General features: G+C 71.2%; 41 protein-coding genes. 14 read left to right on the forward strand and 27 right to left on the reverse strand.

Annotated elements, in window-relative coordinates:
* The 3 genes from ABD927_RS22090 to tssC form a co-directional block, all read left to right on the forward strand.
* Positions 1-321, forward strand: a 321-nt coding sequence (locus tag ABD927_RS22090; protein WP_425570337.1) for a type VI secretion system protein TssA, incomplete at its 5' end; no start/stop codon positions are given.
* Between the two features lie 167 nt (positions 322-488).
* Positions 489-1,010, forward strand: a complete 522-nt coding sequence (tssB, locus tag ABD927_RS22095) for a type VI secretion system contractile sheath small subunit (RefSeq protein WP_345252049.1) — start codon at positions 489-491, stop codon at positions 1,008-1,010.
* Between the two features lie 32 nt (positions 1,011-1,042).
* The gene (gene tssC, locus ABD927_RS22100; RefSeq protein ID WP_345252050.1) at positions 1,043-2,536 is read left to right on the forward strand and encodes a type VI secretion system contractile sheath large subunit; all 1,494 of its coding nucleotides are present in this window, start codon (positions 1,043-1,045) and stop codon (positions 2,534-2,536) included.
* A 204-nt stretch (positions 2,537-2,740) separates the two neighbouring features.
* Here tssC and ABD927_RS22105 read toward each other — a convergent pair whose 3' ends face one another.
* A complete protein-coding gene (locus ABD927_RS22105; protein WP_345252051.1) occupies positions 2,741-3,448 on the reverse strand; it encodes a GntR family transcriptional regulator in 708 nt (235 codons plus the stop codon).
* Positions 3,449-3,667: 219 nt separating this feature from the next.
* Between ABD927_RS22105 and ABD927_RS22110 the strand changes: the two genes are divergently transcribed.
* On the forward strand, positions 3,668-3,799 hold the full coding sequence (locus ABD927_RS22110) for a PIN domain-containing protein (RefSeq protein ID WP_345252052.1): 132 nt from the start codon (positions 3,668-3,670) through the stop codon (positions 3,797-3,799).
* Between the two features lie 10 nt (positions 3,800-3,809).
* Here ABD927_RS22110 and ABD927_RS22115 read toward each other — a convergent pair whose 3' ends face one another.
* From ABD927_RS22115 to ABD927_RS22170, 12 genes are all read right to left on the reverse strand, one after another.
* Positions 3,810-4,616 carry a PP2C family protein-serine/threonine phosphatase gene (locus ABD927_RS22115; RefSeq protein WP_345252053.1) on the reverse strand — a complete coding sequence of 269 codons (807 nt, stop codon included), beginning with the start codon at positions 4,614-4,616 and terminating at the stop codon, positions 3,810-3,812.
* 193 nt (positions 4,617-4,809) lie between these two features.
* Complete coding sequence (tagH, locus tag ABD927_RS22120; RefSeq protein ID WP_345252054.1) at positions 4,810-6,441, reverse strand: type VI secretion system-associated FHA domain protein TagH; 1,632 nt, start codon at positions 6,439-6,441, stop codon at positions 4,810-4,812.
* A 36-nt stretch (positions 6,442-6,477) separates the two neighbouring features.
* A complete protein-coding gene (locus ABD927_RS22125; protein WP_345252055.1) occupies positions 6,478-6,876 on the reverse strand; it encodes a DUF4150 domain-containing protein in 399 nt (132 codons plus the stop codon).
* A gap of 10 nt (positions 6,877-6,886) precedes the next feature.
* Entirely contained in the window at positions 6,887-7,621 is a 735-nt protein-coding gene (locus tag ABD927_RS22130; protein ID WP_345252056.1) for a DUF3540 domain-containing protein, read from the reverse strand.
* A 24-nt stretch (positions 7,622-7,645) separates the two neighbouring features.
* Complete coding sequence (locus ABD927_RS22135; protein ID WP_345252057.1) at positions 7,646-8,692, reverse strand: pentapeptide repeat-containing protein; 1,047 nt, start codon at positions 8,690-8,692, stop codon at positions 7,646-7,648.
* Positions 8,689-11,277 carry a DUF2169 family type VI secretion system accessory protein gene (locus tag ABD927_RS22140; protein ID WP_345252058.1) on the reverse strand — a complete coding sequence of 863 codons (2,589 nt, stop codon included), beginning with the start codon at positions 11,275-11,277 and terminating at the stop codon, positions 8,689-8,691. Before ABD927_RS22140 ends, ABD927_RS22135 begins: the two co-directional genes overlap by 4 nt.
* A gap of 18 nt (positions 11,278-11,295) precedes the next feature.
* Positions 11,296-14,052 carry a type VI secretion system Vgr family protein gene (locus tag ABD927_RS22145; RefSeq protein WP_345252059.1) on the reverse strand — a complete coding sequence of 919 codons (2,757 nt, stop codon included), beginning with the start codon at positions 14,050-14,052 and terminating at the stop codon, positions 11,296-11,298.
* Between the two features lie 37 nt (positions 14,053-14,089).
* Positions 14,090-16,894 (reverse strand): type VI secretion system ATPase TssH, encoded by a 2,805-nt coding sequence (gene tssH / locus ABD927_RS22150; protein WP_345252060.1) that lies wholly within the window; start codon positions 16,892-16,894, stop codon positions 14,090-14,092.
* 976 nt (positions 16,895-17,870) lie between these two features.
* A complete protein-coding gene (gene tssG / locus ABD927_RS22155) occupies positions 17,871-18,947 on the reverse strand; it encodes a type VI secretion system baseplate subunit TssG (protein WP_345252061.1) in 1,077 nt (358 codons plus the stop codon).
* Positions 18,923-20,794: a type VI secretion system baseplate subunit TssF gene (tssF, locus tag ABD927_RS22160; protein WP_345252062.1), complete on the reverse strand. Its 1,872-nt coding sequence runs from the start codon at positions 20,792-20,794 to the stop codon at positions 18,923-18,925. Before tssF ends, tssG begins: the two co-directional genes overlap by 25 nt.
* 10 nt (positions 20,795-20,804) lie before the next feature.
* Positions 20,805-21,320: a type VI secretion system baseplate subunit TssE gene (gene tssE, locus ABD927_RS22165; RefSeq protein ID WP_345252064.1), complete on the reverse strand. Its 516-nt coding sequence runs from the start codon at positions 21,318-21,320 to the stop codon at positions 20,805-20,807.
* Entirely contained in the window at positions 21,313-22,116 is an 804-nt protein-coding gene (locus ABD927_RS22170) for a type VI secretion system accessory protein TagJ (protein ID WP_345252065.1), read from the reverse strand. The genes tssE and ABD927_RS22170 overlap by 8 nt, the downstream gene beginning before the upstream one ends.
* Before the next feature lie 197 nt (positions 22,117-22,313).
* Here ABD927_RS22170 and ABD927_RS22175 point away from each other — a divergent pair, with 197 nt between their 5' ends.
* From ABD927_RS22175 to ABD927_RS22185, 3 genes are all read left to right on the forward strand, one after another.
* A complete protein-coding gene (locus ABD927_RS22175; RefSeq protein ID WP_345252066.1) occupies positions 22,314-22,793 on the forward strand; it encodes an Hcp family type VI secretion system effector in 480 nt (159 codons plus the stop codon).
* A 289-nt stretch (positions 22,794-23,082) separates the two neighbouring features.
* Positions 23,083-23,850, forward strand: a complete 768-nt coding sequence (locus ABD927_RS22180; RefSeq protein WP_345252088.1) for a hypothetical protein — start codon at positions 23,083-23,085, stop codon at positions 23,848-23,850.
* A gap of 202 nt (positions 23,851-24,052) precedes the next feature.
* The gene (locus ABD927_RS22185) at positions 24,053-24,646 is read left to right on the forward strand and encodes a hypothetical protein (protein ID WP_345252067.1); all 594 of its coding nucleotides are present in this window, start codon (positions 24,053-24,055) and stop codon (positions 24,644-24,646) included.
* A gap of 165 nt (positions 24,647-24,811) precedes the next feature.
* Here ABD927_RS22185 and ABD927_RS22190 read toward each other — a convergent pair whose 3' ends face one another.
* Positions 24,812-25,243, reverse strand: coding sequence for a HipA domain-containing protein (locus tag ABD927_RS22190; protein ID WP_345252068.1), 432 nt, complete (start codon positions 25,241-25,243; stop codon positions 24,812-24,814).
* On the opposite strand from ABD927_RS22190, the gene ABD927_RS22195 reads away from it, so the two are divergent.
* Positions 25,242-25,433 (forward strand): hypothetical protein, encoded by a 192-nt coding sequence (locus ABD927_RS22195; RefSeq protein WP_345252069.1) that lies wholly within the window; start codon positions 25,242-25,244, stop codon positions 25,431-25,433. The two genes, ABD927_RS22190 and ABD927_RS22195, sit on opposite strands and share 2 nt — an antisense overlap.
* Positions 25,430-26,470, forward strand: a complete 1,041-nt coding sequence (locus tag ABD927_RS22200; protein WP_345252070.1) for a Gfo/Idh/MocA family protein — start codon at positions 25,430-25,432, stop codon at positions 26,468-26,470. Before ABD927_RS22195 ends, ABD927_RS22200 begins: the two co-directional genes overlap by 4 nt.
* Before the next feature lie 11 nt (positions 26,471-26,481).
* Here ABD927_RS22200 and ABD927_RS22205 read toward each other — a convergent pair whose 3' ends face one another.
* Both ABD927_RS22205 and ABD927_RS22210 read right to left on the reverse strand, forming a co-directional pair.
* Positions 26,482-28,377, reverse strand: coding sequence for an ATP-binding protein (locus tag ABD927_RS22205; RefSeq protein ID WP_345252071.1), 1,896 nt, complete (start codon positions 28,375-28,377; stop codon positions 26,482-26,484).
* Positions 28,374-29,525 carry an ABC transporter substrate-binding protein gene (locus tag ABD927_RS22210; RefSeq protein WP_345252072.1) on the reverse strand — a complete coding sequence of 384 codons (1,152 nt, stop codon included), beginning with the start codon at positions 29,523-29,525 and terminating at the stop codon, positions 28,374-28,376. Before ABD927_RS22210 ends, ABD927_RS22205 begins: the two co-directional genes overlap by 4 nt.
* A gap of 206 nt (positions 29,526-29,731) precedes the next feature.
* Here ABD927_RS22210 and ABD927_RS22215 point away from each other — a divergent pair, with 206 nt between their 5' ends.
* Complete coding sequence (locus ABD927_RS22215) at positions 29,732-30,361, forward strand: OmpA family protein (protein WP_345252073.1); 630 nt, start codon at positions 29,732-29,734, stop codon at positions 30,359-30,361.
* Between the two features lie 45 nt (positions 30,362-30,406).
* Here ABD927_RS22215 and ABD927_RS22220 read toward each other — a convergent pair whose 3' ends face one another.
* Positions 30,407-32,341: an ATP-binding response regulator gene (locus ABD927_RS22220; protein ID WP_345252074.1), complete on the reverse strand. Its 1,935-nt coding sequence runs from the start codon at positions 32,339-32,341 to the stop codon at positions 30,407-30,409.
* A gap of 137 nt (positions 32,342-32,478) precedes the next feature.
* Between ABD927_RS22220 and phnD the strand changes: the two genes are divergently transcribed.
* Together phnD and ABD927_RS22230 are read left to right on the forward strand one after the other, a co-directional pair.
* A complete protein-coding gene (phnD, locus tag ABD927_RS22225; protein ID WP_345252075.1) occupies positions 32,479-33,510 on the forward strand; it encodes a phosphate/phosphite/phosphonate ABC transporter substrate-binding protein in 1,032 nt (343 codons plus the stop codon).
* A gap of 94 nt (positions 33,511-33,604) precedes the next feature.
* Positions 33,605-35,488, forward strand: a complete 1,884-nt coding sequence (locus ABD927_RS22230; RefSeq protein WP_345252076.1) for an MltA domain-containing protein — start codon at positions 33,605-33,607, stop codon at positions 35,486-35,488.
* Between the two features lie 132 nt (positions 35,489-35,620).
* Here ABD927_RS22230 and ABD927_RS22235 read toward each other — a convergent pair whose 3' ends face one another.
* The 10 genes from ABD927_RS22235 to ABD927_RS22280 form a co-directional block, all read right to left on the reverse strand.
* On the reverse strand, positions 35,621-43,342 hold the full coding sequence (locus tag ABD927_RS22235) for a two-partner secretion domain-containing protein (protein ID WP_345252077.1): 7,722 nt from the start codon (positions 43,340-43,342) through the stop codon (positions 35,621-35,623).
* A 38-nt stretch (positions 43,343-43,380) separates the two neighbouring features.
* Positions 43,381-45,168, reverse strand: coding sequence for a ShlB/FhaC/HecB family hemolysin secretion/activation protein (locus ABD927_RS22240; RefSeq protein ID WP_345252078.1), 1,788 nt, complete (start codon positions 45,166-45,168; stop codon positions 43,381-43,383).
* 215 nt (positions 45,169-45,383) lie between these two features.
* On the reverse strand, positions 45,384-47,501 hold the full coding sequence (locus ABD927_RS22245; protein ID WP_345252079.1) for a CHAT domain-containing protein: 2,118 nt from the start codon (positions 47,499-47,501) through the stop codon (positions 45,384-45,386).
* A 167-nt stretch (positions 47,502-47,668) separates the two neighbouring features.
* The gene (locus ABD927_RS22250) at positions 47,669-48,421 is read right to left on the reverse strand and encodes a lysophospholipid acyltransferase family protein (RefSeq protein ID WP_425570340.1); all 753 of its coding nucleotides are present in this window, start codon (positions 48,419-48,421) and stop codon (positions 47,669-47,671) included.
* Between the two features lie 5 nt (positions 48,422-48,426).
* The gene (locus ABD927_RS22255; protein WP_345252081.1) at positions 48,427-49,719 is read right to left on the reverse strand and encodes a dihydroorotase; all 1,293 of its coding nucleotides are present in this window, start codon (positions 49,717-49,719) and stop codon (positions 48,427-48,429) included.
* 6 nt (positions 49,720-49,725) lie between these two features.
* Positions 49,726-50,673, reverse strand: coding sequence for an aspartate carbamoyltransferase catalytic subunit (locus ABD927_RS22260; protein ID WP_345252082.1), 948 nt, complete (start codon positions 50,671-50,673; stop codon positions 49,726-49,728).
* Entirely contained in the window at positions 50,666-51,199 is a 534-nt protein-coding gene (pyrR, locus tag ABD927_RS22265; RefSeq protein WP_345252083.1) for a bifunctional pyr operon transcriptional regulator/uracil phosphoribosyltransferase PyrR, read from the reverse strand. The genes ABD927_RS22260 and pyrR overlap by 8 nt, the downstream gene beginning before the upstream one ends.
* 118 nt (positions 51,200-51,317) lie before the next feature.
* A complete protein-coding gene (gene ruvX, locus ABD927_RS22270) occupies positions 51,318-51,782 on the reverse strand; it encodes a Holliday junction resolvase RuvX (protein WP_345252084.1) in 465 nt (154 codons plus the stop codon).
* The gene (locus tag ABD927_RS22275; RefSeq protein WP_425570339.1) at positions 51,775-52,350 is read right to left on the reverse strand and encodes a YqgE/AlgH family protein; all 576 of its coding nucleotides are present in this window, start codon (positions 52,348-52,350) and stop codon (positions 51,775-51,777) included. The genes ruvX and ABD927_RS22275 overlap by 8 nt, the downstream gene beginning before the upstream one ends.
* Before the next feature lie 195 nt (positions 52,351-52,545).
* Complete coding sequence (locus ABD927_RS22280; RefSeq protein WP_124079575.1) at positions 52,546-52,710, reverse strand: rubredoxin; 165 nt, start codon at positions 52,708-52,710, stop codon at positions 52,546-52,548.
* Positions 52,711-52,955: 245 nt separating this feature from the next.
* Between ABD927_RS22280 and thiD the strand changes: the two genes are divergently transcribed.
* Both thiD and ABD927_RS22290 read left to right on the forward strand, forming a co-directional pair.
* Positions 52,956-53,882 (forward strand): bifunctional hydroxymethylpyrimidine kinase/phosphomethylpyrimidine kinase, encoded by a 927-nt coding sequence (gene thiD, locus ABD927_RS22285; protein ID WP_345252086.1) that lies wholly within the window; start codon positions 52,956-52,958, stop codon positions 53,880-53,882.
* Positions 53,883-53,940: 58 nt separating this feature from the next.
* Positions 53,941-54,458 (forward strand): thiamine phosphate synthase (locus ABD927_RS22290; RefSeq protein ID WP_345252087.1); only part of this gene is annotated, 518 nt, incomplete at its 3' end.

A 54,458-nucleotide genomic window follows, 5' to 3' on the forward strand; every position in this document is an offset into this window, starting at 1 on the left:
GCCGCGGCGCGCGCCGGCGAGGCGGCGGGGGCGGCCGATGGCGCCGCGCCCGCGGCGCAACGGACCGATGGCCTGCCGGCCGCCGGCGCCGCTCCCCTGCCCGTCCGTTCCGCGCCCGGCACGATCGCGTCGCGCCAGGATGCGCTGCGCGCGCTGGACCTTGTGTGCGAATACCTGGAGCGGCACGAACCGACCAATCCCGCGCCGCTCTTGATCCGCCGCGCGTGTTCGCTGATGGACAAGGGCTTCCTGGAGATCGTGCGCGAGCTTGCGCCGGACGGCTTGCGGCAGGTCGAAGTGATCGTAGGGTCCCCCCCCTAGCGGCCTGCGGCCGCTCTCCCCAGGGGGCGGCGCTGGCGGACCGGCGGAGCCGGATCCGCGGCGCCCTGGGCGGTGCAACTCAAGAGCGAGGGGCCACGTTCTTTTTTCAATCCTGGCGCCCTCCGTTCGTTTAACGGGATGGACACCTCTTCAGCAAGGAGCCTCGCATGGCGACCAGCAGCCAGAAATTCATCGCCCGCAACCGCGCGCCGCGCGTGCAGATCGAGTACGACGTCGAGCTGTACGGCTCGGAGAAGAAAATCCAGCTGCCCTTCGTGATGGGGGTGCTGTCGGACCTGTCGGGCAAGCCGGCCGATCCGCTGCCGCCGGTGGGCGAGCGCAAGTTCCAGGAATTCGACGTCGACAATTTCGACAGCCGCATGAAAGCCATGAAGCCGCGGGTGGCGTTCCAGGTGCCCAACACGCTCACGGGCGAAGGCAACCTGAACGTGGACATCACCTTCGAGAGCATGGAGGATTTTTCGCCGGCGGTGATCGCGCGCAAGGTGGACGCGCTGAACAAGCTGCTGGAAGCCCGCACCCAGCTGTCGAACCTGGTCACCTACATGGACGGCAAGTCGGGCGCGGAAGAACTGCTGGCCAAGGTGCTGGAAGACCCCGCGCTGCTGCAATCGCTGGCCTCCCGGGCCAAGCCCGCCGACGACGCCGCCCCGGCGTCGGAAGCCTGATCCGCAACCATCCCTCTTAGCGAAGGCACGACATGGCCGAGACCCAGACCCAAGGCGACCTCCAGGGCCTGACCCTGGAAGGCAGCGATTTTTCGTCGCTCCTGCAGAAGGAGTTCAAGCCCAAGACCGACGAGGCGCGCAGCGCCGTGGCCGCCGCGGTGCAGACGCTGGCCGCGCAGGCGCTGTCGCAGACGACGCTGATCTCCACGGACGTGGTCAAGACGATCCAGGCCATCATCGCCGAGATCGACGGCAAGCTGTCGGAGCAGATCAACCTGATCCTGCACCATGAAGACTTCCAGAAGCTGGAAGGCGCGTGGCGCGGCCTGCACTACCTCGTCAACAATACCGAGACCGACGAGCGGCTGAAGATCCGCGTGATGAACATCGGCAAGAACGACCTGGGCAAGACGCTCAAGCGCTACAAGGGCGCGGCGTGGGACCAGAGCCCGCTGTTCAAGCGCGTGTACGAGGAAGAGTACGGCCAGTTCGGCGGCGAGCCGTTCGGCGCGCTGATCGGCGACTACAACTTCGACCACAGCCCGCCCGACGTGGAGCTGCTGGGCGAAATGTCGAAGGTGGCCGCGGCGGCTCACTCGCCGTTCATCGCGGCGGCGGCGCCGTCGCTGCTGCAGATGGATTCGTGGCAGGAGCTGGCCAATCCGCGCGACCTGACCAAGATCTTCTCCACGCCGGAGTATGCCGGCTGGCGGTCGCTGCGCGAGTCGGAGGATTCGCGTTATCTGGCGCTGGCCATGCCGCGCTTCCTGGCGCGGCTGCCTTATGGCTCGCGCACCAACCCGGTGGAAGAGTTCGACTTCGAGGAAGACACCGGCGCGGCCGACCATAGCCGCTATGCCTGGGCCAATGCGGCTTATGCGATGGCGGTCAACATCAACCGGTCGTTCAAGGAATACGGCTGGTGCTCGCGCATCCGCGGCATCGAGTCGGGCGGCGCGGTGGAGGGGCTGCCGGTGCATACCTTCCCCACCGACGATGGCGGCGTGGACATGAAGTGCCCGACCGAGATCGCGATTTCCGACCGGCGCGAGGCCGAGCTGGCCAAGAATGGCTTCATGCCGCTGATCCATCGCAAGAATTCGGACTTCGCCGCCTTCATCGGCGCGCAGTCGCTGCACAAGCCGGCCGAGTACGAAGACCCCGACGCCACCGCCAACGCGGCGCTGGCGGCGCGGCTGCCCTACCTGTTCGCCTGCAACCGCTTCGCGCACTACCTGAAGTGCATCGTGCGCGACAAAGTGGGGTCGTTCAAGGAGCGGTCCGACATGGAGGTGTGGCTGAACAACTGGATCAGCCAGTACGTGGACGGCGACCCGGCCAACTCGTCGGAACACACCAAGGCCGAGAAGCCGCTGGCGGCGGCCGAGGTGAAGGTGGAGGAAGTGGAAGGCGCGCCGGGGTATTACTCGTCGAAGTTCTTCCTGCGGCCGCATTATCAGCTGGAAGGGCTGACGGTGTCGCTGCGGCTGGTGTCGAAGCTGCCGTCGGCGAAGGGGGCGGGCTGAGCGGCGCGCCCGGCCGCAGTAGGCCGGGCCTTGTCGCAATGGGGATTGCCGCGCAAGATGTCGTCGGGTTGCGCCCGGACTGAAGGCTTGTCCGGCATGGGCGGCTTCCAGCGTGAAACGGGAAACCGGCGCTCTAGGGGTGTCTTCCCTCTCGCCGCCATATCGGAGAATGCGGACGGACAAAGCGGTCAGATACCGCGGCCGCTACTCCAGGTCGGGCAGCGCCTCCAGGATCGGCGCCACGCGCTGATACGAGAGGTTGATGTGCTGTTCCATCGCCCTGCCGGCGGCGGCTTCGTCGCCGGCGTGCAGCGCCGCCATGATGGCGCCGTGTTCGGCGATGGCGGCTTCGGTCACCTGGGAATGGAACAGGATGCGGAAAAGGTGCATGTGGGTGTGCAGCTTGCCGAGGATGCCGGCCAGCAGCTCGCCGCCGCCTTCGCGGGCGATCAGCGCGTGGAACTTGGCGTCGGTGGTGGCGAATTTGCCGTAGGCCAGCCTGGCGTCGCGGCCGCCGGGGCGGCGCATCGCGTCGTGCAGGGCGTCGAGTTCGGACAGCTTCGCCTTGCTTAGGGTCAGGGCGGCGCGGCTGGCGGCGTAGGGCTCGAGCAGCCGGCGGACCTGGTAGATTTCCGCGAAGCGCCCGGGCGTGGGCATGGACGCCGCGCTGAAACCCACCAGATGGGTCTTGACCACCAGGCCTTCGCTTTCGAGCCGTATCAGCGCGGCGCGGATCGGCGTTTGCGAAACGTTCAGTTCCCGGGAGAGTTGGTCTATCGGGATGCGGGCGCCTGGGGCGATCTTCAGCGAAATGAGATAGCTGAGCAGGACGTCGTAGACGTCGTCGCCGACCGATTTGCGGCTGGCGAAGGCAGGCTCGCCCGCCGACAGGATCCGCCGTTCGCGCTTCATGGGGCTTGCTGGGGTCGACATGGGAATCAGTATAGTTCGGCGCTGCGGCGGGGCGGCGCCGATGGGATAATTCCCGGCAATTAAATCAGATATTCGATCGGATTTACACCTATAGGAGACGGGCGTCCTCCCGTGCGGAAGCTGGACATTTGCGCCATAGCCCCCTCTGTTGCACACCGGCCTCTCCACTGCATCAAGGCGCACAACAGGCGGCGCGGGGTGAGCCGGGACGGTCTCGACACGCAGATCGCCGCGCAGGCGGTAGCGGAGGGACTGGTGCTGGTCACGCACAATACCCGCCATTTCGCAGACACGCCTGGCCTGCGGCTGGAAGACTGGATGCAGGGCTGACGAATCGGGGTCAAGGCGCCGGGCCCGGGGCGGCCGCCGCTCTTGGCCTGATGATGGTCACGTCGCCGGGCAGGCCGATCCAGACCGCGATCGCGGTGTAGTTGTCGTGGCCGGGGCGGGCCTTGGCGCGGACGGCGGCGGCCAGGTCGGCCAGCCAGTCGGCGGGCGCGGCGGCGCGGGACAGGGCGGCGGCGATGAAGGCGTCGTCGAGGTAGTCCCAGAGGCCGTCGGTACAGAGCAGGAAGGCGTCGCCTTCGCGCAGGTCGGCGGGTTCGGGCAGGCCGGCGATGTCGAGGTCGTCGGCGCTGCCCAGCGCGGATAGCAGCACGTTGCGCTGCGGGTGGCCGGGGGCCTTGTCGGCGTCCAGCATGCCGGCGTCGACCATGCTCTGCACCAGGCTGTGGTCCTTGGTGCGGGCTTGGACGGCGCCGTTGCGCAGCCAGTAGAGCCGGCTGTCGCCGCAGTGGGCCCAGCTGGCCTGGGCCAGGTCGGCGTCCACGGCCAGCACGACCGCGGTGGAGCGCATGTCGGCGCCGCGGCCGCCCTGGTTCTGGCCTTCCAGCACGGCGTCGTTGGCTTCCAGCAGGGCGCGCACGAGGTTCGAGCCGAACACCGGCGCGCCGCCGCGGGCGCGCCGCAGCAGCGCTTCCGCGGCGGTGTCCACCACCAGCTTAGAAGCCAGATCCCCGCCGCCATGGCCGCCGGCGCCATCGGCCAGCACCGCCAGCCGCAGCGCGCCGTATTCTTCGACGCGAAAGCTGTCTTCGTTGCGCTCCCGGCCGCCCGGGTCGGTAAAGCTCGCGATCTGGATCTTCATGTCACTTTTCCATGGCGCTACACGCTATCCCCGCATCCCCCAACCCGCCCCTCCCCGCCCCACCCACCCCACCGCATCCAGGATGCGGCGGATCCGGCTCCGCCGGTCCGCCCGCATCGCCCCTTGAGGGGCGCGCGAAGCGCGTAGGGGTGGGCCTTCTCCTTGCGCGCGAAGCGCGTAGGGGTGGGCGGGGTCATCCCATTCTATCGATCTGTTCCTGGTAGGCCTTCAGGAAGGCCTTGCCGAACGCCTGGTGGAAATCGTCGGCCGCCTCGCGCGAGATCTGTCCGTACAGCTGGGTGAACAGGTCCCACAGGCGGGCGCGGCGGGCCATGGGCAGCTTGTCGAGCATGGTGCCGGCCGACAGGCGCTGTTCGAGCAGCGCCGGCTCGAAGCGTTCCAGCAGCCCGGCCAGGGCGGCGCGCATGCCGGCCATGAAGCCGAACTGGTGGGCGCGCAGGTCGTCGTAGGCGTCGCGCATGGCGTCGGGGGCGGGCATGAAGCCGCGCGACGGGATGGAGGCGAACAGGTGCTGGAGGGCGATCTCGACGGTGGGCGAGAATTTGAGCGGGTTGTTTTCCCTGGCGACGATCATCGTCACCTCGGCGCGTATTTCGCGCTTGGTGGCGGCGCGCGCCATCAGCAGGTCCAGCGTGCCCTGGGTGGCTTCGCGCAGCAGCACGCCCAGGGTATGGGCGAACTCGGGGGTCAGCGGGGGAAGTTGCAGGCCGGGGACGCCGAGGCCTTGCTGCAGGGCCGCCAGCAGGGCGGCATCGCCGGACTGCGGGGCGTAGGGCGTCGGCCTGGCCGGTGGCGGATCGGCCTGGACGGGCGCGACGGGCGCGACAGGCGCGACGGGCGCCGCGAAGGCTGGCGCAGGGGGGGCCGATGGATCCGGCAGCGGGTCGAGCGGGAAATCCGCCAGGAGATCCGGCGGTGGCGCGGCAGCTGGCGATGCCTCACGCGGCGGCGTGAACGCGGCGTGGATCTCGAAAACGTCGTCGGGAATGCTGGCGGCGGGAGCCTGCGGTCCGGCGCCGCCCAGCAGGCTGGCCAATGGATCGGCACCGGCCGCGGTGTTGGGCGCGGACAGCGGCGAGCCAAGGGCCGAGTCGGCGAAGGGGTCGGCGCCGCTCGTGCCCGGGCCCAGGCCGAACAGGTCGTCGATATCGGTGCTGGCCAGCGGGTCGCCGATGCCCAGGGCGCCGTCCGCGGGAAGCGATGCGGACGAAGGCGGCGGCGCGGAAGCGGGCGGCGCGCCGGGACTGGCACCGAGGCCGGACAATAGATCGGCGAAAGGATCGTCGTCCGGGATGGGAGCGGGCGCGGACGGCGCCTTCCCCGCTGCGGCGAACGGATCGGAAGGCGCGAGCAGGTCGGCGAAGGGATCGTCCGCGGAGGCCGGGGCCGCGGGGCCGAGGCCGGCGAACAGGTCGACCGGGCCGCCGGCGGGCTGCGCGGCGGCGGGCGGGGGCGCAGAGGACGGGGGCGCGCCGGATAGCGTGGCGCGCAGCACGTAGCCGCCGACCTGGATGGCGTCGCCGTCGGCCAGCGGGGTTTCCTGGCCGGGCTCCAGCGCGCGGCCGTTGACCTGGACGGGGTTGCTGCCGCGGTCGATCAGCACGTAGCCGCCGCCGCGCCAGGCGATCTGCGCGTGCACGCGCGAGACCGTGCGGTCGGGGTCGGGCAGCACGAGGTGGTTGCTGTCGGCGCGGCCGACCGTGCCGCCGCGCGGATCGAACTGCGCCGCCGGCGCGGCGCCGGGCAGCGGCACCCCGTTCAGGGTCACGGCCGCGAGGATCAGGGGCGGAGGGGACGCGGGCACGATGGCCTCCTCGATGGCGGGTTCACGAAAGCGGCCTCAGGGCGCCAGCAGCACGACGACCGGCTGGCTGGGCACCGCCCGCATGCCGGGGCAGTTGGTGCTGTTCTGCAGCGACATGCTGGTCATGCGGGTGGCCGGCATGCCGTTGATCAGCACGGTGAAGGCGCCGGTCAGATGGCGCGACGGCCCCATCACGGTGCCCGACGCCACGCCGGTGGCCACGCCGGCGTTGTCGCCGTTGGTCATCGGCACCGAGGTGCCGAGGTTGTGGGCCGGCATGCCGACGATCAGCACGTTGACCACGTTGGGCACCGCGGTCATGCCCATCGCGACGTTCGGATACGGGACCGGAATGGGCGGGGCGGGCGGGGCCGGCGTCAGGCAGACGTCGGGGAAGCCCATGTCGGTGCCGGCCATCTGGGTGTTGGCGAACATGGCGCGCTCCTCAGCCGAGGTGGATCTGCTTGCCCTGCACTTTCACCAGCCGGCTGCCGCCGGCCATGACGTTCTCGCCTTGCAGGTTGAGCATCTGCTTGCCGCGCAGGTCGAGCGTGGAGGCGCTGACGTGGTCGATGCCGTCGGTGACGCGGTGGCTGCTGCGCGCGTATTGCGAGACGCGGTCGAACACGCTGCTCAGTTCGGTGCCGAAGATTTTCCATTCCGAGATGGTGGAGACGACGCTGCGGCCGAAGGTTTCGAGCGCGTCGAACACGCCCAGCGCCTTGCCGGCGCGTACGTGGAGCTCGTCGGCGTCGACCGCCAGGCGGGCGCCGCGCAGCGTGACGGCCTGCGCCGATTGCAGGGTCAGCGCGCCGCCGCGCGCCTCGATCTCGGCGTCGCCGTCGAGCAGCAGGCGCTGCGGGCCGGCGTTGGCGCGTGCGAGCACGGACAGGATGTAGCCGCCGTCGCCGTCGCCGCGCCACCAGGCCACGGTGTCGCCTGCTTCGGGCATCAGCAGGCAGCCGGCGGCGCGCACGGCGCGCAGGCGCAGCGTGCCGATGGCGAGGATGTAGTGGGCGTCTGCCGCCAGGCAGACGGTGGCGCACGCGTGCGCAGGTACGGAGCAGTCGGCGGCCGGCGCCGCCGCGCCAGGGTCGGGGACGGCCGGCGAGGGACCGTCGGCGGCATGGAGATGTGGCCGTTCGGCGGGCGCAGCGTGTCGGGTGGCTAGGACGTTCATGAAAGGCCTCTTGGTGATGTCCGGTCAGGCCGGCTGCCATTGTTCGGCGCGGGCGCGGACCGGGTCGGTGCCGAGCGCGCGGGCGCGGTCGGTGTATTGGGCGCGGTCGTCGCGCACGGCGTGCAGGTTGGCGCGCGGCATGGCGGCGCCGCGCAGGTCGGCGTCTTCGAGCACGGCGCGCGAGAAGTCGGCGTAGGTCAGGTCGGCATGGTTGAACAGGCTGCCGCGCAGGTCGGCGTCGCTGAATATGGCCTGCTGCAGGACGGCGCGGTCGAAGCGGCAGCCGGCCAGCGTGGCGCCGGCGAAGATCGCGTTGTTCAATTCGGCCTCGCTGAAGGAACAGCGTTCGGCGCGGACCTGGGGGAACAGCGCGAAGGCGGCGCGCGCGCGGGCGAAATTGGCGCCGTCCAGCTGGGCGCCGGTGAAGTTGCACTGGCGGATGACGGCGTCGCTGAAGTCGGCGCCGTCGAGCCGGCTGTCCAAGAACTGGCAGCGCGGCAGCGACATGCCGGCGAAGCGGTGGCCGGCCAGGTCCATCTGGTGGAAGGCGGTGATCGACAGCCTGGCGCCTTCCCAGGTGGAATGCGCGGCCAGGCAGGACGACAGGGTGGTCTGCGTGAGCGTGGCGCCGTCGAACGCGGCGCCGGTCAGGTCGGCGCCCAGCAGCGAGCTGCGGTCGAACACGGCGCGGCGCAGGTCGGCCTGTTGCAGCGTGCTGCGGTCGATGACCCCGAGGTTGAAATCGGCGCCCGCCATGCGCGCGTGGTCGAGCCGGCATTGCACGATGTTGGCGTTGCGCAGCACGGCATCTTCGAACGTGGCGTGGGCGGCGGCGCACTGGTGCAGCATCGCGCCGCGCAGCGCGGCGCCCGACAGCATGGCGTGGTCGAACACGCACTGGTCGAATACCGATTCGCGCAGGTCGGCGCCGCGCAGGTCGGCGTGGGAGAAATCCGCCTGCTGGAAGATGCCGCCGGCCAGCAGCAGGCCGCGCAGGTCGGCGCCGGCGAACGACAGGCCGATGATGGGCTCGCCGTAGTAGACGTGGCTGACCAGTTCCTGCGGGGTCATGATGCGCCTTCTTCGGCCGCGCGGCCGGGCGGCAGGCGCGGGTGCAGCCGCGCGCGGTCGGCCAGCGCGCCTTCTAGCAGCGTGGCGTCGTCCACCGCCACGCGCGACAGGTCGCTGCCGTACAGGTTGGCATGGCGCAGGTCGGCGCCGGTGAGCAGCGCGCGTTGCAGGATGGCATCCTTCAGGTTGACGCCGCCGGCCCGGGCATCGCGCAGGTCGGTCTTGACCAGCAGGCTGCCGCGCAGGCTGGCGCGCGGCAGCGCTGCGCCGGCCAGGGCGGCTTCCGACAGGTCGGCGCCGTCGAGCACGGCGCCGCCGAAGTCGCAGCCGGCCAGCCGCGCGCCGCGCAAGTTGGCGCGCGGCAGCCGGGCGCCGGTGAACACCGCGCCGGAGAAATCGCAGCCCTGCGCGAAGGCCACGCGTTCGAGGTTGGCGCCGGCGCATTGGGCGCCCTGCCCCTTGCAGCCGACGAACGACGCTTCGGCCAGGTCGGCGCCGCGCAGGTCGATGCCGCTCAGGTCGCATTCGATGAAGGTGGCCTGGCGCATCCGCACGCCTTCCCACAGCATCTGCTTCAGGTCGGCCTTGAGGAAGGTCTGGCCGTCGGCCGTGGCGCCGCTCCAGTCGGCCGGCGCGAAGGCGGATTCGAACCACTGGATGCCGGTCAGCACGGCGCCGCGCAGGCTCAGGTCGAGCCACTGCGTCTGCATCATGACGGCGCGGTCGAGGTTGGCGCGGTCGAACACGGCGCCGGCCAGCCGGGCCTTGGCCAGGTTGGCGCCCATGAACAGGGTGCCGATCGCCACCGCGCCTTCGAGGTTGGCGTGCGCCAGCACGGCCATGCAGAAATCGGCGCCCGACAGGTTGGCGCGCGACAGGTCGGCCGATTCCAGGTGCGCGGCCGAGAAATCGGCGCCGCGCAGGTCCAGCCCCGACAGGTCGGCGCCGGTCAGGTCGACCGCCGCCAGGCTTTCGCCGGCGGCCAGGCGGCGCTGCACTTCGGCGCGGGCACGCGCGGCGCGTGCCGGGTCCATGGGCGGCGCCGGCGGCTGGGCGTGCGCGGTGCACAGGTAGTTCAGGCGCGCCACGGCCTGGGCCTGCTTGAGCTTGGCCTGCAGGGCGGGCAGGTTGTCGACCGGCTTGCCGGCGACGGCGGCGGCCTGCCGGATGCGGGCCAGGTATTCGTCGGCCTTGAAATCCGGCGGGCCGCGATGGCCGAGCGTGGCGGGGTCGACCCCAAGCGCGTCGGCCTGGGCGCGGGCGCGCCGCATCATCTGCACGCTTTCGGCGGCGGCCGCCTTCTGCTGCTCGGCGGCGGCGGCCAGCTGGCGCTCGAGGTAGTCGGGCAGTTCGTCCAGGCTGGGCGGCTTTTCGCGTTCGGGCACGCGCACGCCGATCTTGTCGGGATCGACCCCTTGCAGGCGCAGGCGCTGGCGCACGCGCTCCACCTGCAGTTGCACCTTGCGCACCTGGGCGTCGGCGCGCAGGCCGGCCGGCGCGTAGTCCTGCTGAGCGGACTCGAAATCGGGATCGGCGCCGAGCATGCCGGCCGGCACCAGGTCGCTGTCGCGCAGCGCGTAGATGTGGCCGGCCTGCGGATGCAGCCGTTTGCTCATGACCTCGTGGTAGTGGGCGTCGGAGCGCGGTTCGTCCAGCCGTTCGCAGGCGGCCATCAGGACGTCGATTTCTTCGCCGTCTTCGCTGCGGGTTTCGATCATGCCGTGGAACAGCAGGATGCCGCATTCCAGGTGCGGCAGGAACCAGATGGTGGTGGGCGCCAGCGGCGCCTCGCGGCGCGTGCCGTCGCGCAGTTGCATGAAACAGCGCGCGCGCAGGCCGGGCAGGCGGCCCGACACCAGCGGCTTGTGCAGATGCATGTGCTCGAATTCGAAGTCCTCGTCGCCGCGCAGCGGGGCGTCGAACCACTGGTCCTGCGGGGCGAGGTTGAAGTGGCGCCAGTCGACGTCGGGCGCCAGGCCGGGCGAATGTTCGCGGTACCAGTTTTCGTCGTAGGTGCCGCGCAGCGACGCGCGCTGCGGCCAGGCCGGGTCGACGTAGCCGAAGGCGGCCGGCGGCGGCGCCTGGCGGCGCGCGGTCAGCCGGGCCTGGGGCAGCTCGACGTTGGGCAGCCAGACCACGCCTTTGGCGTCGGGCGCGCGGCCGCGGCCCAGCGGGTTGGCGGCGAAGTCGGGGCCGCCGTAGGCGTGGTGCCAGTCGAGCGGCATGAAGTGGAAAGGCTGCGGCGCGCTGATGCGGTCGCCGTCCCAGTAGCGGTCGCCGGAGACGACCAGCCGCTTCTCCAGCCGGCCCACGCGCGCGCGCACCGCGCAGGCCGTGGCCGGCCCCTCGGGCGGGCAGGCGGCGCCCCAGACCAGGAACTCCGGGGTCCGCTTGGGGAAACCCTCGTCGATCAGCGGCATGGCCATCTCGCGCGCCAGCATCGACCACATCGACACGTCGGTGCGCAGCGTGGCGGCGCCGGGCCCGGCGTACGAGAAGTAGCACGACACGGTGACCGCCATGCCGAAGCGGCGGCGCCATTCCAGGCTGCGCGTGCCGACCCCCAGGGTGAGTGGCTTGAGCACCTGCATCGCGCGGCGCCGTTATCGCGGCGTGCCCGCCGAGGGCGCCGAGAGGCTGATGCCCTGGCCGGCGGCGGCCGGGTCGGCCGGCGGCAGGCTGGCGTCGCGATCGGCCTGCTGCTCGTCGGCGGTGGGCGGCGCGGGCGGCGAGATGTCGGGGTAGAAGCCTTCGGCGATGCTGTTGCCGGCCTTTTCCCAGGCGGCCTGGTACGGGGTCTTGCCGTCCGAGTGGTCGAACGCGCCGATGGTGATCGCGCCGCTGGCCGAGAAGAGATTGAAATAGCTGGCGGCGCCGGACACGATGGAACCGACGATGCTGGCGATGCCCCAGCCGGTGTACGGACCGGCGGCCCCCCCTCCTCCGCCGCCGCCTCCGCCGCCGCCGTTGATCAGCTTGAGCGTGGCCAGCTCGGTGTTCATGCCGGCGCTGTCGACCTTCAGCAGCGTATTGCTGAGGTCGGCGGAAAGCTTGCAGCCGAACGACACGCCGACCGAGGTGTCCAGCTTCAGCGATATCGAGGTGCTGTTGGTCAGGCCCATGCTGGTGGCGTTGGTCAGCGCCAGGCTGGTGGTGTTGCCGATCGATACCGTCAGGTCCGTCCACGAACCGAGCTTGGTGGCGGTGGTCGAGCCCATGTTGGTGACCGAGTAGCTGCCGCCGTTCATGATCTTGAAATCGCCGTCGCAGGCGAACAGCACCTGGCCGGTGGACTTGAACTTGAGGTCGGCGCCCTGGGCGAAATAGGTGTTGCTGGCGATCTGGTTGATGTCGCCCGCCATCGCCACGTGCTCGATGTTGCTGGCGCCCACCTTGCGGTCGTGGCCGCTGACGTACAGCACCGCGTCGCCGTCGGTGACGGTCACGCCCTGGCCGCCCTGCACGTACACCTTCTGGCCTTCCGAGCCCAGCACGGTGACCTGCTGGCCGGTGTCGGTGTAGAACTCCTGCTTGCCGGATTTCGAGCCCAGGTACTGGCCGCCGCTGTTGACGCGGATGACCTGGCCGCCTTCCTTGACGGTGTAGTCCTCGCCCTTGTCGACTTCGACGTGGTGCTTGTTCTTGATGAACAGCTTGTCGAAGTCGCCCTTGATGGTGGTGGTGCGGCTGGCGCCGACGCTCACGGCGCGGTTGGCGTCGACCGACAGCGAGCTGTCGTTCTCGACCTTCACGTCCATATTGCGTTCGGCGTGGATGTAGACCTGCTCTTCGCCCTTCTTGTCCTCGAAGCGCAGCTCGTTGAAGTTCTGGATCGTGCCGCCGGGCGTGGAGCGCGTCTTGATGCCGGTCTGCGTCTTGTTCAGCGGCAGGTCGTAGGGCGGCATGTTGGCGGCGTTGTAGACGCGGCCGGTGATGATGGGGCGGTCGGGGTCGCCTTGCAGGAAATCGACGATCACTTCCTGGCCGATGCGGGGGATGGCGATCATGCCCCACTGGTTGCCGGCCCAGGGATGCGACACGCGCACGTAGCAGGAGCTGTTCTCGTCCTGCGTGCCTTCGCGGTCCCACAGGAACTGGACCTTGACCCGGCCGTATTCGTCGGTGTGGATTTCCTCGCCCGCCGGGCCGGCGACGATCGCCGTCTCCGGGCCCCGCACGCGCGGCCGCGGGGTGCTGCGCGCCGGCGCGTAGGGGCGGAAGGCGGGCAGGGCGTCGAAGCGGCAAGTGTAGCGGGTGAGCTGGGGCGTGTCGTCCAGGCCTTCGTAGTCGGCGAAGTCGAGTTCGTATTCGGCGCGGATGACGACGTATTCGTCGTTCTGCTCGGCGCGTGGATGGCCTTCGAGCTTGAACCGCGTGCCCACGGCCAGGCCGCGCGCGTTGGTTTCGCCCGAGGCGCCGCACCAATCGGCGCCGGCTTCGTCGGCGCGCGCCATCGCGCGGCTGCCGCCCTGGCTGTCGGTGAGGAAGCGGGCCGGATACTCGAACAGTTCGAGGTCGGGGAAGTCGTCGAGCTGGACGTCCAGATCCAGGTGCTGGCGGTCCAGCTGCATGTTCAGCACGGCGCCCGGGTCCAATGGGGGCGGATGGGTGAAGTCGTAGTCCATCACGCGCGCGGCGGGCGTGCGCAGGTTGACGCGGGGCCGCCATGCGTGCACGACTTCGTTGTCGTCCTGCAGCCGGCCGAAGGGCAGCGTTTCGTAGCCGGGCACGGTGTCGTGCGCCGACAGGGTGTCGGCGATGCGCATCTGCTCGTCGCCCTGCTTGTCCCAGAACCAGTAGTGGACGCCCTCGTCTTCGAGCAGGCGGCTGACGAAGTTGAAATCCGACTCGCGGTACTGCACCCAGAAGTCGCGCTCCGGCATTTCGCGGTTCTGGATGTGCCAGTCGATGCCGGCGCCGAAATCGATGCGCTGGTAGACCTTGTCGTTGAAGACATGTTCCACCACGCCCTTGGCCGTCAACGGCGCGCGCGGCGCCGGCGGCGGCGAACCGCCGGACTGCGCCGGCACCGACGGATAGATGCGCGAGTTGGTGCGGCGCCTGAGCAGCCACAGCCAGGGCCGCAGGCTGGCCTGGTAGACGTGGTAGCGGCCGCGCATGCCGGTCTGCCGGAAGCGCACCACGTAGCCGTGGAACTTGCGGCGGGTGCCGTCGGGCAGGCCCAGCTCGACCGCCACCCGCTGGCCGACCAGCGAGCGCAGGTCGACCGAGGGATTGCGCGACAGCAGCGTGACCTCGTATTCGTAGGGACGGCCCAGCTCGGCGCTGCCGCGCAGGCTGGAGAACAGCAGGTCGTCGCCGGCGGGCGACTCGAATGTCATCAGGGGCTTGGTGGGCATCGCAGCGGTCCGCTTCCTGTGGCTCGGCGCGCGGCCGTCAATCGAAGGCGTAGGCGAATTCGCCGTCGCGCACCGACAGCGCCACCCGGTTCAGTTCGCGGCCCTCGGTCAGCCGCGTCAGGTATTCGGTGGCCACGCGCGGCAGCACGGTGTTGGTGAGCAGCGCATCGATCACGCGGCCGCCCGACTCGGCCTCGGTGCAGCGCGAGACGATCAGGCGCACGATCTCGTCGTCGTAGTCGAACGGCACCTTGTGGTTCTCGCGCACGCGGCGGCCGATGCGGTCGAGCTGCAGGCGCACGATCTGGGCCATCATTTCGTCGGACAGCGGGTAGTAGGGGATGGTGACCACGCGGCCCAGCAGCGCGGCGGGGAATACCTTGAGCAGCGGTTCGCGCAGCGACTTGGCCAGGCCTTCCGGGTCGGGCAGCAGCTCGGGATCCTTGCACAGGCCCATGATGAGGTCGGAGCCGACGTTGGAGGTGAGCAGGATGATGGTGTTCTTGAAATCGATGTAGCGGCCTTCGCCGTCTTCCATCCAGCCCTTGTCGAAGACCTGGAAGAAGATTTCGTGCACGTCGGGGTGGGCCTTCTCGACTTCGTCCAGCAGCACCACGCTGTACGGGCGGCGGCGCACGGCCTCGGTCAGGATGCCGCCTTCGCCGTAGCCGACGTAGCCGGGCGGCGCGCCCTTGAGCGTGGAAACGGTGTGCGCTTCCTGGAACTCGCTCATGTTGATCGTGATGACGTTCTGCTCGCCGCCGTACAGGGCGTCGGCCAGCGCCAGCGCGGTCTCGGTCTTGCCCACGCCGGAGGTGCCGCACAGCATGAAGACGCCGATCGGCTTGTTGGGGTTGTCCAGGCGGGCGCGCGAGGTCTGGATGCGGCGGGCGATCATCTCCAGGCCGTGGCGCTGGCCGATCACGCGGCGGTTCAGGGCGTCGGCCAGTTGCAGCACGGCGCTGACTTCGTTCTTGACCATGCGGCCGACGGGAATGCCGGTCCAGTCGGCGACGACCGAGGCGACCGCGGCTTCGTCGACGGTGGACAGGACCAGCGGGGTTTCGCCCTGGACTTCGGCCAGTTCGGCTTGCAGGGCGCGCAGTTCGGCGAGCTTGCCGGCCAGGGCCGGATCGGCGGCCGGGTCGGACGAGGACGCGGCCGAGGCATCGCCGGCACCGGCGGGATCGGCAGCCGTCGCGGAGAAGGACGCGGACGCGGCGGACGACGCGGTGGCTGCCCCGTCGCCGGCGCTCTCGCCAGCGTCGCCGGCCGGCGCATCCACCGCCTGCCCCGCGCGGCGCAGTTCGCCGCGCAGTTCCAGGATGCGGTCGACCCGGCGCTTTTCTTCGTTCCACTGCGCCTGCAGGGTGGCCAGCCGATCCTGCTCGGCAGCCAGCAACTGGCCGATTTCGGCCCGGCGGGCGGCGTTGTCGATGCCGATGCCGGCCTCGCGGCGGACGATGTCGCGTTCGATCGACAGCGCCTCGATGCGGCGCTGGCAATCTTCCACCGCCGGCGGCGTGGCGTGCTGGCTGACCGCGACGCGCGCGCAGGCGGTGTCGAGCAGGCTGACCGCCTTGTCGGGCAGCTGGCGCGCCGGGATGTAGCGGTGCGACAGCTTGACGGCCGCTTCCAGCGCCTCGTCCAGCAGCTGCACGCGATGGTGCGATTCCAGCACCGCGGCCACGCCGCGCAGCATCTGCACGGCCTTGGCCTCGTCGGGCTCGGGCACCTGCACCACCTGGAAGCGGCGGGTCAGCGCCGGATCCTTCTCGATGTACTTCTTGTATTCGGCCCAGGTGGTGGCGCCCACGGTGCGCAGATTGCCGCGCGCCAGCGCGGGCTTGAGCAGGTTGGCCGCATCGCCGGTGCCGGCCGCGCCGCCGGCGCCCACCAGGGTGTGGATTTCGTCGATGAACAGGATGATGGGCTTTTCGCTGGCCTGCACTTCGTCGATCACCTGGCGCAGGCGCTGCTCGAACTCGCCTTTCATGCTGGCGCCGGCCTGCAAGAGGCCGATGTCGAGCGTAAGCAGCGATACCTCCCGCAACTGCGGCGGCACGTCCCCGCGCGCCAGGCGCTGCGCGAAGCCTTCGACCACCGCGGTCTTGCCGACCCCGGCCTCGCCGGTCAGCAGCGGGTTGTTCTGGCGGCGGCGCATCAGGATGTCGACGATCTGCCGGATTTCCTCGTCGCGGCCGGTGACCGGATCGAGTTCGCCCTTGCGCGCCTTATCGGTCAGGTCGACGGCGAAGCGCTTGAGGGCGTCCTGCTTGCCCATCTGCGCCGGCGCCAGCGCGTCGGAAGCCTCGCCGGGCGCGGCCTGGCCATAGCCGCTGCCGTCCTGCGCGCGCAATTGCGCCTCGGGGGAGCCGCCGACGATGCGGGCGAAGTTTTCGCACAGGTCCTCGAGCTTGACGCGTTCGAATTGGCGCGAGATGGCCAGCAGCGGATGGGCCAGGCGCTGGGTCTTGAGCAGGCCGACCAGCACGTGGCCGCTGCGTACCTGGGATTCGCCGAACATCAGCGTGCCGTAGACCCAGGCGCGCTCGACGGCGTCGGAGATGTGTTCGGACAGGTCGCTGATCGAAGTCGCGCCGCGCGGCAGGCGGTCCAGCGCGGCGGTCAGGTCGCGGGCCAGCACGGAGGCGTCGACGTTGTAGTGGCGCAGGATCCGATGCAGGTCGGAATCCTGCAACTGCAATAGCTGGTTCAGCCAGTGCTCCAGCTCCACATAGGGATTCCCGCGCAACTTGCAGAACACCGTCGCGCCTTCGATGGCCTTGTAGGCCAGCGGATTGAGCTTGCCGAACAGGGCCACGCGGCTGATCTCTGCCATTTCCGACCTTTCACTCGATAGCGTTGGCGAAATGCGGGCCTCTTGCGTTGGGGCCGCCTTGCTGTAAAGACGAAACTTGGGGTGGGTTTTTTCAAGGGGGTGGGGCAATAGGCTGAATGCGGTACATGGGGGTTTGAGTTCTAAAACGTCCGACGGGGTGGGGGCGGGCCTGGGGCGCGCAGAGGAGTCGGTCCTCCAGCCCCTCGGGGGGCTTCCGGACACCGCTTCGGCCCGCTCGTACGGGCCCGTGCGGGCCCTCCCTTCGCGTGCGCCTCGCTCGCCTCCTATGCGCGCCCCAGGCCCGCCCCCACCCCGTCGGCCTGACGTTTTCGGCTCACTCTCGCCCCGGGCACGGGCTGTGTGCTTGGCCCTTCGTGGGTGGCGTTCACTGTGCACAGAAAGAGTTGCTGATGCCCGTTCGCCGGGCGCCGCCTATGGCGGTCCCGGCGCACATACGTGGCTTGGCTGGCATCGGTTGTTGGTGCAGGGACGGTCTGCGCAGATACATGGTCAGCGGCCGTCGCAGGCCGCTGGCTGACCTTGGCCGGGTAAACAACGGTCGACTCGACGCACCACGGCCGCTGTGCAGCACCGGCCCTCGCCCGTACAAACGCCATCGGCAAGCCACTGCCATGTACGTTCGCAGGGACCGCCATAGGCGGCGCCCTGCGAACGGGCGCCAGCAACTCTTTCTGTGCACAGCGAACGCTACCCACGAAGGGCCAAGCACGCAGACCGTCAACGCGACGAGTGTGAGCCGCTGACGTGAGTTCGGAGACCGTTGGGCGGCCCTGGGGGGCGCATAGGAGGCGAGCGAGGCGCACGAGGCGCACGCGAAGGGAGGGCCCGCACGGGCCCGTACGAGCGGGCCGAAGCGGTGTCCGGAAGCCCCCCGAGGGGCTGGAGGACCGACTCCTCTGCGCCCCCCCAGGGCCGCCCAACGGTCTCCGAACGCCTTAAGTACGCCACTTCTCCTTCACCGCACCACTCTATTGTCAGCATCGAGCATGAGATCATCAGCATCGGTATTGACCCGGCGTCGTCCCAGCCAAGTGGTATATCCCAGTCTGCCAGCCTGGCCGAGGCGTATGCGGGGTACGTCGTCTTTCTTCAGTACCAGGCGCAGGTCCCAGTCGAGTTCCTGGCTCAGGTAGAAGCGCACGGCGGCGACCAGGGCGGGCAGGGCCGAGCCGCCGGGGAGGAAGTCTTCGTATTGGGCGAGGGTTAGCGGGCCGGCTTGCAGGCGGAATTTGTGCTGTCTGTCCCAGACGGTGCGGCCCAGCAGCGCGCCGCCGCCCAACGGCCAGACGCCCATTGCGTGGCGGCGGATGCCGCGCGGCGGGGCGCGCAGGACGAGGCGGTCGCGGCGCGGGATGCGCATCCAATGGCCGATGTAGGGTTGGATTTCCACCGGGACGCGGAAATAGCCGGACAGGATCGCGGCCAGGTTTTCGGGTTGGCGCGCGGCGCCGTTGAACAGGCCCGCGTAGTGCAGCTTCAGGTAATCGGGGACGGCGTCGCGGTGGCGTAGTTCAGGGAGGCCGATGCCGATCAGTGCGCCCACGTAGCGCGCGTAGGGGTCGTCGCGCGGGCGGTCCAGGCCGGTGGCCGGCTGGCTTTGCGCCCATGCGCGGTAGAACAGCAAGATCTGGCGGTGCGCCAGCATGTCCAGAAAGCGAGCCAGCGTGCGGTCGCCGTGGTGCAGCACCCGTTCGCGCACGAAATCCGTCAGGTGCAGCGGCAGCGGGCCATTGGGGCCCAGCAGGCCCAGCACCGCCTGCTCCAGCCGCGGGCGGCCGTCGCCGTCGCGCTGCAGGCGCGATACCGGCGACGGCGCGAATTCCAGCGCCGCGCCCTGCCCGATGCGGATCGGCTCGTCGCCGATCCGGTAGGCCTGGCCCAGGCGCGGCAGTTCGGGCGTCAGCGCCTCGATCGTGCGCAGCACCTGGAACAGGTCGTGCCGGTACGGCGCCGCGGCCACGCGGTCGAGATAACGGTGCAGCGCGGCGGCGCCGGCGCAGGCCGGCGCTACAGGATCGGCCTGGTCCCGCATCGCGGCGCCTTGCGCGCGATCTCGCCGCGCGAGGTGGAATGGATCACCGTCTGCACGAAACTGTTGAGCGAGGCGTGGCGGGCCAGGAAGCGGTCCAGCACGGTGCCCAGCAGATAGGCGCTGGCGCCCTGGAACGCCAGTTCGTCGAAGGTGAGCGTGATCTCGATGCCGCGGCCGAAGGCGATCGGGCCCGGCATCGGCAGGCGGCGCACCACGGGGCGCGAGGCCACCCGCAGCAGGCCGTTGACCTGGTTGCGGCCGGCGGCGTCGCCCTCCGCCACGTACAGCGCGCACAGGGCGCGCAGCGCGGCCGCGCCGTCGCCGCCGGTGTCGTCGAGCAGCGACAGGTAGTTCAGCGACAGCAGATTGAGCAGCCGCCAGCCCGAGCCGGCGTCCAGCCCCGGCGCATGCGGGCGCGACGGGCCCTTCACGCAGCGCACCGATTCCACCGGCGCCGAGATGTCGAGGGTGAAATCACTGCGGCCGCCGCCGACGGGCATGATCAGCGGCAGGTCGCGATTGGTGCACAGCGTGTTGAAGGCCAGCTGGCGCAGGTCCTGGCGGTACGGCGCTTCGCGCGGATCGACCAGCGCCGCGTACACCTCGCGGCCGACGTAGCTGGAACGGTGGCCTTCTCGCTTGCGGCGGTCCGACAGCCTGCGCGGCTCGCGCCACAGGGTGTAGTAGGCCTGGTGGTCGACCGGCTCGCCGTGGAAGGCGGCATACAGCGGATGGAAGGTCTGCTCGCGGTCGTTGCCCGCGGCATAGCCTTTCAGTTCGAGGATGGAGTGCACCTCGAAATCGAGCGGCCGGGTGCGGTCGGGCACGACGTGGAAATCGTGCTGGCCGTCGGCCACCAGGATGCGGTCGGCGCGGCGCGGGAACAGGTTGACCGCGGGGGTGCAGTTCAGCAGCAGGTTCTCGGCCGAGACGCGATGTTCCAGCGTGGCATCGCCCACGCCCAGCAGGATCGCGATCTCGATCTCCGGCGCGGCGCAGCGCGGCAGGATCTGCGACAGGCCGTCCAGATCGGCGAACAGGTAGCGCTGCGGGAAGGCGAAGTATTCCTGCAGCAGGCGGTGGCCCTGGAACGACGGCGGCGTCATCGGCAAGAGGGCCTCGTCGTCGTCCAGCCCGGCCGGGGCGATGGCGTCGGCCGGCAGCACCGCCGGCGCGATCTCGCCGCCCGGCACCGCCACCAGCACGCCGAGCGCGTTGCCGGTCACCAGTTCGTGCAGCTGGAAGGCGGTGTCGTCGACGCCGCCGAAATACAGCCGCAGGCGGTCCAGCGCGAGCTGCGCCAGCGTGAGGCCGGCGGTGGCCTTCAGCCGCAGCCGCAGCGCGCCCTTGATCTGGCGCGCGAACGGCAGCGCGGTCAGCTTGAGGTCGGGCGCGTGGCTCTGGTAGCGCACCTGCGCCACTTCCAGCGGCCACAGCGTCACCTCGTGGCCGGTCAGGAATTCGCAGGCGGTGGGCTCGCCGGCCGGCTTGCGGCCGGTGAGCGCGGTGCCGCGCGCGATGGCCACGCCGTCGGCCAGCTTGGGCTCGTCCAGGTTGGGCCGCAGCTGCGCGATCAGCATCGACGGCACCGGCTGCAATGCGTGCGGATACAGGATCTGCTGCAGCCGCTGGGTGAAACGCGGGAATTCCTCTTCCAGCTTGAGCTGGACGCGTGCCGCCAGGAAGGCCGAGCCTTCGAGCAGCCGCTCCACGTAGGGATCGGCCACCTCGATGCCTTCCATGCCCAGCCGCGCCGCGATCTTCGGGAACTGGCGCGCGAACTCGGCGCCCATCTCGCGCAGGTGCTGCAGTTCGAGGTTGTAGTGGCGCAGCAGGCGCGGGTCCATGGCGGCGCCTTCAGGCGTTGGGGCGGCCGGCGTCGACCACCACGATGGCGCCGTCCTCCAGGTCGAGCTGGGTGCGCAGCACGAATTCCAGCGGCACCGGCTGCGCCCACAACAGGCCGCGGATGACCAGGCCGATCTGGTTGTGCAGGTCGAGGATGGAGCGGTCGAGCACGGCTTCGATCACCAGCGACGAGGCGATGATGCGCGGCTCGAACAGCATCACGGCGTCGCGCACGATGGATTCGAGCCGGCCGGGATCGACGCTGGAAGCATAGCCGCCCGACAGCTGCGGCAGTCCGTAATTGAGCACCGATTTGCGCACTTCGGGATAGCGCGCCGCGTCGATCCGGTCTTCCAGGTTGCTGGCGTTGAACAGCCAGGCCAGGTCGCGCAGCACCGCCGTGCGCAGCGCCTGCTTGGTCAGCACGCGGGCCTCGCGCGGCTCGCTGCGCTGGTCGGGTTCGTCGTCGATGAGCCGGTCCAGCAGCGAGGGCTGCAGGCGCTCGGCGGCGGCGGGCTCAGCCATCGGCTCGCGGTTGGAGGACGATGCAGCGGGTCTCCAGCAGCGCGCGGTCGCCCGCGTCGGTGCTGAACAGGCGCTGGCCGATGCCTTCGAAGAAGCCCGGTCGCGGCTCGCGCCAGTCGGTCTTGCGCGCCAGCTGCAGGGCGCCGTCGCCGGCGGCGTGCGAGCCGGGGTAGCGGGCGGGGATCAGCGCCAGCGCCTCGCCGCCGTTGGCGAACTTGAAGTGGGCCGGGCTCCAGACGACATCGCGCAGATCTTCGGGCGCCTCGATGTCGACCTGCAATAGCTGCGCGAACGGCACCCAGTAATAGCGGCCATTGATGACGGCCTCCAGCACCGGACCCAGCCGCATGTCGGCGTCGGCGATCCAGGCGAACGGCGTGCCGTCGATGGCGCCGGCGCTGGCGGGCGCCTCGTCGAAGGCGCGGGCCGACAGGTCGGCCGCCAGCGCGTCTTCGCCCTGCCCCTGGCGCAGCAGCGCCTCGATCAGCAGCGCCAGCCACTGCTCGGGCTGGCCGAACACCATCGGCGCCTTGTGGCCGGCGAATACCTCCGTGCGCAGTTGTTCGCAGCGGATGGCGTCGCTGTAGATCTGGCGCATCGGGATGGCGGCCGCGTCGAGCTCGGCGGCCACGCCGAGCTGGTTGCCGGCGCGCTCCCACTGGCCGGTCACCATCAGCAGTTGCGACAGGAAGACGCGCAGGCGCGCGTCGCCCGGCTGGCGGCGCACCTGTTCGGTGAGCTGCTGCAACGCGGCGGCGGTGTCGCCCTGGCGCAGCGATTCTTCGGCGGATGGCACGGTCGCGGTTCCGTTGAAAGGGTCGGGGTATGCCTGCTTATGTCTATAAGACGGGCAGGCCGGCGGATTTTGAAAACCGCGCCTGTTTTTTGTGCAACTCGACCTATGCCGTTTGTCGCTTGAAAAACGGGCGGCCAGCTTCGTCCTAGCAATGTGCCGAGCACACCCCCGCTTTCACACGATAGGAGCGAAACAACATGAGCATTGACGCATTCCTGAAGTTCGAAGGGATCGACGGCGAGTCGAGCCGCGAAGGCCACGAAAACGAAATCGACGTGCTCAGCTGGGGCTGGGGTGCGACCAACGTCGTCGCCCGCAGCGCCGGCGGCGGCAGCGGCGTCGGCCAGGCCTCGGCCGGCGACTTCAGCTTCGTCCACCACTACGACAAGGCCTCGCCCACGCTGGCCAAGGCGCTGGCCACCGGCCGGCCCGTGGCCACCGTGACGCTGACCTCGCGCAAGGCCGGCGACGGCCAGCAGGACTTCCTGAAGGTCACCTTCAAGGCGGTCAACATCACCAGCATCAGCCCTTCCGGCGCCTCGGGCGGCGACATTACCGAAACGGTGTCTTTCTTCTACGAAGACATCGAATTCGAATACAAGCCGCAGGATGCCAAGGGCGGGCTGGGCGGCGCGGTCAAGTTCGGCTGGAACATCAAGACCGGCGCAAAGCGCTGACCCCCCTACGCGCTTCGCGCGCCTCCCAGGGGGCGACGCTGGCGGACCGGCGGAGCCGGATCCGCTGCGTCCCGGGTGGGGGCGGCGAGGGGCATGGGGCGCGCATCCCGGCCGAATGGCCGATGTCGCTCGCCGCGCCGGCCTTTCTATGCCGTTCGGTGCATGTCTTAAGTCGTCTTGTTGAGGGTGTCGGGCCCGCACCAGAATGCTCCGCACTGACGCGGCATCCGGGAGGGCCATCGATATGTACGCGACTTCGGGCGGGGGGGCGGCCGTGAAGGCCCCGGCGATGGAAACGCCGGCCGGCGGGCTGGCCGACCTGTGGCAGCGCCGCAGCCGTCTGTCGGGCGAGGAAACCGCCCGGCTCTACCAGATCGTGCAGAGCGCGCTGGCCCGCTATCATCCGCCGGAGCTGCAGGCCCTGCCCGAGGACAAGGAAGAACTGGTGGCGCAGTTCCTGTTCGCCAAGGTGCTGCGGCTGGACCCGGGCGGCGCCGCGCGCGCCGACACGGGGGCGCACAGCGCGCCGTCGAACGCCTACGCGATCTGCGCCTATTTCCGCAATTTCCTGATCGACTGCCTGCGCAGCGCCAGCCGCCAGCGCAACGTTTCGCTGGACGCCGATGACATGTCGCACGTTCTGGAGCACAAGCCCTCGGGCTCGCCCGACCCGGTGCGCGAGGCGCTGCTGGACCATGGCTTGGACGAAGAGGCGGTGGCGCGGCTGGCGCGCCGCTTCATCGCCGGCCTGGCGCCGGAGGACCGGCTGCTGCTGGCCGGCGGCCTGGGGCAGTCGGTGGACGACCGCGGCGGCCTGTCGCAGCTGGCCGCCCGCCACCGGATCGCCTCCTATCATTACCGCGCCGGCAAGCTCGGCATCGTGCTGAAGAAAGGCGCGCTGCCTGCCGCCTTCGCCCGCACCCGGATCGGCGTGTGGATGAGCGATACGCTGGGCATCGAGGTGCGCAGCGAGAACCGGCAGGCGATCCTGTTCGCGCTGGGCATCCTGGCCGCGCAGGCCAGCGCCGCGCAGGAGGCCGATGCGCTGCCGCACTGACCTGCCGCACTGAATCAGGCTGCTCCCGCACCGCGGAGCCGTCGCCGGCGCCGGCGACGGCGGCACCGTCCGCCGGCCGTGGGCGTATCCGCATCCCGCTGTCGCCGGTTTGAAAAAATGCCGCTGCTGGATCGTCTAGGCTGTGTCAGCCTGATTGCCGCGAGTCCAGCCCATGCTTCATTCCGCACCGACGACATCCGGCATGCCATGCCTGCGCGCACGGCCCGGTGTGCTGCTGTGCGTGGCCGAGCGCGGCGCCGGGCTCGGACTGCTGCTGGACCGCGTGGTGCCGGCCGCGCGCGGCTTTGCGCTGCCGCCGGGATGGCGCCGCTGGCACGCGTGGATGCTGGGGTTCGATACCGCGCAGGCCGGCCTGACGGACGTGCTGCTGGAGCCGGACGACCGGCTGTGCGAACGGTTCGGCATGGTCCAGACCTGGAACGGCATCGACGTGCCGCTGCCGGCGGCCGACGTGCCGCTGCCGGCGGCCGACGTGCCGCAACCGTTCCGGGCGATCGGCCGCCTGACCGCCGGGCGGCTGGCGGCGGTGCGGGCGGTGGCGCGCGAATGGCAGATCAGCAAGGGGCTGGAAACGCGCATCGATCCCGAGATCCGCAGTTGCCCCGGCCGGGTCGGCCTGCGCGACGCGCTGCCCGGCATGAGCGTGCTGACCGGCACCCCGGTCGCCTCCGACATCCTCGGCCGCGATGCCCGGATCGCCTACAGGCAGGTATTCCGCGGCGCGGCGCTGGCGATGCGCGAGCGGCTGCGCGAGGCCTGCCGCGTGCAGGCTTGAAGGCATTGGCCCATCTAAGCGGCGGGCAGTTTCGCTGCCTGGGCGAGGAACCGGTCGGCCTGTCGGCGCATGTGTCGCGCGATCGGCTCCCATATCCCGGCCGGGAAATCATTCGGCAGTTGCGTCTGGACATGATCGAGCGCGATGCCACGCTTTCGACCAGGGCTACCATGGCCCGCCACACATCAGGGCCGCCCTGGCGGTGGGCAAGTCCGTGCCAATGGCGGGCCTGGACTCCTCGCGCCGATAGTGCGCATTCTTGCTGCCCAAGGCCATGGCCATCGTGACATCGCGCTGGTGGAGCCAACCCCGGCGCGCGCCGACGTAGGGCCAAAAGGACAGCACGTCATAGAGCGGCGTCATCGTATAGGAGCCGCCCGGCAGCAGGAACAGCGAGTAGTTCTTCGCGTGGCCGTCGATCGCCGCCATGATCCAGTAGGCCAGCAATGTGAGCTGGAAGGCCAGGCGGTCGTGCCGGGTCATCGCTGCCGCTGCGTAGCGCCAGGCAGTCGGCCATGCCGGGTCCGCCATCGCTTTCGGGCCGGTCAAGGTCTTCATCAACCTTACCAACAGCGGCCTGAAGATATCGAAGGACATGCAGGTGCTGCGGGCCGACGGTTCGCCCATCCCCGGGCTGTTCGGCGCCGGCGCCGCCGGCCAGGGCGGCATCTTCCTGTGGGGCCATGGCCATCACATCGGCTGGGCCTTCGTGTCGGGCCGCATCGCAGGGCGCAACGCGGCGCGCAACGCCGCAGCCGATGCCGTCCCCGTGGAGGCGGCGGCATGACGGCCGCCGGCACACCGCCTTCCGCGTCCGGCTTCCGGTGGCCGCGCCGCCATCGCGTCGCCGTGGTCGGCGCGGGCCACTGGCATGCCTGCTACGACGCCTGCTATCTGCCGCTGCTGGCGGAACTGAAGCAGGACATCGTCGGCGTGTCGGATCCCGACGCGGCCATCGCGCAGGATCGCGCCGGCCGCTTTTCCAGCGTCGCCTATACCGATTACCGGCGGATGCTCGACGATACGCGGCCCGATCTGGTCGTGGCGCTCGGCCGGCATGTCGACATGCCGCGGATCTTCCGCGACCTGGTGGCGCGCGGCCAGCCGTTCGTGATGGAAAAGCCGTGGGGCGTCGACGCGGCCACCGTCGCCGGACTGGCCGCCTTCGCGCGCGAACGTTCGGCCTGGGTGTGCGCGCCGTTCTGGTATCGCTACAGCCATTGGGGGGAGACCGCGCGCGAGATGCTGGCGGCCGGCGAGCTGGGCCGGGTGTCTCACATCTACTTCCGGCTGATCCGTCCGACCATCCAGCGCTACGTGGAGTGGGATTGCCCGTGGATGCTGAGCAAGGCGCAGGCCGGCGGCGGCGCCTTGCTGAACCTGGGATCGCATGGCTTCGACATGGCGCGCTTCATCACCGGGGAAGAGCCCGAGGTGGTGTCGGCCGTGACCAGCAACGCCATCCACCAGGGCGAAGTGGAAGACTATGCCCTGGTGACCCTGCGCACGCCCAGCGGCATTCTGTGCCACAACGAGGTCGGCTACACCGTGCCCACCTGGCCGCGCGACTACACCGACCGCGAGCGCAAGGTGGCCGGCGAAAAGGCCTTGGTGTTGAGCGTGGACGAGGGCGTCAAAATCGTCGGTCCGGACGGCGCGCGCACCATCGCCACGCCGCCGGACTACGTGGGCGGCTATCGCCGGATCCTGGCCGAATGCCTCAATCGCCTGGATCGCGGCGAGCCGCCGCCGATCGACGCCGGGCACTGCGTGCGCGCGGTTGAACTGATCGAGGCCGCGTACGAGGTGGCGCGGCGCGCCTGACGGGTGCCGCCCTACCCCGCGCGCCGCGTGGCCAGCAGCGCGCGCAGCCGGGCCGGCGCGACCGGCTTGGTCAGCAGCGGGATGCCGTCGCGCTGCAGGCGCCGCAGCGTGTCGGGCGTGGTGGCGCCGGAGACCAGCACGGCCAGCGCCTGCGGCGCCAGGCGGCGGGCCTGGGCGATGACGGCCAGGCCGTCTTCGGCGTCGCGCAGCTGCAGGTCGCACAGGACGATGTCGTAGGCGGCGCCGTTGCGGTCGAGCTGGTCGACTGCGATTTCGGCGCTGGCGGCGCGGTCCACCTTGCAGCCCCAATTGCCCAGCAGCGAAGCGGTGCCGTCCAGGATCGCCTCGTTGTCGTCCACCACCAGGCAGCACAGCGGCTTGATCGGGGGCGGCGTTTCGCCGGCGTTCACGGGCGTGGCCGACAGGTCCGTCTGCGGCAGCTCGAACGAGAAGGTGCTGCCGCGGCCGGGTTCGGAGCGCAGCCGGATCTCGGTGTCGAGCAGCTGCGCGATGCGCGAACAGATCGACAGGCCCAGGCCGAAGCCCTTGCGCCGGTCGCGGCCCGGATTGCCCACCTGGTAGAACTCGTCGAAGATGCGCGCCTGGTGGACCCTGGCGATGCCGGTGCCGTTGTCGCGCACCTCGATGCGGACGCGGCCGCCGGCCGTGCGCCGCGCGGTGACCAGCACGGTGCCGCCTTCGGCGTTGCGCACCGCGTTGTGGACCAGGTTGCCGATCACGCGCAGCGTCAGCGCGGGGTCGGTGACGACGGCCTGCCGGCGGTCGCGCCACAGCAGGCGCACGCCGCGCTCGCGGGCGTGGGCGCCGTGCACCGTGTCGAGCTGGCCGAACAGCGTGCTCAGCGCGACTGGCGCCAGCGACGGCTTGAGGACGCGCGCGTCCAGGCGCGAGATGTCGAGCAGGTCGTCGAGCAGCGTGCTCATGACCTGGGTGCTTTCGTGCAGGCGTTCGAGCGCGGGCTGCTGGTCGGGCGTGGCGCCGGGCAGCAGGCTGTCGATGAACAGGCCCATGGCGTGCAGCGGCTGGCGCAGGTCGTGGCTGGCGGCGGCCAGGAAGCGGGTGCGGGCCAGCGTGGCCTGTTCGGCCTGGTAGGTGCGCGCCACCGCTTCGGCGGTGGCTTCGCGGATGCGGCGTTCGCGCTGCTGCACGTCGGTCTGCAGGCGCTCGGCCAGGCGGTCGATGTCGCTGGCCAGCGAGGCGATCTCGTGGCGGCCGCAGGGACCGCAGCGGGCGTCGAGCCGGCCTCCATGCAGCGCCGCCACGGTCGACGAAATGCGGCGCAGCGGGCGCAGCACCGCGCGCGCCACGTGGCGGCCCGACAGCCAGGCCAGCGCCAGGGCCAGCAGGGCGATGCCGGCGCCGGCCGTGAGCGAGATGGTGCGCTCGCGGCGCAGCGCCGAGGCGTCCAGGAACACCCGCACCGAACCGATCGTGCGGTACTGCGGCTCGGCGCCGGGCGCGCGCGCGAAGTCGCTGGGCCAGTCGCCGCTGCGCACCGCCACCGGCGCGAAGAAGGCGCGCGCCTGGCGCAGCTCGGCGGCCGGCACGCCGGCGTCCACCTGCAGTTCGCCGGCGTTGCCGATCTCCACCCGCGAGGCCACGTGCGCGGCCACGGTGCTTTCGGCGATGTGGCGCAGCGTGGGCAGGTCGCCCGCGTACAGCGGCAGGCCGCCGGCGATCGCCACCTGGCGCGCCACGGCGTGGCCCTCGGTGCGGAAGGCGGTTTCCAGCGTGTCGAGCTGGGTGCGGGTGAACCATGCGGTCAGCGCCACGGCGGCCAGCGCGCAGGGCAGCACGCCGAGCCAGATCAGGTCGCGGCCCAGGCTGCCGGCGCGGCGGCCAGAGGCAGCCGCCACGCCGGCCGATGCCGATTCCGTGGCGCTCACCGCGGCGCCGCCGCGAGCGTCGCGGCGAGTCGTTCGTTGTCGGGCAATGGCTTGAGCCCGAGCGCCTGCGCCACGTGCGGATTGGTGCGCACGGCCACGCGCTGCGGATACTCCACCATGACCTGGCCGGGCGCCGCATGGCCCAGCCGGCGGCCCAGCGCGTAGGCCTGTTCGGCCAGGGCGTCGGGGCGGGCCACCACGGCGGCCAGCGCGCCGGCGCGCACCATCGCCTCGCTGTTGGCGAATACCGGGCGGCGGGCGGTGGCGGCGGCTTCCAGCACGGCCAGGCTGGCGGCGGCGGTGGTGCCGACGGTGTCGGGCAGCACCAGCAGCGCGTCGCTGTCGGGCAGCACCGCGCGGATCGCGCTGCCCAGCGTGAGCGGGTCGGAGGCGTCGGCCGCCGAGAATTTCCAGCCCGGGGTGCGGCGCAGTTCCTGCAACAGCGGTTCGGCCGCATGGGTGGCCACCACGCCCACGCGGCGCTGGCCGGGCAGGACGGCGGCGATCAGGGCCAGTTGCTGGGCCATGGGCGGGTCGCGCAACAGCACGCCGATGGCGCGGTCGCCGCGCGCCATGGCCGGCAGGGCGCGCAGCGATTCGAATTCGAGGCGGCCGAGCAGCGCCAGCAGGACCGGCTCGCCGCCGGACCGCTCGAGCACGCTGCGGGCGGCCTGGGCGCCCACGGCCACCAGCACGCCGGGCGCGGCGGATGACGCGCGCGGCGGGAGCAGCGGCGGCGGCGCAGACGACGAGAGCGGCTGCGAAGACGACGGGAGCGCCGGGGGCGAGGATGACGACGGCGAAGAGGGCGGGATCGACAGCGGCGATGGCGGCGACATCGACGGTGGCGGTGCCGGCCGCAGCGAACGCGTGCGCCCGCCCGCGGCGAACGCGGGGTCCACCGTATCGTCCTGCGCATCCGCCACCGCGGCAGGCCCGCGCGGCGCGCCGCCGGCCTGCACGACCGACAGCGCGACGTCGGCGCCCGCGCGCCGGTGCGCCGCCTGCATCTGCGCCACGAACTCGGAGTAGTCGGCAGCGTCGTCGCCCAGCACCAGCGTCAGGTCGGCCGCGCCCGCACAGCCCGTTCCGATCGCCATGCACGCGGCGCCCAGCCAGCGCATGGCGCCCGCCAATGTGATCATCATTCTTCGATCGGCCTCCGCGCGAACCGGAGGCCATGCTCTCGCTTGGGGGGCCGGCGGCCCGATGCCACAATCTACGGAACGGCGCGGCGCCGCGCGATACCGCGTTAGGCGTATTGCCGCGGGATATGCCTGACGGCCTATCGAAAACCGGCGCCGGCTGCGCGACACTGCAAGCCCGGTATCCGATCATCGAGGATGGATCGACCATGCACCAGGGATTCTCGCGTCACCGCCATGCGCTGCGATTCGGCGGCGCGCTGTTCGCGGCCTGGCTGCCGCTGGCCGCGCTGGCCGCCGACTTCGGCGACAAGACGCCGTCGGTGGTGGATTTCATCGACCAGCTCAAGGGCGACGACGCCTCGGTCAACGATGGCGTGCACACCCGCGGCTTCAACCTGCGCCCCGGCGCGGCCTCGCAGGCCACGGCGGTGCCGCCCGGCGCAAGCGTGCCGGCCGAAGCGCCGCCCGCCAATGTCCCGGCCGCGCCGGCCGCCGCGCCGTCGGTTTCGATACAGGTGAAATTCGACTTCGGTTCGGACCGCGTTGCCGGCGCCTCGCGCCAGGCGGTGGAAAACCTGGCCACCGCGCTGCAATCCGACGCGCTGCGCGACCGCAGCTTCCTGATCGTCGGCCACACCGACGCCGTCGGCTCGGCCGAATACAACCAGCATCTGTCGGAACGGCGGGCGGCGGCGGTCAAATCCTTCCTCGTCCAGCAGGGCGTGGAACCGTCGCGCCTGAAGACGGCGGGACGCGGCTTCAGCCAGTTGCTCGATCCGGCCAATCCGAACTCGGCGGCCAACCGGCGGGTGGAAGTCATCGCGCAGCGCGGCTGACGGGCCGGGATCGGCGCCCGGCGGGCCGGCCTGCGCGCGCCGCGGTCAGGCCACCGAGCCCGCCGCCGGCGAGCGATCGCGCGCCTTGGCCATGCGCACCGCCATCGCGATGGTCTGCCGCAGGATGGCCGGGGCGACCGGCTTGTGCAGCACCGGGATCTTGGCGGCGGCGATCTCGCGCAGGCGGTCGGGCTTGGTTTCGCCGGTGACCAGCAGCTTGGCCAGGGGGCGGCCGCGCAGGTCGGGATGGGTTTCCAGTTCGCGCACGATGTCGATGCCGCTTTCGCCGTCGCGCAAGAGCAGGTCGGTGATGATCATGTCGGGCGGCCGCGTCCAGCGCCGCGCCAGCGCCTGCACCTGGGCGCGGTTCTCGGCCACGGCGACTTCGGCGCCCCAGCCTTGCAGGACCAGCGACAGGCCTTCCAGGATGCTGGGCTCATCGTCGATCACCAGGAAAGACAGGCCCTTGAAATCCATGGGCAGCAGCGCGGCCGGCGGCGGGGCGGCCTCGATCGGCGCGGCGCGGCGGGCCAGCAGCTTGATCACGGTGCCGCGGCCCGGGCGCGAGCGCAGCGCCAGCGGCATGCCCAGCAGTTCGCACAGCCGGCGCACCGTGGCCAGGCCCAGGCCGAGCCCGCGCGCGCCGCGGGCGCTGGGCGCGTCGACCTGGTAGAACTCTTCGAATACTTTCTGCTGGTGCTCTTCGGCGATGCCGACGCCGGTGTCCCATACCTCGATCCGCACGTGGTCGCCGCCGGCGCGCCGCACGCCCAGCAGCACCCCGCCCTGCGCGGTATGGCGCAGGGAATTGCTGAGCAGGTTGTTCAGGATGCGTGACAGCATCACGTAATCGCTGTCGATCCAGACGTCGGCCTTGCGCACCACCAGGCGCAGGTTCTGCTGTTCGGCCACCGGCCGGAAATTGCGGCTGATCTCGTCGAACAGGCGGTCGAGCGGGAAGGCGGTGCGCTGCGGCTTCATCGCGCCGGCATCGATCTGCGACAGGTTCAGCAGTTCGGAGAACAGCCGGTCGAGCGAGTCGACGCATTCCTGGATCGATTCGATGCGGGCGATGCGCCGCGGATCGGTTTCGTCCGAGCGCAGGGCGTCGGTGAACAAGGTGAGCGCATGCAGCGGCTGGCGCAGGTCGTGGCTGGCGGCCGCCAGCAGCCGGGTCTTGCCCTGGTTGGCGGCTTCGAGCTGGTGGTTCTTCAGCGCCAGTTCCTGCGTGGCCCGCTCGATCTGGGTCTGCATCGTCTTGCGGTTGTCGGCCAGCGCATGGGCGGCGACGTTGAAGCCGCGCTGCAGGCGGCCGATCTCGGCCGTGGCGTCGACGTCCACCCGCACCTCCACGCCCTCGCCCAGCTTGTCGACCGCCTCGGCCAGCCGGCGCACCGGGCGGCTGATGCCGCGCGCGGCCCACCAGCCGGCCAGGCCCACGCCCAGCACGCTGGCGCCGAGCAGGCCGAATACCGTGGCCCACAGGCTGCGCCGCGCGGCTTCGATCGAATCGAGCTCGAATTCGACCATGACCTCGCCGGCAGGCGGACGGCCGTCTTCGCCGTCGATCGGCTCCAGCACTTCCAGGCCGGGCGGGTCGCCGGGCTTGGTCCAGTGGCCGGCCTGGGCGACGATTTCGCCGTCGTCGGAACGGATCTGCACCTGCCGCACCCCGGGCTGCTCGTTGCCGCTGCGGGCGGCGTACAGCAACGCCCGGCGGTCCATGCGGGCCAGCGGCGTGCGCGACACGGTGGCCACCTGGCGCGCCACGGCGCGGGCGTTGTTGCGGGTCAGCTCGGTGAGTTCGGTCAGGTGATGGCGCGCCAGAACGCCCATCACGGCCAGCGTGGCGACGAAGGCGGGCACCAGGCACAGCAGCACGAGGCGTACGGCCAGCGGCATGCGCGACAGCCAGCGCCGCTTGCGGCCGGGCGCCGCCGCGGCCGGCGGGAAATCGTTCGCGCGTTGGTGAATGGTCATGGAAAGGCGATTCTGTGCGTACACCGGCGCCGGCACAAGCCGCGCCGCTGGAATTTGTTGCCAAATTCCACCTGCGCAAGCGTTTGTGAGATGCGATGATCGCAACCCATCGACGATGTCGGCGTAGCGCAACGACAATGCACCGAATCACTCCGGGAAATGGCCGGAGCCGGGCCTGGCGGCGGATCCGCAGCGGCCTGCTGGCCATGTTGTGTCTGCTGCTGTGCGCGCGGCCCGGCGCCGCGCCGGCCGCCGGGCCGACCCTGAGCTTCGGCGTGCTGCCGCTGGGCGGCGCGCTGGAATCGCGCGAAGACTGGAAGCCGCTGCTCGACGATATGGGCCGGGCCATCGGCCTGCAGGTGGTTGCGCTGTCGGTCACCTCCTATGAAGGCTTGCTCCTGGCGATGCAGGAAAACCGCGTCGACCTGGCTTTCGTTTCGGGCAAGCTGGCGGTCGACGCCGTGCTCGAGAATGGCATGAAAGTGCTGGCCCAGGTAACTCGGCCGGATGGCCTACCCGGATACCGCTCGGTGCTGCTGGCGCGCCGCGGCGGGCCGGTCGCTTCGCTGGAAGACGTGCTGGCCAGGCCGGGGCGCTGGAGCCTGGCGCACGGCGAGACGCAATCGATGTCGGGCTATGTGATCCCGCAGCTGCAGCTGTTCACGCCGCGCAACATCCAGATCGAAACCCATTTCCGCAGCGAGACCATCGACGGCCACCAGGGCGCGGCGCTGGCGGTGGCCAACGGCGAGGTCGACGTCGCCACCAACAATACGGCCGACCTCGAACGCTTCGCGCGCCGCTTCCCGGCCGAGTATGCGCGGCTGCGGATCCTGTGGGAGTCGGACCTGATCCCGCACGGCGCGATCGTGATGCGCATCGGCCATTCGCAGGAGCTGATGGACAAGGTGCGGGCCTTCCTGCGCGACTACGGCCGCGGCAGCGGGCCGGCGGCGCAGGCGCAGCGCGCCGTGCTGGCGCGGCTGCACGGCCTGGCGGGTTTCCTGGTGGCCGACGATCGCGCCATGCTGCCTGTGCTGCAGCTGGAGTACCAGTTGGCGCGGCGCCAGGCGATGACGGGGCAATGGGTGTCGGAGGCGGCGCGCCAGGCGCGGCTGGCCCGGCTGCAGGCGGAGTACGAGGCACAGCGGCAGCGGCTGCAGAAGTAGCGCCTGGCGCGGGTCATATCCCCTAGGTGGTATGGCGCCGCGCGGCCTTGGCGTCCACACTCGGGGCATCGTCGTATCCCGATGGAGGCGCGCCATGCCCATGCGCATCGGTTCCGCCGCGCGGCGTCGCGCCGGGCGGCCTTCTTTCCGGCCGGCGCGGACGGCGGTCGTTTCGATCGCGGCCGTGCTGGCCGCCTGCGCGGCCATGCCCGCCGATGGCGAGGACGGCGTGCCGGCCGCGGCGGCTTCCCCTGACGACAACCTCGGGCCGCCCTTCTCCACCCGTTACGCGCGCTTCCAGCCCGTGCCGTTCTCGGCGCTGCCGGGCTGGAACGGCGATTCGATGCGCGAGAGCATCGGCGCGTTCCGCCAGAGCTGCCTGGCGCTGGGCAAGAAGCCGGTCTGGCAGGCGCTGTGCGCAGGCGCGGTGCGGCTGCCGGCAGGCAGCGATGCGGCGATCCGCGTCTTCTTCGAGCAGAATTTCTATGCCTACGCCATGCTCAATCCCGACATGACGGACCAGGGCATCATCACCGGCTACTACGAACCGCTGCTGGAAGGCAGCCGCACCCGCAGCGCGCGCTATCCCTATCCGGTGCATGCGGTGCCGGCGGACCTGTTGTTCATCGACGCCCGCACGGCGGCGGCCGGCGCGTCGCAATGGCTGCGGCCGGATGGCCGGCTGCTGGTGGCGGCGCCGGCCGGCACGCCCGGGGCGCGCCCGTACGAGATCGCGCTGGACGGCCTGGCGGCGGGCGTGCGCGACAAGCGCTACCGGGTCCGCATCGACGGCGGGCGCATCGTGCCTTACTGGACCCGCCAGCAAATCGAACGGCGCCGGCTCGACGCGCGGACGCTGGCGTGGGTCGGCGATCCTTACGCGCTGTATTCGATGCAGATCCAGGGCTCGGGCAAGATCCGCCTGCCCGACGGCGAGATCGTGCGCGTGGCCTACGCCGAGCAGAATGGCCATCCCTTCCTGCCGCAGTCTTCCGGCAGCGACGTGGCGCTGGCCGGGACGGCGATCAAGACGCGCGGGCTGCATTCGGACGGCGACGGCCCGGCGCTGCCCGGCATCAGGACACGCGGCCTGGGCGCCAGCCGGGCCGTGAGCCAGGATCCGGAAGTGGCGCGCATCATCGCGGTGCTGTCGGGCAGCGCGCCGGCGCCTGCGGCGTCTACAGCACCTGCGGCATCTGCGACTCCGGCGACTCCGGCGACTCCGGCAGCGCCGGCAACGCCGGCGGCATCGGCAATTCCGGCGACACCGGCGCACCCCAGGCCGGGCCAGGCTGGCGGCGCCCCATCGGTGGACGCCATCATTGCGGCGCTGTCCGGTTCACCGCAGCAGGCGCCGTCCACTACTGGCACGGCGCCTCGCAACCAGACGGCCGGGCGGCCCGATACGGTCCCGGCGGCGCCTCCCGCGGCTGCGCTTTCCGCCACCTCGCCCCTTGCTGCGCCCCCCGCCGCGACACCTCCTGCGGCCGCGGCGAACGCGCCCGACGCCACGCCGGACTTCGGCAGCACGGGCGCCGTGACCGGCATTCCGGACCCGAGCTATGTGTTCTTCCGCGCCATTCCCGACAATCCGCAGGGCCCGCTCGGCGCGCTGGGCGTGCCGCTGACCGCGGGCCGTTCGATCGCCGTCGATCCGCGCACCACGCCGCTCGGCTACCCGGTGTTCGTGGCCACCGGCGAAGACGACGACGCCGGCGCGCAGATCAATCGGCTGATGTTCGCGCAGGACACCGGCGGCGCGATCCGCGGTTCGGTGCGGGCGGACTATTTCTGGGGCTTCGGGCCGCATGCCGGCAACCGCGCGGCCAGCATGAAGGAAACCGGGCGCATGTGGCTGCTGCTGCCGCGCGGCCTGGATGTCCCGGCCGCGACGGCGTCGATCCGCACGCGTGGCGCCGCAGGCGCCGCGCTGCCCGACTGCGTGGTGCCCGATCCGGACAACTGCGTGGAGCAGTGACGCGCAAGGCCCGATGACGGCCTTGCGCAGCCCCGAAGCGGCCTGGCGCAGTCCCATCGAAGCGGCCCCGCGCAGCGCCCCCGGAGCGGCCTGGCGCCGCATCCCGCAGCGGCCGCCTGGAGCGGCCCCGCATCAGAAATTCGAGCAGGCGTTGGTCCGGTCCGTCGACACGCAGTTGGTGAGATTCGGCCGCGTGCGCACGCGCGACCATTCTCGCGACAACACGTCGCCGACCTGGTCGATGCGGTCGCCTTCCAGCGGCCCGGTGGCATAGCACATCGCCACCGGCGCGATGTTGCGGTCGTAGGTATAGGTAGTGGGCAATTCGCGCTGGATGTCGACGGTAGGGATCGTGTAGCTGCCGACGGTCAGCACGCCCGGCACCACGTTGATCGCATAGCCTTCGGCCGATACGAACGGCGTGGTGGCGACGACGGCATAGCGGCCGGCGGGACTGGTGGCGGTGGCGTCGGTGCCGACCACGCCGCTGATGCCGGCGCCGGAGTCGCCCTCCGGCAGCCCGGACACGGTGTAGCCGAGCGCCGGGTTGGGCAGCCCTGCCGCGCGGCTCGCGCTGTCCAGCGTAATGGTGACCACCGGCTGCTCGCGGTAGATGAAATGATCGTCGCCGTCGCTGACCGAGGCGCTGCCATAGGAACGGTTGTACAGGTTCGGCATCGGCCCCGAGCCGGCCAGGCCGCCGCGGTTTTCGCCGCGCCAGGTATCGGCCCACACGCGCCAGGCGCCGGCCGTGTCGATCGGCGCGCCGTTGGGGTTCTGGAACAGGGCGGCCGCGACCAGGTCGGCGGTCTGGCCGCCGATCGGGCCGTCCAGCGTCAGGTCGCCGGCCAGCGTGCGCATGAGCGTCGCGGCCGACGAGGCGCCGGCCACGGTGACCGGGACCACGGCGCCCGCGCTGCCCGCCGAGTCGGCCGCGACGGTGCCGATGGTCAGCGCGTCGCTATTGACGTAGGCCAGCGATCCGGCGGCCTGGCCGGCAACGGTGCCGACCACGTTGCCGTCCTGCTGCACGTCGACGCTGCCGGCGGTCGAGCGCAGCAGCAGGCGGTTCGCCGTGAGCGTGCCGGCCGACTGCACCACGTCGCCGCTGGCCAGCAGCGCGATGCCGTCGGCCTGCAAGGGCGCGGCCAGCGTGATGGCGCCGGCGTCGGCCTGCAGCGTCATGCCGCCGCCGGCGCTGCTGGCCGACACCACGTCGATGGGACCGGATACGGTATGGACGATGACCGTGCCGCCGGCGGCGACGCCGGCAGGGCCGGACGCGGCCAGCGCGACGATGCTGGCCAGGGCACTGGCCGGCGCGGCGGCCGCGCCGATCGACAGCGGGCCGGTGCCGTCGTAGCGGAAGTCGCCCTGGGCGCTGCCGTTGAGGGTATCTACCTGATTGGCGGTCGACGACAGCGCGACGCTGCCGATGGCCGAATCGGCGGCCAGCGACGACGCCGTAATGCCCTCGCTGCCGCCCTGCGCGATGTCGCCATCGGCCTGCAGCGTGACACTGTCGGCCTGCACGCCGCGCGACAGCATGAGCGCGCCGGCATCGGCCTGCAGCGTCACGCCGGACTGGCCGGTCACCGCCTGGTCCACCGACAGGTTGCCGCTGCTCGCCTGCACGGTCACGCCGCCGGCCTGCACGCCGTTGGCCGTATCGGAGACGGTTCCGCGCGGCGAGCCCGAGGCATCGAACACTTCCGCGCTGACCGCGCCGATCGACAGGTCGCCAGCGCCGGCGTAGTGGAAGTCGCCTTGCGCCGTGCCGGCGATCGTGCCGACGTCGTTGCCGTCGGCGGCGAGCGTCACGTCGCCGCTGCCGGCGCGGGCCAGCAGCGAGGTCGCGGCGATGCCGCCGCCGCTTTGCGTGACGTTGCCGCCGGCCAGCAGCGCGACGGTGCCGGCCTGCACGGCGGCGCCGATGTCCAGGTCGCCGGCCTCGGCTTGCAGGCCGAGAGAAGTGGTGCCGGAGGCGGCGGCCTCGACGCCGAGGTCGCCGCTGCGGGCGACGACCTGCGTGGCATCGCCCGCCACGCCGGTGCCAGAGGCGGTTTGCAGCGCGCCCGTTGCCGACTGGCTGTCGGCGGTGACCGCGCCGATCGTCAGCGCGTCGGCGTCGATGTATTGGAAGGCGCCGGCCGCATCGCCGGCCAGCGTACCGGCGGCGTTGTTCATGCCGGTCAAGGTCACATTGGCGCCGGTCGAACGGGCCAGCAGATTGTCGGCCGTGATGCCGGCTTCGATACCCTGCGACACGTCGCCCGCCGCCAGCAGCGCCACGTTGGCGGCCTGCACATTCCGCGACAGCGTCAGCGAACCGGCATCGGCCTGCAGCGTGACGCCGGTCTGGCCGGTCACGTCCTGGTCCACCGACAGATTGCCGTTCACGGTCTGCACGATCACGCGGTCGGCCTGCACGCCGTCGGCCGACAGCGTGGCGAAGGACACCGACGGCGCCAGCGACAGGTCCAGCAGCTCGGCGCTGACGGTGTCGACCGACAGGTCGCCGATGCCGGCATAACGGAAATCCCCTACCGCCGAGCCTGCCAGCGTGCCGACCTGGTTATTCAGCGAGGTCAGCGCCACGCTGCCGGTGTCCGAGAGGGCCAGCAGCGACGCCGCCGTGATGCCGCCGGGGACGCTCTGCACGATGTCGCCCTGGGCCAGCAGCGCCACGGAGCCGCCTTGCAGCGACGCGTTCAGGTTCAGGTTTCCGCCCTGCGCCTGCAGGCCGAGCTCGTTCGTGCCCGAGGTCAGGGCGGCCACGATGAGATCGCCGGCCCGGGCCAGGATCTGGGTCGAGGGCGCCGCCACGCCGCCGGCCATGACCAGCTGCAGCGCGCCGGTCGCGGAATGGCCATCGGCGGTGATCATGCCGAGCGTGAGCCCGTCGGCGTCGGCGTACTGGAAGGCGCCGCCCGCGCCGCCGGCCAGCGTGCCGACGGCGTTGGCCGCGTCCAGCAGGACGACGTCGCCGCTGACGGAGCGCGCCAGCAGATTGCCGGCGGCGACGGCGGCGCCGTCGAGTTGCGACACGTCGCGGTCCGCCAGCAACGCCACCGTGGCGGCCTGCACGCCCTGCTGCAGAATCAGCGCGCCGCCGCCGGCCTGCAGCGTGGCGCCTGTCTGGCCGGTCACGGTCTGCGCCACGGTCAGGTCGCCGGAGACGGTCTGCGCCACGACGCGGCGAGCGCCGATGCCGATGCCGCTGCGCGCCTGCTCCGCGTCGGCCACGGCGGCGTAGCCGGCCGCCTGGGTGCTGCCGATGGACAGGTTGCCGCTGCCGGCATAGCGGAAATCGCCGGCCGCGCCGCCGGCCACCACTTCGGCGCCGTTGGTGACCGACGTCAAGGTCACGTTGCCACTGGCCGACCTCGCCAGCAGATTGCTCGCCAGGATGCTGCCGGAGATCTGGTTGACGTCCAGGTCGGCCAGCAGCCCGAGGCGCGATGTATTGATATTGCCGCCGATGGCGATCGCGCCGCCCCCGCCTTCGGCCTGCAAGGTCAGGGGCGTTTCCATCTCCACCGGGCCGAGGACGCGGATGAGGCCGGACTGGATGTCGCTGCCCACCACCACGCCGGCCGAGACCAGATTGGCCATGTCCGCGCCCGACAGCGAGAAGCCGGCGCCGGCGGCGCCCAGCCAGATTTCGGTATTGGGATGCTCGACCACGTTGCCATCGTCGTCGACGCCGCCCGGCCGCAGGTTGATCACCGTGTTCGAGCGTACGCCTTCGCCGATGACGATGGCGTTGGTGCCGCCGCCGTTGTCGGCGCGCAGCACGAGGGCCTGCTCGCCGCCGTCGATGGCGTAGCCCAGGCCGGCGGTGCCGCCCTGCAGGTCGATGCCGGCCCCGCTGGCCGATTGGCCGGTCACGAATACGCGGCCGGTTTCCACCACCAGCGATGCGTCTTCCATCACCACGCCGGCGCTGCCTTCGGTATCCTGCGCACGGCCGCGCACGTCGATCGTGCCATCCACCGAACGCAAGATGCTGCCGTTGATCGCCACGCCATCGTCGCCGCCGCTCGACGTGCTTTGGCTCAGGCCGGTGACGGCGATGTCGCCGCTGGTGGTCTCGATGCGGGTGCTGGGGGTGCTGTCCACGGTGCCGCTCAGCCGCACGCCGCCGCCATAGGTGCCGGTCACGTCGCCTGCCGTGCCGAACAGCGTCACCTTGCCGGTGGAAGACTGGATCACCGTGTCGGTGGCCTGGATGCCGACGGTCGAGATGCCGGCGCCGCGCATCGTCACGCTGCCGCCGGCGCGCATGTCGTCCTGGCCGACGCGGGTGTCGATGACGACGTTATCCAGGTAGATCGGCGACAGCTTCTGCGAACTGGCCATGCCCGCCGCGCGGTCGCTCTGGCCGTACAGCATCAGCTCGCCGCCATTGGTGGTGATGATCGCGTTTTGCAGCAGGACGCCGCCATCGAGCGGCTGCGTGCCGTCGGCATTGCTGTTGAAGTAGACGTTCAGCGCGCCGGCCGTCGAATCTATCGAGAAGCTGCGGGCCTCGATGCTGGTGTGCGCGTTGAAGCTCAGTTCGAGCGGCGAAGTGCCGGCGCTGCGCAGGATCGACACGCCCGACTGGATGGTGATCTGGCCATCGTCGTCGGCGCCGCCGGTGCCGGTGTAGAGGATGACGTTGGTGCCCGAATCGAGCGCGGCGTTGATGTCGCCGTCCTGGATCCGGGCGTCGGACAGCGTGTAGAAGCCGGCGTCGTAGAAGCCGCCGGCGTAGCTGCCGCTGGCGTCGCCGTGCACGACGTCGATGTTGTGCGGGTCGATGACCCAGGTGCCCGCCATGCCGCCGGCGCCGGTCGAGGCGTCGGCGCGGAAGCCGCTCACGTCGAAGGCCGCGCCGAACAGCTCGATCTGGCCGCCGGAACCGTTGCCGTTGCCACGCGCCGAGGCCCGGCCGTAACCGAAGAGAGTGTCGTCGCCGGCCAGCGTAATGCGGCCTCCGTTGCCGCCGTCCGCCGTGGCGTCGGCATGCGCATAGACGTCCTGGTCGAACACCGCCACGCTCGTGCCTGACAGCAGAATGCTGCCGCCGGAAGCGCCGTCGGCCGCCAGTTCGACGCCGCCCCATACGCCGATGTTGTGGGCATTCATTACGATGCGGCCACCGTCGCGGCCGGTGGCGCCCACGTCGAACAGCAGGCCGCCGGCGCTGCCGCCGAGCACGATGTCGCCGTCCCCGGCGTCGATATGGATGACGCCGCCCTCGGCGGCCAGGCGCGTCGGGCCGTCGAGGGTGACGGACGGCGGCAGGTAGATGTAGCCGCCGGCGAACGCGTCGCTGAGGAAGTCGGCGCCGGAGATGCCGGCGATGCCGACGCCGCGCGAGCCTTCCTCCTCCCATTCGCCCTCGCCCATGACCAATCCAGCGCTGCCGGCCGTGCCGGTGATGGTCAACGTCCTGTTCGGACCGGCCTCGATGCGGGAGGCGACCAGGTCGACGCCATCGATCGCCGGTATGCCGCTGCTGGACTGGTCGCGGAACGCCTCGGAAGCCGTCATCGCGCTGAGGTCGGAGCCGGTGCCCTGGATCAGCACGTCGCCGGCGGCTCGCACGTCGGTGGCCGCGATCCAGACGCCGGGCAGGATGTCGGAGTTGATCAGGTAGTTGGTGTCGTATCCGGTCGCATCGGTCGAGGTACCCACGATCCGGATGTCGCCCGCCGAGCTCAGCGCCGGCAGCGTCGGCACGTCGGCGGCATAGTCCAGACCCACCGCCACGCCGGCCACGCCCAGCCCGCCCTGGCCTTCCAGCGTCAGGCCGCCGGTGCCGGCCGACAGCGTGGACGACCGCAGGTCGATGCCGACGCTGCCGCTCCAGCTGAGCGTGCTGCCGTCGAAAAAGTCCAGCCGGCTGGTGCCGCTGCCGCGCATCATGATCGCGCCGCCGCCCGCGCAGCCGGCATCGCAGGCCGAGACCGTGCTCCCCCTGATCTGGATGCCTTCGTAATACTCGTACACCGAATGGCTCTCGTCGAGATCCCAGACCGCCACCCCGCCGGTGGCGCTGCCCTTGTCCGGGTCGCCCTGGCCGTAGAAGCGGATGTTGCCGCCGTTGCTGGCGATCGTGGCGCCGTCGAGCACGATGGCGCCGCCGTATTCGGCGACATCGCTGCGGCCCATCGTGTCGCCGCGCATGTCGGTATCGAAGTCGACGTTGAGCGCGCCGGCCGTCGATTCGATGCGGGAACCGTTCGCCATCATGATGTGGCGCGACGAATCGACCGTCAGCGTGGCGGCGCCGCCGCCATCCTTTAGCACGCTCGAGCCGTCCATGAAGATCACGCCGCCGCTGAGCCCGTAGTCGTCCGCCGCCGTGCTGGTGCTGAAGAGATTGACATCGGTATTGCGGCTGAGCGCTGCGCCGATCGCGTCGTCCTGCACGACACTGACGGTACCCGAATCGACGTAGTGGGTTTCCGGGTTGGACGGCAGTTGCGCGTCGCCGACCTCCACGGCCAGTTCCGAGGCGATGCGCCAGAGCCCATTGGCCCCGCCGCCGGCGCCGGCCGCGGAAACGTCGGCGCCGGCGACTCGCAACTGCGAGGCCGACAGCGCCACCAGGCCGCCATCGCCCTGCCCGGCCGCGTTGGCCGACAGCGCGCCGCCCAGGTACAGCAGGCCGCGGTCGACGACGTCGTTATAGGAACCGGCAGGCGCGCTGCCGCCGTCGAGCACGATCTGTCCGCCGTTGCCGCGGACGGTGGCGTCGGCATGGATCGCCGCGCCGGCCTCCACGCCCACGCCCGAAACCCCGCCTTCGGGCAGCTCGTCCGGGCTGGCAGTGGCCCTCAGCGTCACGGTACCGCCGCCCGCCTCGCCGCTGGCGTCGATGACGGCGCCCTCCTGGAGCAGCACGGTGCCGGCCGTGGCCGTCACGCTGCCGCCTGTGGCGCCCGCCTCGCCGCTGGTGGCGTCGATCTTGCCGGTCACGTCGATCTCGTTGCCGGCCGCGCCCAGGACCACCTCGCCATTGTGTACCGACAGCGACCGCGCGCGCACCGTGCCCGCCAGGTTGACCACCTGCTGCGCGACCTGGCTGGAGTCGGCGATGACGGCGACCCGGCCGCCGTCGGCCTGCGCCAGCGCCGCCGCGCCCTGCGTGATCGAGGCCGAACTCGCTTTGGCATCAGGGTCCAGCCGGAAGGTCGTCAGGCCGTCGCCCTCGAAATCCAGCGTGACCTTGCGCGCCGACACCAGGCCGACCACGCCGCCGTCGGCCTGGATCAGGTTCTGGTTGTCGACCACCGCGGCCATCAGCGCGATGGTGCCGCCGGCCGACGTGAGCCGGCCCTGGTTGACGATCGAGTTCAGGTTGGCGTCGTCGCGCTCGAACACGAAACGGCCGGCCTTGAAATCGTCGTCGGTAATGTTCAGCGTGGTGGCCACCAGGCCGCCGGTGCTCACCTGCGAACCGCTGCCGAACAGCACGCCGGCCGGATTGACCAGGAACACGCGGCCGTTGGCGGTGAGCGTGCCGGCGATTTCCGACAGCTCGCCGCCCGTCACGCGGTTCAGCATGATGGCGCTGGCGCCGGGCTGGCTGATGTCGACGCGGTGGCCGGCGGCGATGGAGAAGGTGTTCCACTGCACGATGGCGCGCTGTTCGGCCTGCGTGAGCGACATGGCGTTGCCGCTGACGCTGCTGGTCACGCCGCCCATGATCGGGTTGAAGCCGTCGGGCAGCGGCGGCTGCGCGGCCGCCGAGCCGCCCATCACCGCCAGCGCCACGGCCAGCGGACGCATGGGCCAGCCGCGGCGGCGGGCGGTTCGATGGATGGCTCGCGGCTGCGGGCGGAAAGTCGGTACGGTCATGGCATTCTCCCGGCCGCCGTGCGGAGACGGCGCCCGTTTCAAAACACTTTCTGCATTTGCACGAAGATGCGCGGCTTGCGGTCGCCGCCGTCGGTGACCGGCGCCGGGCTGTTGTTGCGCCAGGCCAGCGATACGTTGACCGAGAAATTGCCCGGCCTGGACCACACCGCGCCGACGCCGTAGCCCTGCATGCTGCGGGTGTTGTCGCCGTCGGTCGGCAGCGGCGAGTGCGCCAGCTTGCCGCGGCCGGCGTCGTAGAACAGGTAGGGCGTCAGATCCTCGGTGGCGGCCCAGCGCCATTCGATGGTGCCGATCACGCCGTCGTCCATCAGCATTTCGCTGGAGGGGTAGGCGCGCACCGCACGCGCGCCGCCCAGCGCCAGCTTTTCGGAAGCGTCGAGGTTGCGGCTGGCGAACTGGCCGCCCACCGACACGTACAGCGTGTGGCGCGCGGCGATCGCCTGCAGCCGCGAGAACTGCCAGGTCAGCTTGGTGAAGCCGCCTTCGGTGTGATAGCCGAGCGCGCCCTGGTCGAGCGCGCGCGTCAGGTCGTCCTGGATATCCAGGCGGCCACGGTACAGCGTGCCGGTGCTGGCCCAGTAGCCGCCGCCCAGCAGGCTGTCGCGCAGTTCCCAGCTCCAGCCCAGGCCCAGGCCGCGCACGCGCTTGTCGGCGGTGTAGGCATAGGCGTCGAGGTCGTCCTTCAGGTCTTTCTGATCGAGGCCGGCGCGCAGGAACAGGTTCTGGTTGCGCTGGCGGATCAGAGGGTAGTTGAGCGAGGCGTCGAACACGGTGGCGCGGCCCTGCGCGCCGAGCGCGGCCAGCGGCCCGGACAGCTCATAGCGCACGCGCGACACGCCCAGGCCCAGCCGCAGCCCGTCCTGGCCCAGCGGCGCCTCGTACGACGCGCGGCCGTAGTTCAGCGCATTGCCGTCGGACACCATCGCGCGCAGGTCGAGGTTGTCGCCGATGCCCAGCGGGCTGTTGACCCGCATCGTGCCGCCGACCCGCACGCGGCCGGATTCGCGGGTGCCGTGGTTGTCGCCGTCGATCGCGAAGGACACGCGCGGCGCGGCGGTCACGTCGACCACCAGGTCGGAGGTGCCGGGCGCGACGCCTTCTTCCAGCCCCGAGGCCACCTTGATGCCGGGCTGGTCCGACAGCAGCAGCATGGCCCGCTCGTAGCGCGCGGCGTTGACCGCCTCGCCCGGCCGCAGGGCCGCCAGGAAGCCGCGCACCCGCGCCTCCGTAATCGGCGCATCGTCGGCCACGTTGACTTCGACCTTGCCCAGGCGGCCTTCGACCACGCTGATCTCGACCGCGCCGTCGCGCACCGTCTGCACCGGCACCAGGGCCTGGGCCAGGAAGTAGCCGCGGCTGCGGTACAGCCCGGTCACCTGCTGGGCCAGTTGCTCCAGGTCGCCCAGCGTGACGTCGCGGCCGACGTAGGCGGCGGCCAGCGCATCCAGTTCCGCCGGATCGACCGCGGTCGCGCCGCTGAACCTGACCGCTTGCAGCCGGAAGCTGCCGGCCGGCTTGGGCGTGGTCGATTGCGGCAGCTGCTGGCTCGGCGCCTGCGCCACCGCGGGCGGCGCACCGCAGCAGCCGCCCGCGTCCGGCATCACCGGAAACGGTTCGGCCCCGCGCAGCGACGGCACCGACTGGGTAGCATCGCGCGGCGGCACCGCCCGCAGCGCGTCCTGCGCAGCCGCCGGCGCCAGCATGGCCGCCAGCGCGGCCCCTGCCGCAAGCGCCGCGACGTCGCGCCGCAGCGCCGTCTTGCGCATGGCCGCGCCGATGCGCGGCCGATAGCTTGTTGTTGCCACGATCATCCTAATTGCTCCATGGCGTTCGCCGCCCCCCTCTCCACATGACCCCGCACCGCAGCCTCCTCCAGGATGCGGCGGATCCGGCTCCGCCGGTCCGCCCGCATCGCCCCTTGAGGGGCGCGCGAAGCGCGTAGGGGTGGACTTTCCCCCCGGGCGCGCGAAGCGCGTAGGGGTGGGTCTTCCCTGGCGCGCGAAGCGCGTAGGGGTGGGCCTCATTCATCCCCTACTTGCAAGCGCCAATTGCCTATCAGGTTGAACGGTGCCCAGAAGAAGGGATGCGCCATCCTGGCCTGCCTGAGCACGGCCAGCTGGCCGGCCTGCATCGCGCGCTGCACGTCGGCGCCACGCGAGAGTTCGGCGTACAGCGTGCGCATCAGCAGTTCGGCCGCGTCGTCCGACACCGGCCACAGCGAGGCGATCAGCGTGGAGGTGCCGGCCGCCAGGAAGGAACGCGTGAAGCCCAGCACTTCGTCGCCTTGCGCGATGCGGCCCAGGCCCGATTCGCAGGCCGACAGCGTGACCAGCGCGGTGCGGCGCATGTCCAGCCCCAGCACCTCGCGCGCTTCCAGGAAGCTCTGGCGGCCGTCTTCGTTGGCCAGCAGGATCTTGGAATACAGCGGGTCGACCAGGTCGGCCTGCGCATGCGCGGCCACGTGCATCACCGGCGCCTGCGCCACCGCTTCGCGGAACTGGGTCTTGGTGGCCTGCACGCCGGTGTACACCGTGTGCTGCGGGAACAGTTGCGACACCTCCTGCACTTCGCGCGCCGCGCCCGGCAGCTCGTACTCGTCGCCCACGCGCGGATTGCCGAACGCGATCAGGTCGGCCGGCGCGCGCGGCGTATGCTGGGCCAGTTGCGCGGCGATGCTGATCGACGGCGAGACCGAGATCGGGTGGTCTTCGATCAGGTAACGGCCATCGAGCCGCAGCGCCTGGAACGGCAGATAGTGCAGCGCGCCATGCGGCACCACGATCAGCCGCTGGCCCGCGGCCAGGCCGAGCGGCGCGGCCAGCACCTTGCCGAGCCGGTCGGCGGCGGCCACCGCGCCGCGCTTGCCGTTGACGATCAGGTCGCGGAAGCCGTCCACCACCTTGGCCAGGTCGTCGCGCCCGATCGGGATCGACACCGGCCTCAATTGGTCCGGGCCCACCACCCAGGCCTGCAGGCGGTCGGGCAGCGAATGGAATTCGATCACGCGTTCGTCGGGCGCCAGCATGCGCTGCAGCGCCTGCACGCCAAGCACGGCGGTGGCCTCGGGCGGCACGTCGCCGCGCCCGCGCACCGCATCGAGCAGCGCGCGGCTGCGGCTGCGCTCGCTGATCTCGAACGCCGTGGCGTCGTCGCCGACGTCGCTGTAGAGCTCGACCGCGCGCTCGAACACCGTCTGCACGTCGGAGAACAGGCCCATCTTGAACTCGTCGCTGCGGAAGCGCGCCCGCACCGAATCGACGTCGTCCAGCGCGCGGCCCAGCGCGGCGGCGGCGGCGCGCTTGTCGCCCAGCGCCTGTTCGGCGCGCGACAGGCCTTCCCAGGCCCACATCTGGTAATAGCCGCTGTCGGTGCCGGTCTTGCCGGTGGTCAGGCGGCGGTAGAGTTCGGCCGCGGCCTGCGGCTGGTTTTCGGCCAGCAGCAGGCGCGCCTGGGTGCGCCGGTATTGCGCCAGCAGCGCGGGCTCGGTGGGCGGCGGCATCGCTTCCAGCAGCTGGCGCGCGCGCGCCGCGTCGCCCGATTCGATCAGCGCGTTGACCAGCGAGGCCTGTACCAGCGGCGCGTAGTTCTTGGAGCTGGCCTTGAGCGCGTCGTCGTAGTGGCGCACCGCCTCGGCGTAGTTGCCGCGCCGCATGGCCACGTCGCCCAGTACCTTGTTGACCGGGCCGGCGACTTTTTCAGGTTCCTTGGCGGGGTATTTGAGCGCGTCGCGGGCGAAGCTCTCTGCCTTGTCGAGCTGGCCGGAGTAGCCGTACACGATGGCCAGGTCGCGGTTGGCCAGCGCGCGCAGGTTCGGATCGTCGGTGGCCTCGGCCACGTGCATGGCCTTGCTGGCGGCGCGCACGCTTTCGCGGAACTCGCCCTGCTCGGCCAGCGACACCGCCTGGCTGCAGTACTGGTAGCCGTTGAGCTTGACCGCGTCGCTGGCATACAGGATGGCGCCGTCCTGGGTCAGCGCCAGCAGCGTGTCGGCGTCGGCCAGGCGGGACTGCGCCGCCTGCGCGGCCGCGTCGCTGGCATCCGATTCCTGCGCCCATGCCGGCGCCGCCGTCCAGGCCGCGCACAGCGCGGCGGCCGCCAGCGCTGCGCGCCGGCAGCGTGAAACTTTCGCCCAATGCATCGTCGCTCCCCATCGCCGTCCGCGGGATGCGACGGCGGCGCATCCGGCCGGCGGGTGCGCCGCCCGCCGCGGACATGGGCACAGAGTCTAGGGAGCCAGGCGGGGCATGCCTATATTCAATAGGGCATAGGCCGCCGGGAAGGCATAGGGCTAAAGAGGTAAATCGCTCAATCCGGACGTATCACGGCGGCGCGTATCGTGCGGTGCGCGGCTTCGGCCAGGGCGTGGCGGCTGGCGGCTTCCGGCGCCTCGGGGGCGGTGGCCAGCGGCGGCGCGTAGTCCACCTCGACCTCGACCCGGCCGTCGCCCAGCACCCGCCAGGCATTGCCCAGCAGCGATTCGTCGCCGGTGTAGGCGGCAAAGCCGCTGCGGCGCCCCGCGTGCAAGTAGCGCAGCGCCACCGGCTGCACCGCCACGCCCGTGCGCAGCGCCGCCTCGAACAGGCCGGCGTGGAAGGGCAGCAGGTCGAGCCCGTCGGAGGTGGTGCCCTCGGGAAACAGCCCCACCAGCTGGCCGCGGTCGAAGCGCTCCTGCATCGCCAGGCTGACCTGGTGCACCGCGCGGCGGTTGCCGCGTTCGATGAAAATGGTACCGACCGCGGCGATCATCCAGCCCAGCACCGGCCAGTCGCGCAGCTCGCGCTTGCCCACGAACAGCGTGGCGCGCACGCTGGCCAGCACGTAGATGTCGAGCCAGGACACGTGATTGGCGACCACCAGCGCGGCGCCGGCGGGCGGCGGGCTGCCGCGCACCCGCACGCGCACGCCGCACAGGCGCAGCAGCCAGCGCGACCACCAGCGGTTCAGGCGATCCTGGGTAGCCACGGCGGACCATTTGTAATAAAGCGCCAGCAGCACGATGCCGAACAGCACCCACAGCGCCACGGCGATGAACCGGACGATGAAACGCAGCAGATGCAACACGTTCAGCGATCCGCTTCGTACGCCATGTGGCCGCCCACCAGCGTCGCCACCACCCGCGCCGGCAGTTCCATGCCGAGGAAGGGCGTGTGCTTGCCCTGGCTCAGCAGCGTCTGCTCGGTCACCGTCCAGTGCGCGTCGAGGTCGGCCAGGCACAGGTCGGCCAGCGCGCCCACGCCCAGCCGGCCGGTGGTGGCCAGCGCGCGGTCGCCCAGCACCCGGGCCGGGTCGGCCGTGACGCGCGCCACCGCGGTGGCGATCGGCTGGCCAGCGTCGCGCGCCCATTTGACGGCCAGCGACAGCAGCAGCTCCAGCCCGGTGGCGCCGGGCGCGGCCTCGCCGAAGGGCAGCAGCTTGTCGTCTTCGTCGACCGGCGTGTGGTCGGAGCAGATGGCGTCGATGGTGCCGTCGGCCAGGCCGGCGCGGATCGCGTCGCGGTCGCGCTGGCTGCGCAGCGGCGGCGCCAGCCGGTAGTGGGCGTCGAAATAGCCGATGTCGGCGTCGGTCAGGTGCACGTGGTGGGCCGCCACGTCGCAGGTCACCGGCAGGCCCTCGGCGCGCGCGCGGCGCACCAGCTCGATGCCGGCGGCGCTCGAAATGCGGCACACGTGCACGCGGGCGCGGCTGGCGCGCTGCAGTTCGAACAAGGTATGCAGGGCGATGGTCTCGGCCTGTTCCGGAATGCCGGCCAGGCCCAGGCGCGACGCCATCGCGCCGCTGGCGGCCACGCCTTCGCGCGCCAGCCACGGGTCTTCCGGCCGCAGCCACAGCGCGTAGCCGAAGGTGCGGGCGTACTGCATCGCGCGCAGCAGCACGTTGGTATCGGTGATGTGCGTGTCGGCCTGGGAGAACGCCACGCAGCCGGCTTCCGCCAGCTCGGCCATCTCGGTGATGATCTCGCCCTTGAGGCCGACCGTCATCGCGCCCAGCGGATAGACGTGGCTCTGGTTGAGCTGGCGCGCGCGGTGCTTGAGCATCTCGACCAGGCCGGGCTCGTCGAGCACCGGGTCGGTATCGGGCGGCAGCACCAGGCTGGTGACGCCGCCGGCCAGCGCCGCCTGCAGCTCGGATTCGAGCGTGGCGCGGTGCTCGAAGCCGGGCTCGCGCAGGCGCGCGGAAAGGTCGACCAGCCCCGGCAGAACGGCCAGCCCGCGCGCGTCGATGGTGCGGTTGGCCACGAAGCCGGCCGGCGCCGCGCCCACGCCGACGATGCGGCCGGCCGCGACGAATACGTCGGCCGCCGCGTCGACGCCGTTGGCCGGGTCGATCAGGCGGCCGCCCTGGATGTGGATCTTCATCGTTTGTCAGGCTCCCGCGACGATGCTCATGACGGCCATGCGGACCGCGATGCCGAACGTCACCTGGTTCAGGATGACGGCCTGCCGCCCGTCGGCCACCGGCGAGTCGATCTCGACCCCGCGGTTCATCGGCCCCGGGTGCATGACGATGGCATCGGGCTTGGCCTGCGCCAGTTTTTCCTGGGTCAGGCCGTAGTGCTTGAAGTATTCCTGCGCCGACGGCAGCAGCGCGCCGCGCATCCGCTCGTTCTGCAGCCGCAGCATGATGACCACGTCCACCCCCTTCAGGCCCTCGGCCATATCGGTGAAGGTGCGCACGCCCATCTGTTCCAGCCCCGACGGCAGCAGCGTCAGCGGGCCGATGGCGCGCACCTCGGGCACGCCCAGCGTGGTCAGCGCGTGGATGTCGGAGCGCGCCACGCGCGAGTGCAGGATGTCGCCCACGATGGCCACCGTCAGCCCGGTGAAGTCCTTCTTGTAGTGGCGGATGGTGTACATGTCGAGCAGCCCCTGGGTGGGGTGCGCGTGGCGGCCGTCGCCGGCGTTGATGACGTGCACGTGCGGCGCCACGTGCTGCGCGATCAGGTGCGGCGCGCCGCTGGAAGCGTGGCGCACCACGAACATGTCGGCCTGCATGGCCGCCAGGTTGTTGATGGTGTCGAGCAGCGACTCGCCCTTGCTGGTGGAGGAGGCGTTGATGTTCAGGTTGTAGACGTCGGCCGACAGCCGCTTGGCGGCGATTTCGAAGGTGGTGCGGGTGCGCGTGGAGTTCTCGAAGAACAGGTTGAACACGCTCTTGCCGCGCAAGAGCGGCACCTTCTTGATGTCGCGGTCGGCCAGCGGCACGAAGGATTCGGCGGTGTCCAGGATCTGGCTGAGGATCTCGCGCGGCAGGCCCTCGGTGGTCAGCAGGTGGGTGAGCTCGCCGTTGCTGTTGAGCTGGGGGTTACGCATTGCGCGGCTCCTGCGGGGCTTCGAAATCCAGGCGGAAGCGGTCGCCGTCGCGCGACAGCACGATGGTCTGGCCCGGCGCCAGCTCGACCTGCGCGGCCACGAAATCGGCCGCCACCGGCAGCTCGCGCCCGCCGCGGTCGATCAGCACGGCCAGCCTGATCGACGCCGGCCGGCCGTAGTCGAACAGCTCGTTCATCGCCGCGCGCACCGTGCGGCCGGTGTAGAGCACGTCGTCGATCAACAGCAGGTGCTGGTCGTCGACGTCGAAGCCGATGGCCGAGGGCTTGACCTGCGGATGCAGGCCGATGCGCGCGAAGTCGTCGCGGTAGAAGCTGATGTCGAGCATGCCGGGGCGGCCGGGCAGGCCGAGGTCGCGGTGCAGCCGTTCGGCCAGCCAGGAGCCGCCCGAATGGATGCCGACCAGGTGGGCCTGGCCGGCGGGCAGGCCGGCCAGCATGGCCCGCACGGCGTCGAGCAGGCGCGCGTACAGCGCCTCGGCGTCGGGCGAAGGGGGAGCGGTGGTCATGACGATCTCATGGGATGGGCCCACCCCCTACGCGCTTCGCGCGCCCCCTCAAGGGGGCGATGCGAGCGGACCGGCAAAGCCGGATCCGCCGCATCCTGGGTGGGTGGCGTGGTGGGTTTCATTCCTCGGGGAAGGCGCGGCGCGCCATGGAGTGCTGAATGGAAGCGCCGCCGGCGGCTGCCGATCGCCGGGCGTCGAGGTAATCCTGCAGGATGATGGCGGCGGCCACGGCGTCGACCCGCTGGCCGGCGCGGCGGCCCATCGCCTGCTGTGCCGCCATGCTGGTGCCGCGTTCGTCCACCAGGTCCACCGGCAGGCCGAAGCGGCCGTTGAGCTGCTGCGCGAAGCGGCGGCACTGCGCCGTCATCGGCAGTTCGCCGCCGTCGCCGTCGAGCGCCAGGCCGACCACCAGCCGGGTGGGCTGCCAGTCCTGCAGCAGCTGGGCGACGCGGCCGAAGCGGGCGTCGCGCGTGGTGTTGGGGAAGACTTCCAGCGGCCGCGCCTGGCCCGACAGCGTGTTGCCGATGGCCACGCCGATGAACTGGGTACCGTAGTCGAATGCCAGCAGGGTGTCGTCAGGCATGGCCCGCTTCGCCCGCCAGCATGATGGGGTCGATGCCGAGCAGCTTGAGCGCGGCGCCGAAGCGCTGCGCGGGCGGCACGTCGAAGATGATGCCGGCGTCGGCGGTCACGTTGAGCCAGGCGTTGGCCGAGATCTCGCCTTCGAGCTGGCCGGCCTCCCAGCCCGCATAGCCGAGCGTGACCAGCATTTTCCGCGGCCCGCCGCCGTCGGCCACCGCCTGCAGAACGTCGCGCGAGGTGGTCAGCGCCAGTTCCCCCACCCGGATCGACGAGTTGTAGGCGCCCACCGGCGCATGCAGCACGAAGCCGCGGTCGGTCTGCACCGGCCCGCCGAAAAATACCGGTTCTTCGGCCGAGGCCGAGCCTTCCAGGCTCAGTTCGATCCGCTCGAACAGCGAGGCCAGCGTGAGATCGGTAGGCCGGTTGATCACCAGCCCCAGCGCCCCCTTGGGCGTGTGCTCGCACACGTAAACCACCGCGCCAGCGAAATTCGGATCGACCATGCCCGGCATGGCGATCAGGAATTGATTGGAGAGGTCGATGGCGCTGCGATCATTCATGGCCGCCATTGTAATGCGCCCGCCGCGCATCCGGCTTGCCCCCCGCCAGCCCCCACCCCCATCCAGGATGCGGCGGATCCGGCTCCGCCGGTCCGCCCGCATCGCCCCCTTGAGGGGGGGCGGCCATAGGCCGCATGGGGGAGGGCTTCCCTGCCGGTCCGCCCGCATCGCCCCTGGGGGACGCGCGAAGCGCGCAGGGGGGCCTTATATCTCTACCATTTCGAAGTCTTCCTTGCGGGCGCCGCACTCGGGACAGACCCAGTTGGGCGGCACGTCTTCCCACTTGGTGCCGGGGGCGATGCCCTCTTCGGGCAGGCCGGCCGCCTCGTCGTAGATCCAGCCGCAGATCAGACACATCCAGGTACGCATGATTCTCGTTCGCTCGGGCACCCGTGTTCCCCCCCACGGCGGGAACTTGCGGGCTTACATTAGAATCTCGCATCTTAACCTGGCCCACCTCCTAGGCGCTTCGCGCCTCCGAGAGGGCTCCCCCCCAGGCGCTGCGCGCCTCCCCCTCAGGGGGCGGCGCTGGCGGACCGGCGGAGCCGGATCCGCGGCGCCCCGGGTGGGGCCTGGGATATTTCTTTGATTCTGCTCATTTTTTCGGTACGCGCTTGCCTGCTTCCGCCCTTACTCCGCCGCTGGTACTGACCTTCGCCCCTTCCGACCCGAGCGGAGGGAGCGGGATCCAGGCCGATCTGCTTACCTGCGCCAGCATGGGCTGCCACGCGCTGACGGTGGTTACCGCGCTGACCGTGCAGGATTCGGCCGGCCTCGAAGACGCCGAGCCGGTCGCCGCCGACTGGATCGACGACCAGGCCCGCAGCCTGCTCGAAGACATGCCCGTGCGCGCCTTCAAGATCGGCGGCCTGCTCACGGCCGAGGCCGCCAGCGCGATCGCCGAGGTGCTGGCCGACTACGCCTCGGTGCCGGTGGTGCTGCACCTGGGCGCCGACCCGCCGGGCGTGACCGACGCCGAAACCGAGGACTCCGCCGAGGAAGCCCTGTCGGCGGCGCTGGAGCTGCTGGTGCCGCAGGCCACCCTGGTGGTGGTCGACAACCTGCTGGCGGCGCGGCTGGTGGCCGACGGCCTGGTCGAGCTGGAGTCCGACGACGATAGCGCCGAACGGGCGCTGCTGCGGCTGGGCGCCGGCTGGGTGCTGGGCACCGGCCTGCACCGCGGCGGCGACGGCCGCGTGGTCAACACCCTGCTGACGGCCGAGCCGGAGGCGGACCCGGTCCGCTACGAATGGCCGCGGCTGGCCGGCAATTTCCGCGGCGCCGGCGCCACCCTCTCGGCCGCCATCGCCGCCCTGCTGGCCGGCGGCATGGAAGTGCGCGACGCCGTGGCCGAGGCCCAGGAATACCTGTGGCAGGCGCTGTCGGCCGGCTTCCAGCCCGGCATGGGGCGGCTGCTGCCCGACCGCTTCTTCTGGGCCCGCCAGCCTGCCGGCGACACCGGCGACACCGGCGAGGGCGGCGGCAGCCCCGCCCCCGACGGCATCGTGCCGTCGCCGCCGTCGGGCGGGCTGCCGTCGTGAGCGCCCGCCGCACGGCCACCCGGAAAACGCCGCCGCGTAGCGGCAGGAGGATGGTCCGATGAGTTTCCCCGCGATCCGCGGCCTGTACGGCATCACGCCGGAATGGGACGACACCGACCGCCTGGTCGCGGCGGTGGAAGCCGCGGCGCGCGGCGGCATGCGCATGCTGCAATGGCGCCGCAAGGACATCGCGCCGGCGGCCCGGCGGCCGCAGGCGCAGGCCCTGCGCGACGCCTGCGCCCGGCTGGGCGTGGTCTTCATCGTCAACGACGATTGGCGGCTGGCGCTCGACCTGGGCGCCGACGGCGCCCACCTGGGCAAGGACGACGGCGACATCGGAGAGGCCCGCCGCGCCGCGGGCCCGGCGCTGTACCTGGGGGCCTCCTGCTACGACAGCCTGGACCGCGCCCGCGCGGCGCTGGCGGCCGGCGCCGACCACGTAGCCTTCGGCGCGGTCTTCGACTCCCCCACCAAGCCCGCCGCCGTGCGGGCGCCGCTGGCGCTGCTGACCGCGGCTCGCGCGCTGGCGTGGCCCGGCCAGGGAGCGCCTGCGGCCGCGCCGGCCGGGCACGGCGC

This window comes from Pigmentiphaga soli (genome assembly GCF_039541095.1).
GTDB classification, from domain to species: Bacteria; Pseudomonadota; Gammaproteobacteria; order Burkholderiales; family Burkholderiaceae_B; genus Pigmentiphaga; species Pigmentiphaga soli.

What these genes read in the sequence shown, in the direction of transcription:
- tssB (WP_345252049.1), top strand. Translation starts at nt 489, where the DNA reads ATGGCGACCAGCAGCCAGAAATTCATCGCCCGCAACCGCGCGCCGCGC.
- tssC (WP_345252050.1), top strand. Translation starts at nt 1,043, where the DNA reads ATGGCCGAGACCCAGACCCAAGGCGACCTCCAGGGCCTGACCCTGGAA.
- ABD927_RS22105 (WP_345252051.1), bottom strand. Translation starts at nt 3,448, where the DNA reads ATGAAGCGCGAACGGCGGATCCTGTCGGCGGGCGAGCCTGCCTTCGCC.
- ABD927_RS22115 (WP_345252053.1), bottom strand. Translation starts at nt 4,616, where the DNA reads ATGAAGATCCAGATCGCGAGCTTTACCGACCCGGGCGGCCGGGAGCGC.
- ABD927_RS22125 (WP_345252055.1), bottom strand. Translation starts at nt 6,876, where the DNA reads ATGTTCGCCAACACCCAGATGGCCGGCACCGACATGGGCTTCCCCGAC.
- ABD927_RS22130 (WP_345252056.1), bottom strand. Translation starts at nt 7,621, where the DNA reads ATGAACGTCCTAGCCACCCGACACGCTGCGCCCGCCGAACGGCCACAT.
- ABD927_RS22135 (WP_345252057.1), bottom strand. Translation starts at nt 8,692, where the DNA reads ATGACCCCGCAGGAACTGGTCAGCCACGTCTACTACGGCGAGCCCATC.
- ABD927_RS22145 (WP_345252059.1), bottom strand. Translation starts at nt 14,052, where the DNA reads ATGCCCACCAAGCCCCTGATGACATTCGAGTCGCCCGCCGGCGACGAC.
- tssH (WP_345252060.1), bottom strand. Translation starts at nt 16,894, where the DNA reads ATGGCAGAGATCAGCCGCGTGGCCCTGTTCGGCAAGCTCAATCCGCTG.
- tssG (WP_345252061.1), bottom strand. Translation starts at nt 18,947, where the DNA reads ATGCGGGACCAGGCCGATCCTGTAGCGCCGGCCTGCGCCGGCGCCGCC.
- tssF (WP_345252062.1), bottom strand. Translation starts at nt 20,794, where the DNA reads ATGGACCCGCGCCTGCTGCGCCACTACAACCTCGAACTGCAGCACCTG.
- tssE (WP_345252064.1), bottom strand. Translation starts at nt 21,320, where the DNA reads ATGGCTGAGCCCGCCGCCGCCGAGCGCCTGCAGCCCTCGCTGCTGGAC.
- ABD927_RS22175 (WP_345252066.1), top strand. Translation starts at nt 22,314, where the DNA reads ATGAGCATTGACGCATTCCTGAAGTTCGAAGGGATCGACGGCGAGTCG.
- ABD927_RS22180 (WP_345252088.1), top strand. Translation starts at nt 23,083, where the DNA reads ATGGAAACGCCGGCCGGCGGGCTGGCCGACCTGTGGCAGCGCCGCAGC.
- ABD927_RS22185 (WP_345252067.1), top strand. Translation starts at nt 24,053, where the DNA reads ATGCCATGCCTGCGCGCACGGCCCGGTGTGCTGCTGTGCGTGGCCGAG.
- ABD927_RS22195 (WP_345252069.1), top strand. Translation starts at nt 25,242, where the DNA reads ATGCAGGTGCTGCGGGCCGACGGTTCGCCCATCCCCGGGCTGTTCGGC.
- ABD927_RS22190 (WP_345252068.1), bottom strand. Translation starts at nt 25,243, where the DNA reads ATGTCCTTCGATATCTTCAGGCCGCTGTTGGTAAGGTTGATGAAGACC.
- ABD927_RS22200 (WP_345252070.1), top strand. Translation starts at nt 25,430, where the DNA reads ATGACGGCCGCCGGCACACCGCCTTCCGCGTCCGGCTTCCGGTGGCCG.
- ABD927_RS22210 (WP_345252072.1), bottom strand. Translation starts at nt 29,525, where the DNA reads ATGATGATCACATTGGCGGGCGCCATGCGCTGGCTGGGCGCCGCGTGC.
- ABD927_RS22215 (WP_345252073.1), top strand. Translation starts at nt 29,732, where the DNA reads ATGCACCAGGGATTCTCGCGTCACCGCCATGCGCTGCGATTCGGCGGC.
- ABD927_RS22220 (WP_345252074.1), bottom strand. Translation starts at nt 32,341, where the DNA reads ATGACCATTCACCAACGCGCGAACGATTTCCCGCCGGCCGCGGCGGCG.
- phnD (WP_345252075.1), top strand. Translation starts at nt 32,479, where the DNA reads ATGCACCGAATCACTCCGGGAAATGGCCGGAGCCGGGCCTGGCGGCGG.
- ABD927_RS22230 (WP_345252076.1), top strand. Translation starts at nt 33,605, where the DNA reads ATGCCCATGCGCATCGGTTCCGCCGCGCGGCGTCGCGCCGGGCGGCCT.
- ABD927_RS22235 (WP_345252077.1), bottom strand. Translation starts at nt 43,342, where the DNA reads ATGACCGTACCGACTTTCCGCCCGCAGCCGCGAGCCATCCATCGAACC.
- ABD927_RS22245 (WP_345252079.1), bottom strand. Translation starts at nt 47,501, where the DNA reads ATGCATTGGGCGAAAGTTTCACGCTGCCGGCGCGCAGCGCTGGCGGCC.
- ABD927_RS22255 (WP_345252081.1), bottom strand. Translation starts at nt 49,719, where the DNA reads ATGAAGATCCACATCCAGGGCGGCCGCCTGATCGACCCGGCCAACGGC.
- ABD927_RS22260 (WP_345252082.1), bottom strand. Translation starts at nt 50,673, where the DNA reads ATGCGTAACCCCCAGCTCAACAGCAACGGCGAGCTCACCCACCTGCTG.
- pyrR (WP_345252083.1), bottom strand. Translation starts at nt 51,199, where the DNA reads ATGACCACCGCTCCCCCTTCGCCCGACGCCGAGGCGCTGTACGCGCGC.
- ruvX (WP_345252084.1), bottom strand. Translation starts at nt 51,782, where the DNA reads ATGCCTGACGACACCCTGCTGGCATTCGACTACGGTACCCAGTTCATC.
- ABD927_RS22275 (WP_425570339.1), bottom strand. Translation starts at nt 52,350, where the DNA reads ATGGCGGCCATGAATGATCGCAGCGCCATCGACCTCTCCAATCAATTC.
- ABD927_RS22280 (WP_124079575.1), bottom strand. Translation starts at nt 52,710, where the DNA reads ATGCGTACCTGGATGTGTCTGATCTGCGGCTGGATCTACGACGAGGCG.